Origin of the sequence: Polynucleobacter hirudinilacicola (assembly GCF_002192535.1) — a bacterium.
GTDB lineage: Bacteria > Pseudomonadota > Gammaproteobacteria > Burkholderiales > Burkholderiaceae > Polynucleobacter > Polynucleobacter hirudinilacicola.
In genome coordinates, this window is record NZ_NAIA01000002.1 from 112,346 (window position 1) to 166,153 (window position 53,808).

Here is a 53,808-nt window from a genome sequence, read left to right on the forward strand (position 1 = left end):
CTAATTACAATTCCGTTGTCGCTACCTTTTGCCATAACATTGCTAATGATCTTCCTATTCAAATTAATGATCCCGCCGTTGTTCTCGACCTCGTTTATGTAGATGATGTAGTTAGTGAGTTAATTCGTGCGCTTGGGGGTATGCCAATTGGCTTAAGTCGTGGAGAGGTATGTCCTGTTCACGAGATTACCTTGGGGGAATTGGCGGCACAGATTGAGGCCTTCAAGATGTGCCGTGAATCACTCTTTTCTGAGCGGGTTGGTACAGGCTTGGTTCGTGCGCTGTATGCCACTTATGTCAGCTATCTTCCGCCATCGAAGTTTACTTATCCACTCCCTAAGCATGGCGATGAAAGGGGTGTTTTCGTTGAAATGCTAAAAACAAAAGATTCGGGGCAATTCTCCTTTTTCACTGCTTATCCTGGGGTTACGCGGGGAGGACATTACCACCATACTAAAACCGAGAAATTCTTGGTGATTAAGGGGGCAGCTTGTTTCAGTTTTCGACATACTATTACTAACGAGCGCTGCGAAATTTTTACTTCGGGCGAAAAACCACAGATAGTTGAAACAGTTCCTGGCTGGACCCACGATATAACTAATGTTGGTGATGACGAAATGATTGTCATGTTGTGGGCGAATGAAATATTTGACAGAGCTAATCCCGATACTTATGCATGTCCAGTGTAAAAGAGTGAGTTTATGAAAAAGTTAAAAGTTGTGTCGGTAGTCGGTACACGACCCGAAATTATTCGTTTATCCCGCGTATTGGCGGTCTTAGACGAGCATTGTGAGCACACACTAGTTCACACGGGTCAAAATTATGATTATGAGTTAAATCAAATTTTCTTTGATGATCTCGGGGTTCGTAAGCCTGACTATTTTCTTAATAGCGCTACTGAAAGTTCTGGTGCTGCGCAGACAATAGGAAACCTAATCATTGCGGTGGATCGTGTATTGGGGGATGTGCAGCCTCATGCGATGTTAGTTCTTGGGGATACCAATAGTTGCTTATCTGTAATTCCCGCAAAACGGCGCAAGATTCCCATCTTCCACATGGAGGCTGGGAATAGATGTTTTGATATGCGGGTGCCAGAAGAAATAAATCGCCGCATAGTCGACCATACCGCAGACATTAATCTTACTTATAGCACCATCGCACGAGATTATTTATTACGAGAGGGCTTACCTCCAGACCAAGTCATTAAGACTGGCAGCCCAATGTATGAAGTGTTGCATCATTATTTGCCACAAATTCATGCATCAAGTATTTTGGTAAGGCTTGGGCTTGAGGAGCAAAGCTATTATGTGGTGAGCGCTCATAGAGAAGAGAATATTGAGTCCGAACAAACCTTTGCAAAGCTGGTGAATGTACTCAATGCTTTGGCCGAAGATAATAATTTGCCAGTCATTGTTTCAACACACCCGCGTACTCAGAGGCGAATAGATGCCTCTGGCATTGAATTTCACCCCCGTGTTCACCTGCTCAAGCCGCTGGGATTTTTTGACTATGTGAAGTTGCAGATGTCTGCAAGAGCTGTTTTATCGGATAGTGGAACTATCAACGAGGAATCTTCTATATTAAACTTCCCTGCCCTTAATTTGCGGGAAGTACATGAACGCCCTGAAGGTATGGAGGAGGCATCAGTAATGATGGTGGGGTTGGAAATAGATCGAGTGCGCCAAGGTCTACATATTTTGAGCGCTCAATTACGAGGAGCAAAGAGAAGTATGCGGTTGGTTGCCGACTATAGCATGCCCAATGTCTCAGACAAGGTTTTGCGAATTATTCATAGTTATACCGATTATGTTAATCGGGTGGTGTGGAAGAAGTACTAAAGTGCGTTTGTTAATTGTTTCTCAATATTTTTGGCCAGAGAACTTTAGAATCAATGACCTAGTTCGGGAGTTGAGTAATCGAGGCCATGAGTTGACTGTCCTGACTGGATACCCAAATTACCCTCAGGGTCAAATATTTAAGGAATTTATAAAAGCGCCATATCAGTTTGATCTGTATGGACGAGTGAAAGTCATCCGAGTTCCGCTTTTCCCACGTGGCAGCAATTCGATAAGTCTACTTCTGAACTATATGTCGTTTGCATTGACAGCATGCATTCTAGGGCCGTGGAAGTTGCGGGGGCAATACTTTGATTTGGTATTTACCTATCAGCTTTCACCCGTGACTGTCGGTCTGCCTGGAGCCTTTTTGGCGTGGATCAAAAAGGCTCCGATGGCGATGTGGGTGCTGGATTTGTGGCCTGATACGTTGGAGGCTGTTGGGGTTATTAAGTCACCCAAGATACTTAATTTAGTGGGCAAGTTGGTCACCTTTATTTATGGAAGGTGCGATTTGGTGCTGTCTCAGTCTCGCAGTTTTATTCCAAAAATCCTGGAGTTAGCTGGTGGCTCAAAGTCAGTGTTGTATATTCCAAGTTGGGCTGAAGAAGTTTTTACGCCTGCCGGAGTATCGCCTGCGCCAGAAGTGCCCTTGCGTTTGGATTTATTTAATGTGATGTTCGCTGGAAATTTGGGTGAGGCGCAAGATTTTGCTTGCATTTTGGATGCAGCAGAAAATCTGAAGCATCGGTCAGATATACGCTGGTTGATTGTTGGGGATGGCCGACTGTCCGGTTGGTTAGCTTCAGAAATTCAAATACGAGGTTTGAGTAAGAGTGTCATAACTCTAGGGCGATATCCAGTTGAGAGAATGCCAGAGTTTTTTGCTCACGCAAATGCTATGCTCGTTACCTTGGCGGATCAGGAAATTTTTTCTATGACCATTCCAGGTAAACTGCAATCATATTTGGCTGCGGGCTTGCCTGTAATTGCGGCGCTTAATGGCGAAGGGAGGGAGATCATAATACAGGCCAATGCGGGACTCACTTGTGAATCAGGAAATGCAGTTGAGTTAGCTCGGATTGTGGTGGAGATGTCTTCATTATCTTCAGATGCTCTACGCAATATGGGTCAGAGTGGATTGGCGTTTAGTCGTAGGATGTTTGACCGGAAATCTATCATTGATCAAGTCGAAAAGCAGTTGCAAAGTTTGTGTACATTAAGAAATTATTCGGTATGAATTTGACATTTTTTGTCATTCATGGTGATGATGAATTTCTCAATAACATTCTCTAGACCTGCAAAATATTAGATTTTTTTGGGGTAGTTTCAAATACTGTAAAGCAAAAGCCCGCAGACTTCAATTTGATTGCAAGCTGTATGCAACAAAATTTCAAATACCCTAAATAATCTAAAAGAAACTCATTTTCCTGCAATGCCTTACTATTACTAAATTGATGGTAGTTGAATTCAGTTAGTGATAAATCTTTTATTAAATAGAATCTTACGGTTTGCTAAAAATTCGATGAAACGATCTTTTGACCTTGTAATGAGTTTTTTAGCGATGACAATATTTTTCCCACTTATTATCATGGTTACACTTCTTGTTAAGTTAACTTCTAAAGGTCCAGCCCTCTATTGGTCTGACCGAGTGGGGGTGGGTAATGTTATCTTTAAGATGCCAAAATTTCGCACGATGCAAGTTGGCACTCCCGCAGTAGCTACTCACCTCCTTTCAGACTCAGGTCAATACTTAACCCCTGTTGGATCCTTTTTACGTAAGTCCAGTTTGGATGAATTGCCACAACTATGGAGCATTTTGGTTGGCGATATGAGTTTTGTAGGGCCCCGTCCAGCACTGTTCAATCAGGATGATTTAATTACCTTGCGAACCCAATGTGGCGTGGACGAGTTAGTGCCAGGATTAACTGGCTGGGCGCAAATAAATGGTCGTGATGAATTATCCATACCGGATAAGGTGCAATATGAGGTGGAGTATCTTCAGAAAAAGTCATTTTGGTTTGATATGAAGATTTTGGGCTTAACCTTTTTAAAGGTGGCCCGAAGAGCTGGAGTTTCCCATTAATTTAGTTTTTTAAATGCGCTTTCTATTTTTGCTGACCCATTTCTGCTAAAAGGGATAGCTATCAACTTAACATTAATTATGCTGAGTGTATTTTTAGAGCAGAATGGCTTATTTGCCTCATTAAATGCTAAATTTCCTTAATTTGGCTATGTAATTTATAATCAAAATTGTGCCCATTAATGCAACTAAACAGTCATTATTAAACCTACCTCGCTCAGTTAAGAGGGGTGTAGTAATGAGCTGTGATGTCATTATTTCCGCATTCAGTGTTTGGCTGGCTTTTGGGCTTCGCTTGGACCAGTGGGGGTATTTTCAAGGTCAACAGTGGATAGTTCTCATTGTCGCCATTGGATTCTCATTTCCTCTCTTTATTTCTTTTGGTTTATATCGGGCTATTTTTAGGTATGTTGGCTCGGCTGCACTCGCTTCAATGGCGCGCGTTTTCATCATCTACACAAGCTTATTTTTTTGCACTTTTACACTCCTTGGGGTGGATGACGTGCCTAGGTCAATTGGTGTCATTCAACCAATCCTATTGTTTATCGGAATTGGTGCCAGTCGATACTTTGTGCGCTATTGGTTGGGCAACATCAATAATGTGCAAAAGTCATTTTATCGAACTCAGCCTGTTGCGCTAATTTATGGAGCTGGCTCAGCAGGCCGTCAATTGGCATTGGGCATATCTAGTAATCAAGAAATGTTAGTCAAAGGTTTTATTGACGATGATCCTTATTTGCAGGGGAGTACGATTAATGGAATTTCCGTATATCCCAATACTGGTTTGAAAGATCTTGTCCATCGATTCGATATTACGGATGTGCTTCTGGCTATTCCCTCTGTGAACCAAAACCGTAGAAGCGAAATTATCGCCTCATTAAATGGATGTGGCGTACGTGTTCGCACCTTGCCGGGACTCATTGATTTAGCCTCTGGTCGGGTAAGGATTGCAGACTTGCATGATCTGGATATGAATGACTTGCTTGGCAGAGCGGTAGTTCCGCCTGAAGTAGGGCTATTAGAAAAAAATATTCGCAACCAAGTTGTATTGGTAACTGGAGCGGGCGGCTCCATTGGTAGTGAGCTGTGCCGTCAAATTATAAAGCTTTCTCCTAAATCATTGATCCTGCTTGATAGTAGTGAGCATGCTCTTTATTTAATCTATGAGGAATTAAAGAAGGCTGTTGTCGTGCTTAAGGGTAATCATTTAGTGAATGGCGACGATGACCAAGATTCTATGCCTCGCCCAGCTTTGCCAATCAATTTGGTGACTTGCTTAGCCTCGGTCCGAGATAGTGATTTTTTGCGAATGATCTTTAGGGCTCATCAGCCAGCTACAGTCTTTCATGCGGCTGCATATAAACATGTCCCATTGGTTGAGCAAAATCCCGCTGAAGGCATTCGCAATAATGTTTTTGGAACATTCACCTGTGCCCAGGCTAGCTTAGAGTGCGGTGTAAGCAATTTTATTTTAGTGAGCACTGATAAGGCTGTCAGACCAACAAATATCATGGGTGTCAGTAAGCGCATTGCCGAACTAGTTTTGCAAGCAATGGCAGAAATTAAAGACGATCATTCAACCAACTTTTCGATGGTGCGATTTGGTAATGTGCTGGGCTCATCAGGATCTGTGGCACCGCTTTTTAGCGCTCAAATTGCAGCAGGCGGACCCATTACCCTGACACATTCTGAAGTGACTCGCTATTTCATGACTATCCCAGAAGCGGCGCAGTTGGTGATTCAAGCCAGTGCCATGGCTGTTGGGGGTGATGTCTTTGTATTGGACATGGGTGAGCCTGTACGTATTTATGATTTGGCAGTCAAGATGGTGTATCTATCGGGTCTATTGGTCAAGGATGAAGCTCATCCTCATGGTGATATAGAGATTGAAGTCACCGGTTTACGACCAGGGGAAAAGCTCTACGAAGAACTCCTGATTGGTAATAATCCACAGCCAACAGCTCATCCCAAAATCATGAAGGCGCATGAAGAATTTTTATCTTGGAGTGATTTACAACAAGAGCTTGAAAAGCTTAATTTAGCCCTGGATACATGTAATGCCCAGTTAATTAGAGACATACTCAAAAAGTTAGTGCCTGGCTACCAGCCTAATGGCGAAGCAGTAGACTGGAATGGAGGGGGGATTCCTAAGCCATGAGCGCCCCATTTAAGGTTGATCTTACATCATGATCTTGATCCACCTCTAGAATGGTTATGGATTATGTCAGCTTAAGCATTTCTTTCTGAGCTCAAGCAATTTTTCTAGATTCATTCTCAGGCCCCGTATATCAGGATGGAGTCGTGTATTCATTATTGAAGAGCTACCCAATCCAAGAGATTCTGGAATATTTTAAATTCTATGCGGTAGTGCCCAGATTGCTTTAGATGCCTTTACTTTAGATGGACCCGGGTTGTATTACCAATCAGTTGATCGGCCTACATGCGGCTACTTTCGTAAGTACCCATATCAAAAAATTGAGTATGTGAATATTGCGCCTTGGGCTCAGGCAAAAATAGAGGCTCGTATTACTCGAAATTCTAGCTCAGCTTTAGCGGTACTGCATTCTGAGTTTTGATATGGCGAGACACTAAAAAACTGTGATTGTTACTGCCAAAAAACCAATCAGGTATGCGCCGCCTGCGCCTAAAATAAGATCTCTTGGTCAGTTCCGTTGGAAGAATCCTAAGATAGCCGCAACCATCACAAGGCTTAAATACATTAACAAAGATCGGCAACTACAAAGCTCAAATAAGCTCATTAACGTGATGATGCCCACCAATTAAATCCATCGATGATGTTGTAGGCATTAGATAGGCCGGTAATTGCAAATACGGTAAAAAGAATTGCCACCCCTGGAATAGTAAATAAATAATCTACACCAGAAATATCGAGTCGAGTAATTTGTGCGCCCAAGTAAGTGGCTGCCATTACTGCAGCGATTGCCGTAAAAATCAAACGAGTTTTAATGCCCACCCTTTTTGTGAGATCTTCAGTTAGCCCTATTGCAAAAGTCGGAATTACGCAAACTAAAAGTATTAATTCCTCTATGTTTAATGGATTGTTCTTTAACCGCATTAAGGTGGCCGCAAAAATTCCAATGGCGATGCTCACACCACCAATGCGAGAAACTGAGTATTTATGAAACTTCTGAGGACCATCTAAGTTTGAATCTGCAGAAAAGCGACTATGTAAGCCCTCAAATCGAATGATGAGCAGGGTAGCAATAAATGAGGAGATGAAGGCGGTTAATAGACCTGACATTAGAAGACCATTATAAATTCTAAAACTGCCTTTTAAGCCTTATAGGTTTGAATTTTTACTGATCTTTGACTATATTTTTTATGGTTTAGTAATGAGTATTTAAAATCCGTAAGGGGTAATCCCCTATTACGGCACTAAACTCAAAAACAAATACTCCAAGAAAATAATCACATGAACAATGCCCTGTAGCAAGGTGGTTCTGCCAATGGCAAGCGTCAGTGCACCAATAAAGAAGCTTAAGTACATCAGTACCATATTCAGGTCGCTAATGCCTAGGCTTAAGGGTAGATTGAAGAATATGGCAATTGCCGCCACAGTTGGAATCGTTAAGCCAATACTTGCCAAGGCGGAGCCTAATGCTAAGTTCAAACTACTTTGAAGGCGGTTCGCTTTTGCTGCTCTCACAGCAGCAAATCCTTCAGGCAATAAAACTAGAAGCGCAATCGCAATACCCACAATAGTTTTTGGGGCGCCAGCCGCATCAACCGCTCTTTCAATGGCAGGGCTTAGTAATTCGGCAAGACCTACTACAGTAATTAGCGAAAGAATTAATAAGACTGCACTTACAGCTGTTTTGAGCTTGCTTGGCTTTTGGGCATGAGTATTTTGATTAGTCCTTTTGTCCTGCGCTTTAGGCAGATAGTAGTCTCTGTGAGTGACTGTTTGAAAAAATAAGAACGCAATATATAAGGCGAATGAAGCAATACCAGCAAAGGCTAGCTGACTTTTTGTAAAGTCAGGACCAGGTGTACTCACAGTTACTGTTGGCATGACCAAAATGAACGTAGCCAATGCAGTTAATACCGCTAATGCGGAGTTAGTGCCTTCATTTCGAAAGCTCATTTCATGATGGGTAAGACCGCCTACAAAAATGCATAAACCAATCACACCATTAATCACAATCATGACTGTGGCAAAAACTGCATCACGGGCAATAAATTGCGATCCATCATGACCGGTGAGCATCATCGAGATGATCAATGACACTTCAATAATAGTCACGCTGATGGAGAGCACTAGAGTGCCGTAGGGCTCCCCAGTCTTATGGGCAATGACTTCAGCATGATGAACGGCAGACAGGACTGCGCCAATAAGTGTGGCACTCATGAGAACGATGAACCAAGTTTGGCTAAGTAGGGCTGTCATATCGATAGTATTGAGATGTCTCGGTAGATGTTAGTTGGTTTAGTGACGAGGCGCGATATGGAAAATCAGGGTAAGCTATAGTTGCTCGGCACTACAGGCAATTTCTGATTCGTGAAAAATTATCAATATGAGAGTGTATAACTATCCATGAAAGCCATTATTTTATTTGGTCACGGGGCCCGAGATAGTCGCTGGCGCGAGCCATTTGACCGGCTTGCGGCATTGTGGCAAGAGCAGCATACTCATACCCCTATTGAGTTGGCTTTTTTAGAGATGATGCAGCCCTCATTGGAGGAGGCGGTAAGAGCTTTAAGCGCCAAGGGCGCAAATGATGTGATAGTGGTGCCAGTCTTTTTTGGGCAAGGCGGTCATTTGCGCAATGACTTCCCTGCTTTACTAGAGGAGTGTCGAGATAAGTTCCCTGGCGTGCAACTACGCTCGACGAGCGCTGTGGGTGATGACCTGGCTGTCTTGCAAGCCATTATCGATTTCGGAGCCAGGGCCCTCTAAATTTTGGCTATTGGCAGAGTGGTTTCTTAAAGCCTCTCCAATCATAATCAGTGCAGGTGAGTTGCTATCAAACCAAGAATCCACTTTGCCTGCTGCTAATTCTTTTAAGGTGCTAGTCCAGTGACGCTCATGCCGGGTGCTAACAGCTTCAAGTATGTGGACTGGTGTATCTGGGTTGTGTTTAATTAAGCCCCCAGTATTTTTCTTGATAAGTTGTTGAGATATTCGTGCTGCATCTTTGCGCCCCATGTAATAAACGAGGGTATCTGCATTAGGATTTGAGGTTGGCGCTATTGATTGGTTATCTGGAATATTTTCAGTACCTTGCGAGAGCGTCACAAAAGCAACGCTACGTGAAATACCGCGCAATGTTAATGATTGCTGAAGACTAGCGGCACCCGCAAGCGCAGCAGTAATGCCAGGAACCACTTCAACTGCAATACCTGCCTCTTTAATGGCGGTGATTTCTTCATCGGCTCTACCAAAGAGCATAGGGTCACCACCCTTCAGACGGACAATAGTTTGGTATTTTTGTGCTGCATCGACTAAACGTTTATTGATAAAGTGCTGAGCAGAAGACAACTTACCGCAACGCTTGCCAACTGCTACTTGAATAGCTTGTGGGCAAAGATCGAGCATTTCAGGACCAACCAAAGCATCATGAAAAACAATATCAGCTTGCGCTAGTAACTTGGCGCCACGCACGGTAATGAGATCTGCTGCACCAGGCCCGGCGCCAATTAAATACACTTTGCCAAGTGCATCATTTAGATTATTGGACATTCTGGTCATGGCTTCTGAGTTCGCATACTAGGTGCTTAGCGTTGCGCGTTTATTGCGCCAGCTGTTCTGAGTGGTAACGGAGAACAAATCGAATTGCTTAAGCGCAACATCGAGATTTTGATCTGGACGTAGGGCGAAACTATCGAATCCAACACGAGCACCTTGCAATAGCTGATCAATGAGTACATCACCAATGGCGCGGATCTCACCAGTCCAATGGAAACGATCTCGTAGTAGTGCTGCTGTACTAAAGCTTCTACCATCTCTAAAGATAGGAAAGTGGGCTGCAATGAGTGGCCACACTGTCTTGCCGCGTTCAATCATATCAGCATGCTTGAGGATGTCATCATCAGCTGCAAACCAGACGCTAATCAGACCAGCGCTCGCTTTGCTCTGAATATCTGTTTCATTGTGATGGGTTATCCACCAGGAGAATGGCACCAATACCTTGCTTTTGCCATACTCTAGGTCAGGTAAGCCACCTTCAACTTGGCTACCACTCCAAATTAACCACTCATTGGGAGCAAGGCTGGGGTTTTCATCTTTAGGAAAATACAAGACCTGCTCATGGGCAGCAATCGTATTTGGAGTGACAACACTTGTCTGACTCATAATGCAACCTCACCAACTAGGATGCCATTCTTTTTCTGAAGATTTTCTTGCTTGTTCTTGTAGGCTGCTTCTTTAAAAGGTGTTACCCCAAGGCGGCGATAGGTCTCAATAAAAGCTTCGTTCTCAGCGCGCTGTTCCACATAAGTATTAATAATGTTGGTAATGACATCGGGGATTTCATCAGCGTAGAAAGAAGGCCCAATCACTTTACCAATGGCAGCTTCATTGCCTTGTTCGCCACCCAAGGTGATTTGATACCACTCTTCACCGTCTTTATCGACACCTAAAACGCCAATATTCCCCACGTGGTGATGGCCACAAGAGTTAATGCAACCAGAAATATTTAAGCTGATATCGCCTAGATCAAATAGGTAGTCTAGATCATCAAAGCGCTCCTGAATCGCCTTGGCAATAGGCAGTGATTTGGCATTAGCTAAAGAGCAGAAGTCACCACCAGGGCAAGCAATGATGTCAGTGAGTAGGCCAATATTGGGTAATGCTACTTTTTGTCTTTTAGCTTCTTGCCACAGTTCGTAGAGCTTAGATTGTTCTACATCGGCTAGCACTAAGTTTTGTTCATGCGTTGCCCGCAATTCACCAAAGCTATATTGGTCTGCTAAATCTGCAATAGCCAACATCTGCGCAGTAGTGGCATCACCAGGCGCTACCGTGCCATGAGGCTTGAGTGAGAGGATGACGCTGGTATAACCTGATACTTGATGAGGCTTAACGTTGCGCTCCAGCCATCTAGTAAATGCCACTCTTTCTGCTTCATTTGCCGTATTAATCACTTGCTCGTCAGAGAGCTTTGGCAAAGTCTGATAAGCAGGCTTAGTAAAGTGTTTGGCAACACGATCCCATTCTGCTTGAGTGAAATTGTCATCACCTGCTTTGTTGTGGAGCCATTCGCCTTCAACCTGGCGGGCAAACTCTGCTGGCCCCAAAGCCTTAACTAAGATCTTGATGCGAGCCTTATACAGATTGTCTCTGCGGCCAAAGCGGTTATATACCCGTAAGAGGGCAGTGAGGTAGCTGGGAAGTAACTGCCATGGTAGGTTGGTTTTAATGAGTGAGCCCAAGATTGGGGTACGACCCATGCCGCCACCAGCGTAGATATCCGCAGTTAATTCATGATTATTTTTCTTTAGCTCAATACCCATATCATGGCAAAGCAAAATTGTGCGATCTTCTTTAGCCCCATTAATTGCAAACTTAAATTTACGAGGCAAGTGAGCAAACTCTGGATGGAGTGTTGACCATTGACGTAGTAACTCACAAACGGGGCGTGGGTCTACATATTCATCAGCGGCAACCCCAGCAAATGCATCACTTGTAATATTGCGGATGCAATTGCCAGATGTTTGAATGGCATGCATTTCGACTTTGGCGAGCTCAGCTAAAATATCAGGAGCGTCTTCTAAGGTAACCCAGTTGAACTGAATGTTTTGCCGGGTAGTGAAGTGCCCATAGCCACGATCATATTTGTCAGCAATGAACGCCAGCGTGCGCAATTGTTTAGAGTTAAATAGACCGTATGGAATGGCAATACGCAGCATGTAGGCATGGCGCTGGTAATAAAGACCGTTCTGCAATCTCAGTGGACGAAACTCTTCCTCGGCTAAGCTGCCATTCAGGCGCCTGGCAACTTGGTCTCTGAATTGGGCAACCCGTTGATCTACCAGGGTTTGGTCAATATGGTCATATCTATACATAGGAAACGATTGTCTAGTTCTTTTGATATTGCTACAAATACTTAAAAGTCGTTTCCATATAGCGATTTAGATATAAAGAGCCTAAAAACCCATTCAAACCTCAAAAGTCTGCTTCAATAGCTTTGAGGGAGTTAAAAAGCATATTGCTATCTCAATGTATTTAAATATATAATTAAAAATATATTTAATTGGAGGCTTTATGGAAAACCTATTAACATCTCTCACCGCATCACTTACAGAGCTGAGGGAGCCGAATAAGGTGATTGCCAGAGCTGGCAATCAGCCTGTAGCGATATTGAATCGTAACGAAGCTATTGGTTATTTTGTGCCCAAAGCTGCTCTGGCCGATATTGAATTGAAACTTGCCTCAAAGGATCAAGTGACTGAGTTTATAAGCTCCAAGTTACCAAAGATTGATCACGTCTTAGACTACCTTAAAGATAAGTAATTAATGGTTCAATTTGTTGTCATTGATGTTGAAAATGTCATATTGATTCATGATGCGGTCATTGGTAAAAAAGAGTTGCGAGGCTTAGCAAAAGATAAATCCTTAGAGGCTACGCTAGAGAGGGTGCATAACCGCTTGCAGTTTGGATTTATTTCGGATGCCTTTGACTTGGCAGCATGCTACGCAACTTTTATCGCTAAAGGGCATTGTTTTAATGATGCGAATAAAAGAACATCAGCTGCAGTACTATTTTTCATACTAACTGAAAACGGCATTGAGATTAATTTTCCAACTCTTGAGTTGGGTGATTGGATTATTGCAATTGCTTCAGATATGAAGACCGAGGTTGAGCTGGCTGGGTGGCTAAGGAGCCATACCAGCTAATTTTTGCTAAAACCGAAATTCCCGATAGTGCCTATAGAGGTTGGCAATTGATGCAAAGCCCAGAATGACGATCAAGATTGAAAAGACGTAATCAATCGTTAGGTAAGTAAAGATGCCCATTTGAATGAGGATTGCAATGCCTATAAAGGCGGCAATCGATCCCAAGGCGACAAGCTTAAAGTTCGGAATAAAAGCGCCCAAGGTAATGGCGATAAAGACAATATATAAGTCTGAGACGAGTTGATCAGCGGTAACGAAAACCGTGTTGGTAAATTCAGGATTAGTAAATTTTCCAATGACGGCTAATGCCAGGATGCCAGCCAAAATAGCAAAGTTCAACTTTGCTTTAGTAACGATTTCTTTGAGCTGATTATTCATGATGAGTAACTATTTTAAGAGCCGCTACCATTAAATACTAAGGTCATCCCAAGCCACAGCAGGATAAAGGCAACCAGTATGGTCAGACCAATTTTCTTGAGAAAATATTCTAGGGTATCCATGTAGGCTTCATCGTTACGACCAAACCAACGATCAAAACGTTTCCAAACCAGGCGTCCTACTACTAGCGGCAGGAGCATGGCAACAATGCCAAAAATAATGGTGAGGGTGTTATCCATCAGTTGATTTCTTTCTTACTAAATACTGTTTGTGCTGTTTGGTTAGCGCTTGTTTATCAATTCGGTGCTGCAAAGTCATACAGGATACAGGGGTTGTCGACCAGGATCGATTTTCTAAGATTTTCATCGACAACCCATGATCCCAATAGATCACATAGATCGGCATCATGGGGCATTTGCTTCTTGACCATGACATGGGGCCAATCTGTTCCCCACACTAGCCTACGGGGGTTTGCCTTGATCACAGCGTCATTCAATGGGCGCATATCCAGATAGGGAAGACCACCATCGCAAATCCGATAAGGTCCCGTCATTTTGGCCCAAGCACGGTTACTTTTGAGAAGCTCTAAAAGTCCCAAGAAACCCTCATTCTGGATTCCATGTTTTGCATGGGAGTAACCAAAATGCCCAAAGACTAAATCTACCGGAAAATTTTCAAACACTTTAGCTAGATCGGGATATTCATTCACATGCATCAGTAACTCTAGATGCCAGCCAAAAGGTTTGATGCGGTTGGCCAAATCTTTTAAATTTTGAATGGGTAGCTCAGCAGATTTATCGGCAACATCAACAATATTGCAGCGAATGCCACGGACGCCAGCACTGTGCAGTTCTTCTAAGTAGGCGTCAGTGATGTCTTGGAGGTTACTCGGAATCACTGCTACCCCGCGCAATTGCTCAGGATAGATATTGAGTGCAGCAAGCATCGCGCGATTGTCTGTGCCATACACACTGGGTTGTACTAGCACTGCGCGATCTACGCCCAACATCTTGAGTAAGTCTTTGTAACTTTCTAGTGTGGCATCAGGCGGTGTATAGATGCGCTCTTGCGCATACGGATATTGGCTAGCTGGCCCGCAAACGTGGGCATGACAGTCTACTGCCCCAGATGGAAATGCGATTTTGGGAGATCTGATTTCTGGATCGGGGGCTTGGCACAGGGGTGCTGAAGCGGTTTGAGTCAAAGCAATTCTTTATTGCGGTTCGATATTCGCTTCTTTGGCAATCTTTTGATACTTCGCCATTTCTTCACGAACAAACTTACCAAATTCTGCAGGGCTCATTGGGGTTGCTTTAATGCCTTTAGTTTCATAAGCAGTTTTGACTTCGGGATCTTGCATCGATTGATTGATATCGATGTTGATCTTTTTAATTACTGCAGCTGGAGTTCCTGCGGGAGCCCACACACCAAACCAAAGACCAATTTCAAAAGCGGGATAGCCTTGCTCAGCAATGCTGGCAATCTCTGGAACTGCGGCATTACGAGTTTTACTAGTAATGCCTAAAGCGCGCACTTTGCCACCTTTGAGTTGACCAATGGCTGTATCAAGTGGCGCCATATAAAAAGCCGTGCGACCAGACATCGTGTCGGCAATGGCTTCAGGAGATCCTTTGTAAGGCACATGAATGAGTTTGATGCCCATGATCTGATTGAAGTATTCAGCGGCCAAATGGGTGGAGCTACCAACACCAGCAGAAGCAAAAGTAATTTCTCCTGGCTTGGATTTAGCAGCAATCACTAGATCTCGAATACTTTGATAAGGACCATCTGCTGCCGTAATCATCACGTAAGGAGTCTGCCCAAGAATAGCGACATCGACCAAGCTCTTGAGTGGGTCATAAGGCAGTTTCTTATAGATTGCTGGATTAGCTGCATACGATGCGGATTGCACGAGCAAGGTATAGCCATCTGGCTCTGAGTTCACTACCACGCCAGTGCCAATCAATCCGCCGGCACCAGGGCGATTTTCAATAATGACCGATTGCTTCCAGGTTTCAGAAAGATTTTTTGCCACTACCCGCCCAGCGATATCTGCGCCAGAGCCGGTTGTTAATGGAACTACCATTTTGACAGTGCGGTTAGGATAGTTCTGCGCATGGCTTTGGTGGCTAATGCTTGCTAGAGCAAGAAAGCCCAAAGCTAAGAATGATTTTCCGAGTTTGAGGGTGTACTGGCCCTGATTAGGTAATGTAAACATAATGTCTCCTTGGTGTTTTTATCGTTTTTTATAGTTTCATCGGATAATCTAACATGCTCTAGTCAATAGATAAATAGAAGCTGGCAGAAATACAGAGAAGGTGGAGACAAATGACACAAATGCATGATGCCCAGACCGTCAAGGTAAATGGGGTAGATATCGCCTACCGATTTGATGGTCCTAAAGATGGCCGTGTTTTATTGGTAGCAAATAGCTTAATGGCCAATGGCAGTATGTGGGATTGGAATGTGCCTGCATTGGCCGATCGCTACCGTGTACTGCGCTATGACAAAAGAGGGCATGGACAGTCGGCAGTTAGCCCTGGCCCATACACCATTGCCCAATTAGCAGATGATGCAGTTGGACTATTAGACGCGCTCGGAATTGCAAAAGCCCACTTTATGGGTTTATCTATTGGCGGCATGATTGGCCAGCAATTAGGCGCCCGCTATCCAGAGCGTATTTATTCCCTATCACTTTGTAACACCGCTTCTGAAATGCCACCACGCAGTTTGTGGGAAGAGCGTTTTGAGATTGCGCGCACACAAGGTATTGCCGGATTAGTTGATGGCACGATCAAGCGTTGGTTCACTGCGCCATTTATCGAGCGCGCTCCCGGTGATATTGAAAAAGTGCGCCAAATGATTTTGGCTACTAATGCAGATGGCTATATGGGTTGCGGCAGTGCCGTGCGCGATATGGCGCAAAGTACGATGCTTCTCAAGATTAAAACACCTACTTTGGTTCTCTCCGGTAGACATGACCCAGCCTGTACAGTAGATCAAGGCACTGTTTTACATCGCCTCATTGATGGCTCTAAGATGGTGGTGCTTGAAGATGCAGCGCACTTATCCAATATTGAGCAGCCTGCCGCATTTAATCGCACAGTACGAGAATTTATCGACTCTGTAGATCAGACTTTGTAAGACCCGATATTTTTTCAGAAATTTAATTGCATGAACTTTAGAAAGCACCCATGACCGAACTATCCAGCACTCAAATACAAGAGATCCGCACGCAAGTATTGGGCGCGGCCGCAAAAGTGCCTGGCGCGCTCATTGGCCTGGGAATCTTGTTTGTTCTTCTGGGGATGATTGGCATTGCCGGACAGACCTTATTCTCATTTGTATCGATTAACGTTCTAGGCATCTTTTTGTTTGCAGGCGGCGTTTTGCAAGCAGTACATGCGATGAAGTCCAAGGGTTGGAAAAGTGTGGGCGTCCAAATGCTCTTGGCTATTTTGTATATAGCTGCTGCAATCTTCACCTGGTCATTTCCGATTCCTGCACTGGAGGCCATTACCTTATGGATGGCAGCCATTTTTTTTTGCAACCGGTGTGCTGCGATTAATTACTGCATTTCAGCATCGTCATTTTAATGAATGGATTTGGTTAGTACTTTCTTCCGCAATTTCCATTTTGATGGGTGCGCTCATCATGAATAGCTTTCCAGCATCAAGCCTGTGGTTACCAGGTTTACTCATCGCCATTGAATTAATATTACAAGGCTGGTCTTTACTATTCCTAGGCTTGGCAGCTAAGTCAGTGGCGAAGACGGTAACTGAGTCATTAACTAAGTAATTCTCGAACCAATCTCATAAGTCATTAGATATAAAGAGCAGACATCATGACAATGAAAAAAACCGACCTGTATAAGAACCTAGCCTTAACTACTGCTCAGCGGATGAAAAATGCTGCCAAGACTCCCAAGCTTGGGGCTGCTGAAGCAAAAGCGAAAACTAAAAAAGAGCTAGCAGAGTCAAACCCGATGCTAGCTTCTTTAATGGGCAAGAAGAAAACGAAGTAAATATTTCTGCCGATCGCTAGGAAATTACTTGAAGCAATCCTCATCACTTCTTCTAATTGATTTTTTAAAGGTCTTTGCGGCTCTTCTGATTATTCTTCACCATTTATCGAGTTATGGGCAGATTGCAGAGGATGCTCGTAAGGCTTTACCCGGCATCATGAATTGGCTTTTTGAGTACGGTCGCTTTGCTGTACAAATATTCTTAGTGATGGCGGGTTATTTAGCTGCCCAGTCTTTAACTCGCTATGCTAATGTCAAATTTAGCGCACAAGGATTACTCAAGGTCATCCTCAATCGCTATTTACGCCTCTTTGCTCCCTATGCTGCCGCATTAATCTTCACGATTGCCTGTGCTTATATTGCGCGCTTTTGGGTCAATGATGAATTCGTGGGTGAATCTGAAACGCTCTCCCAATTTTTAGCCCACCTCTTTTTTATTCAAGGAATTTTGGGCTTGGATTCTATCTCCGCAGGTGCTTGGTATATCGCGATTGATTGGCAGTTGTATTCAGTGTTGGCTATTTTGTTGATTTCCTTTCCAAGATATCAGGCAGTCATTTGGGTGATTAGCATGCTAGCAGTGAGTTCACTTTTGTTCTTTAATCGCTCTGGTACGTATGAGGCCTACTTTATCTATTTCATTGGCTCTTACAGCTTAGGGGTCTTGGCCTACCTAGCTAAGTGCTTTGATAATCAGGGCGTGAATCGCCTAGCCAAAATCGCGCTATTACTCATCGGAATCATCATTGTCATCTCCTCCTTTCAAGAAATTTGGCTTAGAAATTTTTTAGCCTGGTTCGTTGCAATAGCATTGCTATTTTGGGGAAATAAATCATATCCATCTGCAGATAGCAAAATGCTAGAAGCAATTGCTTGGGGAAGTCAGCGTTCTTATTGTGCGTTTCTGATTCACTTTGCATTAATCTTGCTAGCTAATACGCTATACATTGCAACAGGCATGTACATGCATGAAAGCGGGATGCTAGCGATTGCCTTGATGTTGGGGGTAGTGGGGTGCAGCATGATTGCTGCCAACTATTTATATCGCGCTGTTGAGGTACCGGCGCTGCGCCTCAAAATCTAAATCTAGACTTACGTTATCTAGAGTCCCATGTCCTTTAAAACTCGGAAGATTTCTCGATAAGCCTTAGGTGGCTTATTTTGCTCTTTTTCTCTGCGGGCATTGCGAATCAGAGTGCGCATATTCTGAATATCCATATCGGGATATTGCTCAATCATTTTGGTGAAAGCTTCATCATTGGCAATTAAGCGATCGCGATAGCTTTCCAAAAAATGTAATTTAGCAGTCTCTGCCTTGCTCACCCCTTGAATAGCATCTAAACGTTTTTGAATAGCATCTAACTCTTCTTCATCCAAAAAACGCATGAGCTTGCCAAGATATTGCTTATGTCGACGAATCGCCTCAAAGCTTTTGATCTTATTGGTTTCTGCAATCGCTACTTTGATGGCTTCATCTAAAGGAATCGTTTTGAGGGCATCGCTACTTAAGGCTGCCAAGACTTCTGCCAATTTCTGGCGTTCCGTCATTTGGCGCTTTAGCTCAGACTTGCTAGGGCCTTCATCAGCCTCAACAACTTTGGGTGTGCGATTCTTCTCATTAATATGCATATGACTATTTTAGACGGGTATTGGACTTAACTACTCTTTGCTGATTTTCTGCTTTAGAAGTTTCAGATCAGCGCTAGAGAATAATTGGCTTCTTCCAATGATTGATGTGGGCTTCAATCTGCCTGCCTGAACATATCTGCGCAAGGTTGGAAGCGAGACCTCTAAAAATTCTGCAGCCTCTTCTGCTGAAAAGGTCGCATTTCTTAGATGCCCAAATACTTGTTCATGCGTGTATTCAGTTTCCTGGAAGGCATTTATTGCAATTAAAGAAAAAAATTTAATACGTTCTTTTGACGGCATCCTTTGAACGAGAGCAAATAGATCCTCAGCACTCATATATTGAGTCATATGTAGACCTCACTTTTTAAATTGAAATGGCTTGAACTTATCATTTGAACCTAATAGATTTTTTTAATCTTGTATAAAAATTTTCATGAGGCCCTATTTGGGAAAATTCTATCCAAGTTATTTCGGTGGCACCCTCAAAATGATCATATTGATAAGCCATCAAATATTCCTGTGTATTAAAGCGAAATTTATAAACAAATACTCCCTGGAGATCCCCATGCTTTTGTTGGCCTATCCTGGGATCATTACAAACTTCAGTAACTCTAATTTCTATTGCTAACTGCAAAGGCTTGGAGGCCTTTTTTACAAATTGGGCAAAAGCTTTTCTATAGGTAGTTCTCATGATCTAATATTAGATCAAAAATGATTCTATAACAAATCAACAAAAGTGACAAGAAATACCTGATTTTTTGTATTGGTAAATAATAGGCAGCAAAGCATATGACTCAAGTAAATACCTACGACTACATCATTATTGGGGCAGGCAGCGCTGGCTGTATGTTGGCCAAGCGTTTGACTGAAAACCCCCAAAAGAAGGTTTTACTGATTGAGGCGGGCAAGAGTGATAACTACATTTGGATTCATATTCCGGTGGGTTATCTGTACTGCATTGATAACCCGAGGGCGGATTGGCGTTTTAAGACTGCTGCTGAAAAAGGTCTCAATGGCCGCTCATTGATTTATCCCCGTGGCAGAGTTCTAGGTGGATGCTCCTCTATTAACGGAATGATTTATATGCGTGGCCAAGTTGGAGACTACGACTCTTGGGTGGAGGCTACTGGTGACGATGCTTGGTCTTGGCAAAATGCTCTAGCCCGTTACAAAAAGTTTGAGGATTACCATGGTGCTGCCAATGAATGGCATGGCAAAGGTGGTGAATGGACGGTATCCAAGCAACGCTTACGCTGGCCCATTATGGATAAATTTAGAGAGGCTGCTGTAGAGGCTGGCATTCCTGCATCAGATGACTTTAATCGAGGCGATAACTTTGGCGTAGGCTACTTTGATGTTAGTCAGCGCGCTGGTTTGCGATTAAACACTGCCAAGGCTTTTTTAAAAGAGGCGGCCAAGCGCAGCAATTTGACGGTGATTACTGAAGCGATGGTCACTAAGCTCAAAATTGATCCTGCTAACAAGAATTGCTATGGCGTGGAGTATCGCAAGGATGGCATTCTCAGCGATGCCTTGTGCGTAATTGAGCAGGGTGGCGAAGTCTTGCTCAGCGCGGGCTCGATTGGGAGCGTGCAAATACTAGAGCGCTCTGGAGTCGGTGCTGCCGCACATCTTTCTGCATTGGGCATTCCGGTAATGGCCGATTTACCAGGGGTTGGTGAAAACCTGCAAGATCACCTACAACTGCGCATGATTTATAAAGTCAATGGCATTAAGACTCTCAACACCAAGGCCAACTCTTGGTTTGGTAAGTTGATGATTGGTTTGGAATATCTCTTGAGGCGCTCTGGCCCGATGTCGATGGCACCATCCCAATTGGGTGCTTTTGCTTATAGTTCTCCAACGCAAAAGAGCGCTAATGTGGAATATCACGTGCAACCACTCTCATTAGAGAAGTTTGGCGAAGACTTGCATTCATTTAATGCCTTCACAGCCAGTGTTTGCAATCTGAGACCTACATCTCGTGGCAGTGTGCATATCAATTCACTTGATCCTGAAGCGCCACCAGTAATTTGCCCAAATTATTTATCCACTGAGGAAGACCGCAAAATTGCGGCGGAGTCTTTGCGTTTAACGCGCAAGATTGTGCAAAGCCCAGCACTCAAGCCTTACTCACCAGAAGAATACAAACCGGGTGCGCAGTACCAAACTGAAGCAGAGTTGGTTAAAGCCGCTGGTGATATAGGTACCACTATTTTTCATCCGGTTGGCACCTGCAAGATGGGGCGTGTAGATGATCCGATGGCAGTATTAGATTCTCAATTGCGCATCAGAGGTATTCATCATCTGCGGGTGGTCGATGCCTCAGCTATGCCGACTATCACTTCAGGTAATACCGCCGCTCCAACGATGATGATTGCAGAGCGTGTTGCGGAGTTACTCGCTGGTGAATAGTCCCAAAAGTAATCAGCTTCCCTTAGGTCATCTTCTGCTGGCTTTAGCTATTGTGGCGGTGTGGGGAACAAACTTTGTGGTTATCAAGCTTTCTTTAGAAGCCTTTCCGCCATTCTTATTTGCAGCGCTACGTTATACCTTTGCATTTTTACCCTTAGCATTTTTTATACCCAGACCTAAGGTCTCTTGGGCCAATATGTGTGCATATGGTGTCGCTATTGGAGTCGGACAATTCGGTATCTTGTTTTTTGCGATTGATGGACGAATTTCTCCAGGCTTAGCTTCCTTGGTAGTGCAGACACAGGTATTTTTCACTATTGGATTTGCAATGTTCTTTGCAAAAGAGCGTTTGAAGCTTTATCAAGCAGTTGCTGTCTCAGTATCCATGACTGGCCTTGGAGTTATTGCGCTCCATACCGATACAAACACCACTTTTCTAGGAATCGCTTTAGTAGTCATCGCAGGGCTCTCATGGGGGATTGGTAATACAGTGAGTCGGCGTGCTGGCTCTATAATATGCTTGCTTATGTCGTCTGGGCAAGTGTGTTTTCGCTACCACCACTCTTTTTGATTTCCTGGATTTTTGAAGGTGGTTGGGAGCAGATGAGCACTTCAATCAGTTCTGCGCCAATGACTGCATGGGCTGGTGTGTTTTGGCAATCGTGGGGTAATACCGTCTTTGGTTATGCTGCTTGGGCTTGGCTACTCTCAAAGCATCCTGCTGCAGTAGTGGCACCAGCCCCATTATTAGTGCCGATATTTGGGATGGGTGCTTCGGTCTATTTTTTAAGCGAACCACTGCCTTTATGGAAAATTTTGGCTGCCGCCTTAGTGATTGCTGGCCTCATCGTCAACTTATTTTGGCCGAATCTTGAAAAGTATTTCAGAAAACTAGGTCGATAAAAGTTTTATTGCTTCTCGAATGAGGAGGGCGCGATATCCCATATAGATTGCCACTAAAGTAAAGCCAAGTAAGAATAGCTTCGGAACGAGTGCACCTTCTGTAACTAATTCACTATTGAGCAATCCAAGAGCAACTGCGGCAAAGAATAAAGCGCCTAGTCCCAGCATGACCCAGTTTTCATGACTACTGACTTGCTGACTAGTGTTTTGGTAAGCCAGTACCTGAAAGATCTCACCTTTAGCGTAGCCCGATACAGTCAATAAGTCACCATCAGCAATCTTCATGGGAGTAGAAAATTTTGCTTCAATTGCTTTATCACCTAAATTAAACTTAGAGATAAAGAAGCGCTTGTAATAAATAGAGGAATGATCGTGCGTTGGTTTTTCTGGATTCACGTATTCCAGTAATTCATTATTTAGATTGCTCACCGTTCCTGAGATGGCATACAGTGAGGTTGATAAAAATGAGCTTGGCTTGCTAACAGTCATCAGTAAAACTCCTAAAAGACTTAAGCTCAGTATAAAGAACAAGGAAAAGAGAGGCTTTTTCATGGTTTAGTAATAGCTTTTGATGCCTTTAGCCATTAGGCTAATTGCCACTGCAAAAGTAAGAAGCGAAAAAATTTGCTGCAAGCGCGAACCACTGATTTTTTTACCAAACGCCGCTCCAATCAAAAGACCCCCTAAAGCCCCTAAAGAGAAGGGTGCTGCAAGCAGTAAATTCAAGTTTCCAGAAGCAGCAGAAAACACAGCGCCACCAGCTGAAATAACCGCAAGCACGCCTAATGAAGTAGCCACAATCGATTGCACTGGTAGATCGGTGTAGCGCTTCAGTGCAGGAACAATTACAAAGCCACCCCCAACACCCAGAAGCCCAGATAGAAACCCTGCTACTCCACCAGAAAACATGAGCGCTCTTGCACAAGGAATATTCCAAGCCAACTTACCAATCGATGGATCTAGCAAGCATGGCGGTGGTTTGCTTGCTGAGTCAGTAATGCCTAATATTTCTCTGCTAGCCTGTCTGTAGAGATTGGTGGATGAATAAAAGAGCGTCAAACTAAATAAAATTAATAGCGGCCCATTGGGTGCACGTTGTGCTAACCACAGACCTACTGGTGATAGCATTAATCCAAAGATCGCCATAAATCCAGCAGCTTTATATCTCAAGATTTTATTTTTCAGTCCCAATAGTGCGCCAACGCCAGCAGCTAACGCTATGGCAGACAAGGCTACTGGGGCTGCCTCTGCCACAGATAGATGGAGGGCAAAGACAAGCAATGGGACGGACAAAATCCCTCCACCAGCGCCAGTAAGGCCCATTAGGAGGCCTACGAGGATACCTAAGGCGGGGCTGATCAGTATTGAGTAATCCATTGCAATTTATTTTATATTAAGATAATATATAAATATATATATTAATTACCTAGAGCGATCTTAGAAAGACCATTGTGAACCCAAAAGTAAACGCTGACATTAAAGCCTTTTTCGATCCAGGAACCTGGACCTTTACCTATGTAGTGTATGAGGGTGAAGGTAGTGCTTGTGTGGTGATTGACTCGGTTTTGAACTATGAGTCCAAGTCAGGTCGAACTACCACCAACTCTGCCGATGAGGTCATTCAATTTATTGCTGAGAAGAAGTTGCAGCTAGCCTGGATCTTGGAAACCCATGCTCATGCAGATCATCTGACTGCTGCCCCATATTTACAAGGCAAGCTTGGCGGCAAGATTGTGATTGGCGATCACATTACTAATGTACAAAATGTTTTCAAAGGTATCTTTAATTTAGATGAACATTTTCCAGTTGATGGTTCGCAATTTGATCATTTGCTCAAGGATGGAGAGTCACTAGATTTTGGCGATTTATCTTTAAAAGCAATCTACGTTCCAGGGCACACCCCAGCTTGCATGGCCTATGAAATTGGGGATGCCTTATTTGTAGGGGATACCTTGTTTATGCCGGATGTTGGCACGGCGCGCTGTGATTTCCCGGGCGGCGATGCGAAGACCTTATATCAATCTATCCAGAAAATCTTGAGTTATCCCAATGAAACCAAGCTGTACATGTGTCACGATTACCCGCCAAGTGATCGACCAGTAGCTCATCTCAGTAATGTGGGCGCAGAGAAGCAAAGTAATATTCACGTACATGATGGCATTGCTGAAGATGCATTTGTACAAATGCGTAGTAAGCGCGATGCTACTTTGGAGGTGCCTCATCTGATCCTGCCATCGATCCAGGTCAATATTCGTGCTGGTCACTTTCCTGAGCCTGAGCCGAATGGCAAGTCTTATCTAAAAATTCCACTGAATACTCTCTGATATGAATATCCCTATTTCAAAAGCTGAGCTCAAAAGAATGCAAGCTTCTGCGGAAGATGCTTGCAAGCTCATGAAGGTCCTTTCAAACCGCGATCGCATGATGCTCTTATGTGAGATTGGTCAGGGTGAAAAATGTGTTGGTGAGTTAGAGGCTGCTCTAGATATTCATCAGCCAACGCTCTCACAACAACTAACCGTTTTACGAAAAGAAAAACTAGTGAAGACTCGTAGAGATGGCAAACAAATCTACTACTCACTAGCTAGCCAGGTAGCAATAGCAGTCATGGGCTTGCTATATAAGCACTATTGTAAGAAGTAGAACGTTTTATCAAAAGAAGAGGTTAACTATGAAATGCAACGTCGGTGGTATTGATCGTATTTTAAGAATCGCAGTTGGCGCATTGTTGGTGGCACTTGCGGCGAGTAATGTCATTGGATTATGGGGCTGGTTGGGTGTGATTCCCTTGGCAACCGGATTATTTCGTTTTTGCCCCGCCTATACTTTGCTTAGCGTGAATTCTTGCGGAGTATCTTCTGATAAGAGCTCATCTAGCAAGTAAATTGTGCCAAGATTTACCTAAAGGGGATGCCAAGTGCACCCCTTTTTTATTTTTTAATACTACTCATTTCCAATCTCAAGATTGAGTGGGCTAAAAAAACAACAAAGAATAGTAATCCTAAGATCCAATGGATGCTAACGACTACATCTCGAATTTCAGCGGATCCGTAATATAGCAAGGCTCCGGTAATCAGCAATGCCGCCAAGAAGCTCAGTTGACCAAGTCCACTCAACCATTTCTTTTTGGATTTAAGGCCAGCCCTTAAGTGAAAGGGCAGCACCGATCCTAGAGCTAGAGTTGCGATCATCGCAAAGACTCCATGCAAGGCTAGCACGTTGTGATTTCCTAAGGCCGCTCTTTGAATCTGAAATTCATGACCAAGTAAATATAGGCTGCCACTAATAGAGCAGGTAAGCATACCGCCAATCACAAATAATCTTTGCCAGCCGGGCATCTTTCCTAAACGACTCATGCGGCAATCCTGATGGCCTTTGCTGAGAAGTAAGTAAAGCAAGCATGATCATGGATGCCTGAAAGAGCGAGGACCTTAGTAAGGGCATCTGCATAAACGCATTGACTGGCTAAAACAGAATAAGAACCCGAGAAATGGAGATGTGCCTCAGATTCATCTTTTGCAAAGGGATTGATGATGTGACTTTGCTCTTCATCGCGATTGGAAAAGTACAAGCCACTTGTAGCAATGGCCCCACTTTGCAGAGAGCCAATATCAATTAATTGATTTGGCAAACGTGGATTTCGAATGTGAATTGGTCTTGGCGCTCCAAAGACCCGTAGATCACCTCCCGCATTCACGCAACCCGATTGAATGCCGCTTGCCAGCAAACTCTCAACAGCCTTATCGACTGCAAACCCTTTGGCAATTCCTCCGAGATCAAGGCATACGGGCTTAGAGACTCTTAAGGTTTGCGGGTCTATAAAGTGGATATCTTCAATGCCGCCTAGCTCATATTGGGATAAATTAAGATGGCGAGGCAATAAGCCGGCCGCAACAAGTCTATGCCCAATGCCGCAATTAAATAAGCCATTTGATTGCTGATAAATCTCTTGGGCAATCTTGATGATTTCAGCGGTCCACGGGTGAACTACCAGTGATACTTGATGAGCCCAGCGATTAATTTGATTGAGCTCACTTAAAGGATCATAAAAACTCATCAAGTGTTGAACTTGCCCTACAGCAGTAAATGCTTTATTGATTGCCCCATCACCTTCTTGATCGATAGTAATTTCAACAAATGTTCCCAAAAGGGCTTGGCAGCGGATAGTCATTTAGTCTTTAAAGCTAAGTCATACAAGACTGCTACTCGCTTGACTCCATCAGTAATATGTTTGCAAGAAAGGGTCGCTCCACCAATATTCTGGATATCTTGATTGAGTTTGATAGGGTCTTTCGCCGACTTACCAACAAACTGTTTACGCCACTGAGCTTCTGCTACCTCGTAGCCATAAGACTCAACGTATTCCAAAATCTCAATACCTAAAATACTACCGTTCGGAGCGATCCCCACGGCATAGGTAATCATTTCGTGTTTGCCAACAACTTCATCAATAATGAGCCAGCTACCATCAGATGCTTTCCAGATCCGGTCTCCTTGAAAGGGGTAGCGAATACTGGAGGCTAGCCGCATTCTTTCTTGGAGATCATCGGTAATGATGATGGGTGCTTTTATGAGCTGCTTATTGGGGAGCAGAATTTTCTGTACTTGATCCGCTGTCACATAAATCTTTGCCTGAGCAATAATGGGGGCGGTCACCATTGCTAAGCCAACAATCGCAAAAGGGTTGGGTTTCCAGTTCATTGAATGTTTTTATCTTTAGTTCAGTGGAAATCCAACTTTGAGAATGAATTCATTGACGGTATGGCTATCCCATACCCGAGCGTTGGAACATTCAGCTTCACCGCCACCCATACAGTTACCGCCAGCCAGTTGATAGCGCCAGGCGCCAGTTACCCACCAGTCTTTGGAAGCGTAGTGCACGTTGGGCCCCACAAAGGTGGCGCGTTGTACTTGGTTGCGTAGATTAAGTTCTGAGTAATCGTTATGAAAGCGTGCCTCTACGCCTGCAGACCACTTAGGAGCAAACCGATAGCTGGCCCCCACTAAAAAATCGAGCATTGATTCGGGGACATTGCCATTCTCAATAAATTTCAAGCGCTCATTTGCTACTACAACATTACCGGCAAGTATTAAACGATCATCTAGGAAGTTAGACTGCAACAAGAGTCGAGCTGCTAGCTCATCTTTATTTTTACCCCAGGTAGGCTCTAAATAAAATCCCACTCCAACAGGAGAAGTCACCGGATTGGTAAGTCGATAAATGGCTTCCAGTGAGACCCCTTCAATACCACTCTTTCTATATGCCGTAGCAGGATCATGCGAGGACGGCACTGCATAGCCGCCAGTACAACTTGGCTCATCGCCACATGCTTCAGGATTGGTGTAGTTCTGATTTGCATTGGTGTAGTAAGAATTGATATAGCCGGCAATTTGCAAATCATTTGTTAAGCCATATTCCAATTCTGATCTGGCAGTCCATGCCTCATAGGTTCCAGCGGCCTGTTGTTGATTGAGTTGTAGGCGTTGTTCAAACTCCAACTTACCTTTGGGTTGAAGGTCTAGGGTATAGATCCAGCCGAATACTCCTTCGCCGGCATTGGCAAAGGAGAAATGAAGTGCACTTGCGATGATGAAGCTAAAGGCAATCAGTCTTTTGATGGTTATTTTCATAGTTGTATCAGGTGAGTGGTTGAAAAAATCTAAATGAGAATAGTTCTCAATATAGCATCAAATGAGAATGATTCTTAAATAGAAAAATGACCAGCTTCTGATAAATGGCTTTTCTTATGAGACTTTTCTGTATTGCTTGTAAGATTTCACTTCAATGAATGCAGAAGCTCTCGAGAAACTCGTCTTAATGAAAATGCCTTACGGCAAACATGCTGGGCGCGCTCTCGCAGACTTGCCAGGAAATTATTTAGCCTGGTTTGCAAGAGAGGGATTTCCCAAAGGGGAGCTGGGGCAGCTGCTAGAGTTGATGCACACGCTCGATCACAATGGCTTGCGTGGACTTTTGGCCCCCATTCAGAGGGCCCATGGTTTGAATACTAGGCCTTAACTACCTTGATCTGATGATTGCAGTGACTCGGTTGCGCTCATAAGTCACGGTGACTGAATCTGGCGGGCTACTGTGAACTAAGACAGGCGTAATTGATGTTTGTAATGCAATTTGAGCGACAATTTTTTTAGCCAGGTCACTATTGCGGTCATATTGAATCTCAATACTCACTACCTGACCTTCTTTAATGTGATTGATGAGTTGATCTATCTTGATTGATGAGTAATCATCAAAAAAGACCGGGTACCACCCTCCCACCATGGCTTTGTTTGACTTGGGCTCCGGCGTTGCTGCTTGAGCTTTAGTTGTCCCTGTATTGAGCGCTAGCTGAAAATCAATCCCGGTTTTTTGAACCAAGTCTTGATAAGAGATCGGCGGAGTCATAGTGGCTTCGTTGGTGTTCTCAATCCAATAAGCCCAGGCTAAATTTTTACTTGGGTCATAAACCAGTTTGTATAAATGACTGGGAATGGTGACGCGACCGCTACCGATACTGCCACTATTACCAGTTGATCCGGTGTAGACATAAATATCTCCAGCTGCTCTCTTGACATAAAGTCTGGTCGGCTCTTCCACATTCTTAGCCCAAATGCCTTGATTGTTTTGTCTAGCCTGGGGCATCATGTTTGCCAATGAGAATGATTGGGTCATTGAGCGCTCATTCGTCATATCTCCAGCTGGAGCGTTGTGGCCTCGGTCATAACCGCTCCCACGGTAGTCTGAAAGGAGTGAACGCTCGGCCAATGGCAGCCTGGCTTCTTCGTAGAACTGGTTACTTCTTTTGGGGTGAGGAGCCAATAACTGCTCTCGACTCAACTTCTCCACGGTATAGATAGGCTTCTTATCTGAGGGTGAGTAATAGATCGCAAAGCTATCAAAGCAGAGGTCACGCCCTACCTGTTGGGTGCTCGGAATCTTCTGCCCTGGGAATAGATCCTTGCAATCCTGAAATAGGGCAAAGGCACTCAGTGGGTTTAGGAGACCGAACAGGACTGCTAGGACAAGAAACTGGCGATGGGATTTCATAGGATGTAAGTTTAGGACGTGCTAGAAACACTCCTGCCAATTTTTCAATGGGGCTAGCCATGGAGCTAATAAGCATTTGATCCGAAGAGAGAGTTCCGCATGACTTTGCCCGGCCGTAATGAAACAGAAATGCTTTAAAAATAATGCCTTGCAATAATTGGGTGTGGCTACTACCGGTAGAAACTGGGGTAGTCTAAAACACTAGATGTATGGTTTTTGAGAGCATTTTTTTATCTCAAATCGTAAAAAAGTCCGAATTTAGCCATTTTTTTATAGTATGAAATTAGTGCCTCCTAACTTCTATAAGTTATTGATTTAAAAAGATTAAATATTGATATTGGAAAGCCTCTAAGGGAGATCCCGTATTTTGAGATCAAAAAGTTATTGAAAACATCTTTCTTATTCTTGACTTGATATAAGAACCTTTTTAGGATGACCCATGTTTTTTAGATATTGCGTTGCAACATAAATCGGTAGTAGGGTTTTGGGGTGACGCAAACAAATAGATGAGTAAATGTTTAACGAACAATTTAAGTGAGACGCAAGATCAGCCGTCAGCAATCCTGGCCGCTAAAGATCTGCTGACACATGCTATGACCCCGGTTTACCGGGTGATCAATGGCATCCTGGTTGTTAGTGTATTCATGGTCGTAGGTCTTTGGCTTTCTGGCAACGGCACCAATGCCGGTGCTTTTGATTTAGCCCGCATCTTAGTTCCCGACGAAGCCCGCCATATTGTTTGGAGCAATGGCTTTGGCATGCTCGAGCAATACAAAACCGCAAATGACAGTTCGACCCAGATGGTAGATTCTGAAATCGCTGCGGTGATTTATAACAAAGGTAATTCTCACTCAGCTGGCTTCAATAGTGCCAAGCAGCAGACTGTTGCATTGTTAATGCCTTCAGTTGCGCAGGTGCAGGTGAAATCGATTTCTCATTTGTCTGACCGTATTCCAACCTCCAAGATTGATCCACAGGCTCTAGATAGTAATTTGATGAGTTCAATCCAGAATCAACGATTAGTTGCGGATTTCTTTGAGCAGAAATACAAACTCGATCGTGCCAAGATTGAAGAGTATGTATCGAATACGATTTTGATTGCTAAGGAAGTTAATATTGATCCAGTGCTTCTATTGGCTGTGATTTCTGTTGAGTCAAACTTCAACCCAAACACCAAGAGTCATGCTGGTGCTGAGGGTCTGATGCAAGTGATGACTTCAGTGCACAAGGATAAATATGCTTTGTATGGCGGCACTACTGAAGCCGTGAAGCCTGAAGTCAATATTCGTATCGGCGCCTATATTCTGAAATACCTCATCGCCACAGCAGGCTCACTGCGTAATGGTTTGAAGTACTACGTCGGTGCTGCAAATGCTGAACATGATGGTGGTTATGCTGACAAAGTCATGGCTGAAAGAAATCGCATCATCAGCCTGTGCCAAACTCGTCCTGCAAATCGTTTGACCTCAAATGGTAAGGATGTGCGCTCTTAATTCGAGCGGTATTTAAATTGCAGCATCAATAAAAAGACCACCCTCGGGTGGTCTTTTGCATTCCATCAAGACGAATCTAATGGTGCTTAGTTAACGCCATGCAATTCAACATCAAATACTAAAGTTGCATTTGGTGGAATAACGCCACCTGCACCGCGAGGACCATAGCCCATATCCGAAGGAATGATGAGCGTACGTTTGCCGCCGATTTTCATGCCGGCAACACCTTCATCCCAGCCTTTGATGACATGACCAGCGCCCAGGGGAAAGCTAAACAGTTGGCCGCGATCTAATGAGCTATCAAACTTCTGACCCTTATGATCAGCCGCATTCTCGTCATAGAGCCAGCCTGTGTAATGCACGTCAACGTGATTGCCAGCTACCGCTTCTTTACCGTCGCCCACAACGGTATCGATTTTTTTGAGTTCACTCATAATGTTTTTCCTATTTCACACAAATTGATTGGCTAGTATATTCTGAGCTTTATCGATTCTGATGGTGAGCCGCATTTGGCTCTATGACATGACAAATTATTGGCCCAATTCCGCATACAACACCCTTTTGATTAGCCCAGACCGGCAGCTATTAGTCACAGATGACTTTTTACGTACCTACTTGCTCAGGCCTGAGCTTAGCTTGGTTCCGGAGTCCTGTGCTATTGAGAAAGCCTTGCACCAGCGCTTGATGGAAAACCCCCGAAGCGAGATTGCCGATGCTGAAATTGCCACTATGGCCGATGAGGATATTCAAGAAAACTATCGAGTCTGGTTGCGCTATCGAGCTCGTCTATTGGCAGCAAGCTCTTTAGAGAGTTTTTATATGAGCTTGTTTAGAGGTGAGGGCGTTGACGTTCCTCCCTTATTTGTAGCGCAACTGGCGCAGATCTTTGTGCGACATATTTTGGGGGATGAAGTTCATCCTTTGGAAGCGCGCATGGGCGAGCTTTTCTTTAGGACCCAAAAGATTACAGTGCTGGAAGATTCCATTGTGATGGGCGCAGATGAGGAGACAGTCTCTCGTAATGCCCAAGCAGGAGATACCGGCAACATCATGGATTTATTAAAAGGTAAATCGATGACGATGCGGTCGGCAGACTTGGATGTCTTGTATGAAGAAAACGCCGCCGAGTACTGGACCCGAAATACCAATTTTGACTTTGCGGTACAGCTGAACTTCGGACATGAGCCCATCAATCACTTTTGCCGTGTTCTAGAAAAATGGATTGAGCATTTTCTGGGGGCTAAAGTGCGCATTACTCCAATGCAGCAAATCAGCGATCCCAAGTGGTCATGGCATGTGGGTCTAGATGCTGCGGCAACGGAGATACTGAATAAGCTTTACAACAAGGAGACTGTTGAAGCTGATGAGCTTGAGAAGGTAATCTGCCTGTTCCGTCTAGACTTTATTGATGAGGCTGCTGTAGCTAAAGCGCAGGCAGGCAAGCCAGTCTATATGGCAATTGCTATGAACGAGCAGCAACAACTTAAGCTAAAGCCCCAAAATCTCTTATTTAACCTGCCGCTCGCAAAAGCTTCTTAAGGCTCTAAGTATTTTTAAGTTTCCGATTTTGACTCGCCAGCCAGAGTAGTGCTGCTGCAGTCACAAAAACAGGAAAGAGTGATCCCAGGTTGAGGATATTCCAGCCTTGTGAGGTAATCAGGGCGCCAGATCCAAATGAGGTGAATGCCATCGTCCCGAAAACAAAAAAGTTAATCGCTGCTTGAGCTTTATCTCGCTCATTGGGTTTGTAGGCAGTCATCGCCAAGGAGGTGGAGCCGGTAAATAAAAAGTTCCAACCAACGCCCAGCAAGAAAAGTGCAATAAAGAATTGATGCAGATCTGCACCACTCAATGCAATTAAGATACAAATCAAATTGAGGGCTACTCCAACACCCATAATCTTGAGAGCGCCAAAACGTTGGATGAGGGAGCCAGTAAAAAATCCTGGTGCGAACATGCCAATGACATGCCATTCTAGAACAAGGGCTGTATCTGAAAAAGGAAGCCCACACATTTGCATTGCAAGTGGCGTTGCTGCCATGAGTAAATTCATCACACCATAACCAAGAGCAGCGCCAATAATGGCAACCATAAAGACGGGCTGCTGGAGAATGCTCTTGAGCGCGCGTCCATCTGAAAGTGTATGCTGGGTTTTGAATTCTTCCGGGAAGTGAATGAACTGCATCACAAAGATACCAATACAGGCGGCAATCGATAGAGTGAGATAGGCCCCCAAAAAGGCGGTATCAAATAAATCGCGTGTCCAGGATGCAAGGTTTGGGCCTACGACTGCACCCAGAATGCCGCCTGCTAAAACCCAGGAGACGGCTTTATCGCGCTGGCTAGTTTCAGTGAGCTCAGCAGCAGCGAAACGATAGAGCTGACCATTTGCGCTGTAGTAGCCAGCAATAAAAGTACCTGTTACCAAGAGCCAAAAATTCTGACTCAGGGCCGCATAGGCACATAACAGGGCGGAGAGCATGGCAACCAGTAGCCCCAGTTGAAAAGAAATCTTTCTGCCAAAGTAATTTTGGGATTTCGCAACAATGGAGGTGGAGAACGCGGCACCTACTACATAGCCCATGACCGGTAAGGTGGCCATCCAGCTAGCAGGTGCAAGGCTGAGGCCAACCAAACCATTGATGGCGATAAAGGTGACGTTATTAGTCAGGAATAGGCCCTGGCAAATAATGAGCAGCACCAGATTTTTATTGAGTAAAGGGTGCTTGTTGGGCATGAGATGGAGTTTACGGCGAATTCAGACCTTTGGTTGTCTTGGTGGATTCCCTTAAATAGGGTGGTATTGGTGGATTTGGGCTATAAAAGCAGCAATTTTGCCGACTCCGATGATTTAAAATAGAGAGCTCCCTTCGTTGGCAATGGGTGCGCTAAAAGCGGCTTGCAAAATGCGGATGTGAGACTGGTTGGGTAAAAACCTAACCCTGTAAATTTTTCAAAATTGAGGAAACGTTAATGGCTTCAGAGAAATCAAAGATTATTTACACACTGACAGATGAAGCGCCACTTTTGGCGACTTGTGCATTTCTGCCAATCATCCGTACTTTTACAGCGCCTGTTGGCGTTGAGATTGTGAAGAGCGACATTTCGGTTGCTGCACGTATCTTGGCTGAGTTTTCTGATTGCTTAACGGCCGAACAAAAAGTGCCTGATAACTTGGCTGCACTCGGCAAAATGACTTTAATGCCAGATACCAACATCATTAAGCTGCCAAATATTAGTGCTTCGGTTCCTCAGTTACTTGCAGCGATTAAAGAGTTGCAAGGTAAGGGCTACAAAATCCCGAATTTCCCAGATGATCCCAAGAATGATGAAGAAAAAGCCATTCGCGCTCGTTACTCTAAATGCTTAGGTAGTGCCGTAAATCCCGTCTTGCGTGAAGGCAACTCTGATCGTCGCGCACCAAATGCGGTGAAACAGTTTGCTCGTAAACATCCGCATTCGATGGGCGAGTGGAGTCAAGCATCCCGTACTCACGTTTCCCATATGCACGGTGGCGACTTCTACACTGGCGAAAAGTCAATGACAATGACTAAAGCTTGCGATGTAAAGATGGATCTAGTGACCAAGAGTGGCAAGACTATTGTGCTCAAGCCAAAAGTCTCCTTGCTAGCTGGCGAGATTATCGACAGTATGTACATGAGTAAGAAAGCCTTGTGCGAGTTCTATGAAAAAGAAATCGAAGATGCTTATAAGACTGGCATGATGTTGTCCTTGCACGTGAAGGCAACCATGATGAAGATCTCGCATCCAATCGTCTTTGGTCATGCTGTAAAGATTTTCTATAAGGATGCTTTTGCTAAACACGGTAAGCTGTTTGAAGAATTAGGCGTCAATGTCAATAATGGTATGAGTAGCCTTTATGACAAGATTAAATCGCTACCAGAGTCCAAGCGTGAAGAAATCATCCACGATGTGCATGCTTGTCATGAGCACCGCCCAGCATTGGCAATGGTGGACTCTGCTAAAGGTATCACCAACCTACATTCTCCAAGTGATGTGATCGTTGACGCTTCCATGCCAGCCATGATTCGTGCTGGCGGCAAGATGTGGGGTGCTGATGGGCGCTTGCACGATACCAAGGCGGTGATTCCAGAGAGTACCTTTGCACGTATCTATCAAGAAATCATTAATTTCTGTAAGACCCACGGTAACTTTGATCCAAAGACAATGGGCACTGTGCCTAACGTTGGCTTAATGGCCCAACAGGCCGAAGAATACGGCTCACACGATAAGACTTTTGAAATCCCTGAGGCTGGTGTGGCTCGTATTGTTGCTGATGACGGAACTGTATTGCTCGAGCAGCATGTAGAAGAGGGTGATATCTGGCGCATGTGCCAAGTTAAAGATGAGCCGATTCGTGATTGGGTGAAGTTGGCCGTGAATCGTGCCCGTCTCTCTAATACTCCAGCAGTATTCTGGTTGGACGAGTACCGCCCACATGAAGCTGAGCTCATCAAGAAAGTCAATACCTACCTGAAAGACTACGATCTCAAAGGCGTGGATATTCAGATCATGTCCCAGACACGTGCAATGCGTTATACCCTTGAGCGTGTGATTCGTGGCAAAGATACTATCTCTGTCACTGGCAACATCTTGCGTGATTACCTCACCGACTTGTTCCCAATTATGGAATTAGGTACTAGCGCCAAGATGTTATCTATCGTCCCTTTAATGGCAGGCGGCGGCCTCTTTGAAACAGGCGCCGGTGGTTCTGCTCCTAAGCACGTACAACAGTTGGTTGAAGAGAACCACTTGCGTTGGGATTCACTAGGTGAGTTTTTGGCTTTAGCGGTATCTCTAGAAGATATCAGCGACAAGACAGGCAATCCTAAGGTGAAGATCCTGGCCCGCACTTTGGATGAGGCAACTGGCAAATTGTTAGATAACAATAAGTCACCTTCTCCACGTACTGGTGAGTTGGATAATCGTGGCAGCCAGTTCTATTTGGCTATGTATTGGGCTGAAGCATTGGCAGCACAGACTGAAGACAAAGAATTGCAAGCCTACTTCGCACCTTTAGCTAAATCTTTGCAGGCAAGCGAACAGAAGATTGTGAGTGAGTTCCAGGCAGTCCAAGGTAAGCCAGTAGATATCGGCGGTTACTTTGCAGTTGACCCAGAAAAGTGCAAGGCAGTAATGCGTCCAAGCGCCACTTTCAATGCAGCTTTGAAGGCAGCCAGAACTTAATCAGCAGATAAGGACTATAAAGCCAAGCGATAAAAGGCAAACTTGCGGGTTTGCCTTTTTATTGAAAGGTTAGTATTGAAATATCTATGCCAAAACCACAAGACCTTATTGAACTCAGTTACTTAAGTGAGTCAGTTTCAGACATGTCTTTTTTGGGTTTGATGCGCTTATTAGAGTCTGCTAGAGCCTTTAATCAAAAGCATGGAGTTACTGGAATCTTGCTGTATGACAATCAGCAGTTTGGCCAAGTGATTGAGGGTGAGCGCCAAAATATAATGAAGGTATGGAAGCGGATTCAAGAGGATAAGCGTCATCACCGGATTGAGCTTTTAGAGATTCGAGAAATTTCATCGCGTAGCTTCCCGACCTGGTTACTGCGGTTTTATGGGGGCGATACCTTAATTAAAGATTATCCAGCTTTAGCCGAGGTAGTTGGTGGAATGGATAAACATAGTCTGGAACTAATCAATAAGATGCGGGCGACTCAATAAGATTAGGTATCAAGCAATAAATTGCCATCGGTAGCAAAATAAGATAACTACATTGACCGGGGTATCCCATGCGCTTTATTGATAAGACAATTCTTCCGAGTGATATCACTCCCCAAGCTATTTTTGAGAACCGCCGCAATCTCATCAAGGCTGCCGCTGCAGGCAGCTTCGGGATGGCGCTAGCCCCTTGGTTTTCAAGAGAGGCCTTGGCTGCCAATCCAGAAAAACTGAGCGCAGTGCTCAATCAGGCTTATGCAGCCAAGGATGAATTAACCCCCTATAAATATGTAACGGGCTATAACAATTTCTATGAGTTTGGAACTGATAAAGCTGACCCAGCCGAGTATGCGCATACTCTTCAAACTCGCCCATGGACTATTTCTATTGAAGGCTTAGTGAAAAAGTCAGTCACTCTAGATATTGATGCGCTATTGAAACTGGCGCCAATAGAGGAGCGTATTTATCGCATGCGCTGCGTTGAGGGTTGGTCAATGGTGATCCCTTGGGACGGCTACTCATTATCAAAACTCATTAATAAAGTAGAGCCTCTAGGTTCTGCAAAGTATTTGGAATTTATCACTCTGGCTGACCGCAAGCAAATGCCAGGACTTAAGAGCAATATTATTGATTGGCCTTATCGCGAAGGTTTGCGTATGGATGAGGCCATGAATCCCTTAACACTTCTTACACTTGGTTTGTATGGTGAAGTACTACCAAAGCAAAACGGTGCACCAGTCCGAATCGTGGTTCCATGGAAATATGGCTTTAAGAGCGCAAAGTCTATTGTAAAAATTCGGTTTACAGAAGAAATGCCGAAAACAAGCTGGAGCCAGTTCGATGCACGCGAGTATGGCTTCTATTCCAATGTAAACCCTCAAGTAGATCATCCACGCTGGAGTCAGGCAACTGAGCGACGTATTGGTGATGCAAAAGGGATGTTTGCGCCGAAGATCAAAACTCAGATGTTTAACGGCTATGGCGATCAAGTCGCCAGCATGTATGCTGGCATGGATCTGAAGAAGTACTATTAGGCATGATGAAAATACAAGGCGCTTTATTCAGTCTTCTCCTTTTGGTTTGCTTGCCTGCTTATAGTCAAAATAATGGTCAAGTAAGCGATGATTCAGTAAAGACGATCCAAGCTTTAGATGTACCGAGATACTTGGGTGCTTGGTATGAAATTGCCAAGTTTCCGAACTGGTTTCAGAGGAAATGTATTAGTAATACCAAAGCAGTTTATTCAGTAAGGTCTGATGGCAATCTCAAAGTGCTCAATAGCTGCAAAAATGCTGACGGTGAACTCTTGGATGCTGAGGGTACTGCACGGCAAATCGGTGCCAAAGATTCACCTAAGCTAGAGGTGCGATTTGCGCCAGCATGGCTTTCTTTTTTACCCATGGTGTGGGGTGATTACTGGGTGATTGATTTAGATTCTCAGTACCAGGTGGCTGCAGTAAGCGATCCTCGACGTCAATATCTCTGGATCCTTTCTAGAACACCGCAGTTAGATAAAAAGACCTATGACGATCTTTTACAGAGACTGCAGGTTCAACAGTTTGATACTCGTCAGTTAGAGTTAACCCCACAAGCCAATCTTAGAAATTAAAGTGCCCACCCGTTTATTACCTCCAGGGATTGAAGTCTTTGAAAGAGGCTGGCTTTCTGCTAATAATATTTTTCACTTTGGCGATCAAGATGTTTCGCTCGTAGACACTGGCTATTGCGCACATGAAAATCTCACGGTTGATCTAGTACACAATGCGCTGAATAAGAATTCATTATCAGGTTTGAATAAAATAGTGAATACACATCTCCATTCAGACCACTGCGGTGGCAATGCCGCTCTAGCAAAAGCATTTCATTGTGAGATTCTGATTCCAGTTGCGGAAGAAAAAGCAGTGAGCAATTGGAATGAAGATTTATTAAGTTATCAAAATCTAGGGCAAGAGTGCCCACGTTTTGCTCATGATGGATTGCTGATTCCCGGACAGGAAATATTGCTTGGTCGTTATGTTTGGCAAATTATGGCAGCTCCGGGACATGATCACCATTCCATGATGTTCTATCAGCCAGATCATCGTATTCTGATTTCTGCCGACGCACTTTGGGAAGAGGGCTTTGGTGTCATTTTCCCTGAGCTCTGGGGTGAGCCTGGTTTTGAAGAGGTTGCTCAGACCCTAGACTTCATTGAGAGTTTGCCCGTAAGTCTCGTGATTCCGGGGCATGGCAAACCCTTTCTAGATGTTGCCAAATCAATAGCCACGGCACGATCAAGATTGGATTATTTGGCTTCTGATCCAGATCGCAATGCCCGTCATGGCGCAAAAGTGTTGCTCAAATACAAGTTGATAGAGTGGCGTACAAAAGAACTTACTTTAGTTAATGATTGGATTGCCAATACACCAGCACTAAAAAGCGCTGCAAACCAGTTAAATATGGATTTAGAGGACTTCAGTAAATGGTTGCCTCAGGCTTTGGTAAAGTCAGGGGCTGCTAAGCTTGAAGATCTGAAGTTAATAGACCTAGCTTAATCATTGGAGTTAATGGAGATATGGAACATACCGTTTTAGTAACAGGTGCAACTGCTGGATTTGGTGAGGCAACTGCACGACGTTTTTTGGCTCATGGTCATAAGGTCATCGCTGCCGGTAGAAGAATCGAGCGCTTAGAGGCACTCAAAGCATCGCTACCTGCAGAGCAGCAGAAGAAGCTTTACATCCTAGCATTGGATGTGTGTAATAGCGCCCAGGTTGATTCTTTAGCAGCGTCTTTGCCTCAAGAGTTTGCGAAGCTTACTGTTCTCGTCAATAACGCTGGTCTTGCATTGGGTTTAGAGCCAGCGCATCAAGCCAATATTGCTGATTGGGATCAAATGATTGATACCAATATTAGAGGTCTTGTTCATATGACGCGAGCTTTTTTGCCCGGCATGGTCGAGCGAAAATGTGGTCACGTGATTAATGTTGGCTCTGTGGCAGGACTATATCCCTACCCTGGTAGTAATGTGTATGGCGCTACCAAAGCATTTGTAAAACAATTTAGCCTCAACTTGCGTGCGGATTTAATAGGCACGCGTTTACGCGTCACCTGTGTAGAGCCTGGCCTGAGTTCAGGAACTGAATACTCGAATGTTCGCTTCAAGGGTGATGATGCAAAAGCAGAGAAAGTGTATGAAGGGGTTGAGGCGCTTAGCTCTGACGATGTAGCCGAGACAATATTCTGGTCCGCAACCTTACCTGCGCACATGAATGTCAATGCTGTTGAAATTATGCCTATTCAGCAATCATTTGCCGGCACTACCTTATATCGTGGGGAGTTGTGATTAAGCAGGGTAAGGTTTAAACCTGCTGCCTTACTTTTTCCACTGATAAAACTGGGGATAGACGCGCATGACGACTGGGCCATCAAAATCCCAAGACTTGCAGTTACCTAAATATAAAGGCGGTTTATTTTCATCGGGATCAAAGAGTGCACCCGGAATAGATTGATAGGCTGCAGTGGCAATGTTATTCAGTAGTTCACGCAAGTGAGTGCAGCCTTTAATTCCACCTAGATGAGTCTCAATGGTTTTGCGCCAACCTTTGCCAATACGTGCACCAATTAATGCATCCATTGGTGGAATGACTAGTGGACACTCGGGGTGAGGATGACTATCCATTGCTACTTCAATATCTTTGATAGTGAGCTCATCATCCACTGTGACTCTCACCCACATATCGTGGATTGCCTCTCCAGGGGCCCAAGTTCTTGAGCCCGTAACAAAGGGGTGTGACTTAGTATCCTTCAGGTGGCCCTCAATGTCCCAAAGACCATCTTTTCGTGAATAGCCGTTAAAAGTAACTTCGCGTTTATGTAGCGGCTTACGTGGTTTTGGATCAGAAAGCATGGCAGAGGTTGGTGGTTAATGAGAATACTCAATCATAATGAATTGAGATCTCAGGGGTCTTGATATCGAAAATATGCGCTCTCTATAGTATTCTGTGCAACATATGGCAAAACCCATTTCCCTCGAAAAAATCCTCTTTAGCCAAGGCTTTGGAACACGTCGCTACTGTAGCGATCTAGTCTATGCCGAGATGGTGAAGGTGAATGATGTTCTCGCCGAAGATCCTGAGGAGCGTATTACCACGGAAGGACTGATTTTAAATGTCCAAGGGCAAGATTGGGAGTATCACGAAAAAGCCTATATCGCATTTCATAAGCCACCCAATTACGAGTGCTCTCATAAAACAACCCATCATCCCAGTGTCTATAGTTTGTTACCAGCCCCATTTGTAGAGCGCGGCCTGCAATGTGTAGGGCGCTTAGACTTCGATACCACTGGACTCTTATTGATTTCAGATGATGGTCAGTTTATTCATAAAATGACGACCCCTAAAAAGAATATCGGTAAGGTTTACGAAATCACTACGCCTGATCCCATTACCTCAGAACAAATGGAGCACCTGTTGAATGGTGTTGTATTGGATGATGATCCAAAGCCTTGTTATGCTACAGCGTGTAAGCAGATCTCAGAACATGTACTTGCGATGACGATTGTTGAAGGGCGCTATCACCAAGTCAAGCGAATGATGGCTGCGGTTGGTAATCATGTTGCCAAGCTTCACCGCGTAGAAATTGGCGCTTATGTCATGCCTGCAGATCTTGCGGAAGGTCAGTGGCGCTGGTTATATCCAGATGATTTAAAGCGGCTCTCGCAAAGCGTCAGTTCTTAAACCCAGCATATTTTATGAAACCTTCATTGATACCGAGCAATTTTGATTTTCAGAATAGCATTCCCTTATGGACGCCAGATAAAGCTAAACAAGTGATCTTTCGAGAGTTTGCTTTTGCCGACTTTAAACAGGCTTTTAGGTTTATGACCTTAAGTGCTCAATATGCTGAGGAAATTGACCATCATCCAGATTGGTCAAACTCTTGGAATAAGGTGACTGTGCATTTAACTACGCACTCAAGCAAGGGTTTGACAGAGTTGGATATTCAGATGGCTAAAGCGATGGACATATTTTCAATTGAAGCCATGTGCTAAAACAGCGCTTACTAATTAATGCTCATCGCCTTCGTGATCTTCTTCGTTGATGCTCATTAAAATTGTTGCGAGTAGGCCGTAAACCACCTCAGTTGAAATCATTCCATCTTCATCGAGTTCGTCAATTAAGTCGTTTAGGCAATCTTCCGTAGGCTCATTTAGCAAGGTCATTGCGCATTCGCAGCCATAGTCAAAATCTTCATCATTTTGGTTTTGGTCGTTGTCAGTCATATTTATCCTTAATTGAGTCTTCAGGATAGCAAATAAATTCTCTATTGAATAGGATTCAATAGGCTCTAGGGGCTAAGTAGAAGGTTTATCCAATCCTGCTAAAAACTGTCCAGGCACTTCTTTCCCTTGAATTCATTGATTCAGAATGAGTCGTTTAATATGCGCTTATGAAGTATTTAAAGATTGCCCTGTTTCTCATATCTCTATTGCCATTAGGGCGCTTGATATGGCTTGGCTTCCATGATGATTTGGGTGCCAATCCAATTGAGTTCATTACCCGTTCTACTGGGACGTGGGCACTTGTATTTCTGTGTATTACTTTAGCAATGACACCAATGCGCCTCATTACTGGGTGGTCTGTCTGGATTCAATGGCGTCGTATGTTTGGCCTCTTTTGTTTCTTCTATGCTTGCCTTCATTTTTCCATTTGGTTCTGGCTTGATCAAAATTTAGACCTTCAAGCAATGTGGACTGATGTGCTGAAGCGCCCATTTATTACCATGGGCTTTGTGACATTCGTACTCTTAATTCCTTTAGCGCTCACCTCAAATCATTGGGCCGTTCGTGCCTTGGGCAGGCGCTGGAGCTTGCTTCACAAATTAGTTTATATGCTTGCTTGTACAGCAATCATTCATTACTGGTGGCATAAAGCAGGTAAAAATGATCTACAGACAGTCTCTATCTACGGATCAATCATCTTGTTATTGCTGTTATGTCGCTTACCTTGGTTGAAGACTTACTTGCAGAAGATACGTCTCTGATTATTAGGGCTTGTTCGTATAGCAAGCAAAAAGTGGCAAATTTGCATACAGTGGTTGTAATCAAATTGTCAGTATTTCATCTGCGACTCCCATACAATGGGCTTATGAATATTTCCCTAAAGCTTGCCCTCTGTCTTACATTGGTAGGGTGCTCTACAGCACAGCAGGGACCGCCGCCAAAGGGGTCGCAAACTTCCCCGGTTTATTCTTCTGAGCAATTGAGGGAATTTAATAATCAACCTGTTGCACTCACTGAAGGTCCATTTGGTCCGGTGGATGCGCCGCCCCAAAAACAGGGTCTGAGTAGACAGCCATCCGGAGATTCAAAATACTTTAATCAGCCACAGGGTGAGCAAGAGGCAGAGGCGATCGAAACCCAATCGGCCGATCCTTATTTGCCAGGCACCCCCATTTATCGGTTCTAGCGCTAGGCTGCTGTTACCATTAAGGCTTATTTTTAGAAAGATCTAGCCTTATGAATCCAGCCATTCAGTTATTTAAATCCAAGTGCAACGTATTGCTTGCTGCCAGTTTTTTATCTGCAGCATTGATTGGTGTCGCACATGCTCAGCAAAGTGGTTTACCAATTAATGCTGCAGCTTCGGTAAACGGCACCATCATCACTAATGATATGGTTGAACAGGGTATTAAGATGGCAATTTCTCAAGGACAAAAAGATAGTCCTGAGTTGCGCAAAGTGGTTGTTCAGAAATACATTGAAGTATTACTGCTATCGCAGCGAGCAGAACGCGATGGTTTGGCAAACTCCGAAAAAGCAAATACTCAACTAATGCTCATTCGTCAAAATTACTTAGCGGATCTTGAGTTATCTACCTTTATGGCACAAAACCCAATCAGCGATGCTGATATACAAGCTGAGTACAACAAAGAAATTGCCTCGCTTGGTCCTCAAGGCATGTTGGTTGAATATAAGGTGAGTGATATAGCGACTGCTAGTGAAGCAGATGCGCAAGCAGTATTGGGCCGTCTTAAAAAGGGTGAGCCATTTGATCAGTTGGCCAAGAGTGTTTCTCTTGCACCAAATAGAGTGCAGGGCGGCGCTGTTGGTTGGGTTCAAGCAGGACAGCTTCCCCCACAAATTTCAGCTGTATTGGTAAACCTGTCTAAAGGTCAGGTTTCTCAAGCTCCAATACAAGTGCAGCAAGGCTGGTATTTGGTGAAGCTAGAAGATAAGAGATCTACTAAGCCCCCAACATTGGAGCAAGCTAAGACTGCAATTCGCAATGGTTTGGCACAAAGAAAGCAATTTGAGTTTTTATCTCAGATCGCTAAAGAATCTAAGATCATCATTCAGTAAGGTGCATTTGCATTGATGAAAAAAGAGCTCGTCGGAGCTCTTTTTCTTATTGACGCTCAAGCGTCACAAAATTAAAGGTGATGTCGCCTTCAGATCCTGGGGAGCGCTCGACTTCTTTCCAAGAGGCTGCATCAGGGACTTCAAAGAAAGTATCCCCATCGTTTATATCCATATCGATTTCAGTGATGTAGAGCCGATCTGCTTTAGCAAAAGCTTGCTTAAAAAGCTGTTCACCACCGATGACAAATACTCGCGGTGCTTCGCTTAAGCGGTTCAGGGCTTCATCTAATGATCCTGCAAGCTCCCCGCCCTCAAGCTGGAACTGCGCATTACGACTCACCACGATATTGCGACGGCCTGGAAGTGGGCGACCAATAGATTCCCAGGTCTTGCGTCCCATGATGACTGGATAGCCCATAGTCACTCGCTTAAAGAACTGCAAATCTGCAGAGATCTTCCAAGGCATTTGGTTGTCGCGGCCAATCACGTGATTGCGTGAGCGCGCAACAATCATAGAAATAGCAGGTTGTGTCATCAATGCTCTCTTGTTCTTAAATAGCTACTGGAGCTTTGATATGTGGGTGTGATTCGTATCCGAGGATTTCAAAATCTTCGAACTCATAGTCAAAAATAGAATCCGGTTTTCTCAAAATATTGAGTTTTGGTAATGGGAAGAAATCTCTTGATAGCTGAAGATCTACTTGCTCTAAGTGATTGCTATACAAATGGCAATCACCACCAGTCCAAATAAAGTCACCCACTTCTAAATTGCATTGTTGGGCCATCATGTGTGTGAGCAAGGCGTAGCTGGCAATATTGAATGGCACACCCAAGAAAATATCAGCACTGCGTTGGTAGAGTTGGCACGAGAGTTTGCCATCAGCAACATAGAACTGAAAGAAGGCATGGCAAGGTGCTAAAGCCATACGGGGAATATCTGCCACGTTCCAAGCAGAAACAATGATGCGACGTGAATCCGGATTTTTCTTGATCGTCTCAACTACCTCAGAGATCTGATCAATGTGTTTGCCATTGGGCGCTGGCCATGAACGCCATTGATATCCATAAATAGGGCCGAGTTCACCGTCTGGGGCAGCCCACTCATTCCAAATGGATACACCACGCTCTTTAAGCCAGTTGTTATTGGTGCTGCCTTTGAGAAACCAGAGCAATTCATAGATGATGGACTTGAGGTGAAGCTTCTTAGTTGTCACCATCGGAAAGCCATCAGCCAAGTTAAAACGCATCTGGTGCCCGAATACGGAGATTGTGCCTGTACCAGTCCTATCGGACTTTTGGACGCCCTTGGCAAGGACTTCTTTCATGAGATCGTGATATTGGCGCATATAAATATTGGCAAAAATGAGTAATTAGGGATAGCTTACTCGAATGTGGGCGGGCTCACCCCAAGAACCTTATGTAGCTTTGGTGAGGTGGTGGTGTACTGGAGCTGGATGGGCTTTTCTGGGTTGAGGTAAGCGGCCGCAGCAAAGGCTGCTAAAGCCGCCTCATGAAAGCCTGACAAAATGAGTTTTTTCTTGCCTGGGTAAACATTGATATCTCCCACGGCATAAATTCCGGGAATGCTTGTCTGAAATTTCTCGGTATCAACGGTGACTTGCTTGCGATCGATATCTAAACCCCAGTCTGCAATTGGCCCTAATTTGGGTGATAGTCCAAAAAAGATGAGGAGATCATCTACTGCCATCTTTTGATCTTGACCATCAATATCAGTCACCACTATTTTGGTGATCTGATCATTCTCCACTTCGTAGCTCGTCACTTGCCCAATCAATAACTGCATTTGTTTGTTTTTGCAAAGCTCGCGCATTTTGGCAATGGATGCTGGCGCTGCCTTAAAGTCATCACGTCGATGGATGAGCGTAACACTGGCAGCTTTATCTGCAAAATGCAGCGCCCAATCTAATGCAGCATCTCCACCACCACAGATCACTATCTTTTTGCCATTAAATTGATCGGGATGCTTAACGCTATAGAACACCTGCTTACCTTCAAAAGCCTCTATGCCATCAAGCTTGAGGGTACGGGGCTGAAAGGCTCCTACACCTCCGGCGATAAAGACGGTCTTGCTCAAGAAATGATTGCCCTTAGAGGTGTTAATGAGAAAGCGTCCATCAGATTGTTTCTCAAGCTGGGTAACTTCTTGCCCTAAATGAAACTGCGCACCAAATGGCTCAATTTGTTTCAGTAGGTTAGTGGTGAGCTCGCGTCCAGTGCAAACCGGAATTGCTGGAATATCGTAGATAGGTTTATCTGGATACAGTTCGATGCATTGACCCCCAGCCTCAGGAAGGGAATCAATGACGTGCGCTTTAATTTCCAGAAGACCAAGTTCGAAAACTTGGAAAAGACCCACAGGGCCGGCACCAATAATGACAGCGTCGGTTTGTGTAGGTGATTGCAACACGAATTCTCGAAAAGGCTATTAAAGAATTACTTTACGAGCTGATCGAGTTTGTTTTTAACGTCTTTCCACTCATCCGCATCAGGAAGAGCACCCTTGGATTTGGTAATGGAGGTCCAAGTAGGGGAGAGGTCCGCATTAAGCTTGATAAATGACTGTTGATCACCAGGAACATCATCTTCAGCATAAATCGCGTTTACTGGACACTCTGGAACACAGACGGCGCAGTCAATGCACTCATCCGGATCAATGACTAAAAAGTTAGGGCCTTCACGAAAGCAATCAACTGGGCAAACATCAACACAGTCGGTGTATTTGCAGCGGATGCAGGATTCGGTAACAACGTAAGTCATGGCGTTTATTCTAAATAGCCCTGAAACCCGGGCTGCTAAGTTATAAAAGCTCAATTTTAGCCGAAATAGCCAATTTTTCAGGCAAAGCCCTGATTTCTTGGGCTAAAGCCCCTTTTCCAAAGGCAAGCTTCAATTGATTACACTTTAAGGATTGGCATTAATAAAACCCACTAGGAAAGAATGGATTATGGAAGAGTATCGGCTACAGATCGATAAAACAGCAAAACCACTATTGATCATTGACTACACCTTTGGGGGTGACCGTAGTCTGGAGCAAATGAAGTCTACCCATCTGCCTACTCCCTTGCAAAACGCTAAGGTGAAGACGGAGTTTGATTTGGCATATGCCTGGAGTGAATTTGCCCGCAAGTATTTAGAAAGCACCAAAGAGATCGCTGGCACCCCTCTATGCTGGAGTGGACATTACGATCAGCTAGGCAGGGTAATGCTCGAAATGATGCGTTTGAGTCGTGATAAGCAGACGATGGTTGACAAGGATGGTGTTCATGAAATGATTCCTAACCTTGAAGAAATTCCTTTTGTTAGCAAACCTTCTACTCTTGAAGACAAGATGTTTTGTCGAATCTGGCTTTCTTTGATTCGCCATCCCGCCTTTATTGAGATGGAGTTGGATGAAGACGAGCTCACTGCATTTAACTACTGGCAAGGTTTATTTACTGTTGCCCTAGGTAAAACTAATAGCGAGTTATTAAACCAGGTTGCTTAGGTAAGTTGCTTGGGCCACTTAATTCACTTTAGTAGATATAAAAAAAGCGCTCCGTTTGGAGCGCTTTTCTTTTACTAGAACTACCTCAATCAACCTCCGTAGAGGAACTTCGGTAGCCATAATGTCATACCTGGCCAGACATACATGAAGGCCATACAAGCGATCACGATGAACATGTAAGGCATCATGCCTGCAAAAATCTGGTTAAGCGTGACGCCTGGTGGCGATACACCTTTTAGATAGAAGGCAGACATTGCAACTGGTGGTGACAAGAATGCTGCTTGCAAGTTGACAAACACTAATGTTCCCCACAAGAGTGGATCGATATTGAAGTGAGCCAAGATAGGCAAGAAAATCGGCACGAAAATAACAATAATTTCAGTCCACTCTAAAGGCCATCCAAGGAAGAAGATGATTGCCTGAGAGAGCAGCATGAACTGAATTGGTGTTAGGTCTAGCATGAGCACCCATTTTTCGATGATCGACTGACCGCCCAAAATAGTAAACACAGCCGAGAATAGCGCTGAGCCTACAAACAACCAGCACACCATAGAGGTTGTCTTTGCGGTTAAGAAAACCGCTTGCTTGGTGCGTTCAAAGTCCAGGGTACCTGCTTGAAGCGCCAGAATGAAAGCGCCCAATGCACCTACTGCTGCAGATTCGGTAGCAGTAGTTATACCCAGCAGGATCACTGCCAGAACTAAGAGCGTGAGAACACCCAAAGGCATTACTGACTCAATCAGTAGCTTGAGAATTTCAAACTGCTCCTCATCAAACTTGAGGTAGTAGTAAATCAATAGCAAGCCGAAGAGAATGCAAGTCAAGCCAAAATACAACTCGAAATTTTCTGGCGGCCCGGTATTAGCCTCCGCTACAGCCCCAGCGTCAATCGGATCATCACCGGCGGCAGCATCCAATGCAACCAAAGGCGCATCTTCTTCAACTGCTTTGGATTTAATCTTGCTAGAGGTAGCGTCAATGGATAACAATTCTTCCTCAACTGGCTCAGCAGCGCTAGTAGACGCTTTAGCTACTTGAGTCGCAACTGGAACAGAATTCATCGCATCTCTTTCGTTTTGCTGATGAATAATGACATACCACCATACGCCCCACATAGTCAGGGCAATCAAAAATAATGGGGTTAATGCTGCCAGTACATTTTTGAAAATTTTTCCAAAGGACAGTCTTGCATCTGCAGGCGCATTCATGAGTTTGGCAGGTGAAAACAAAGCCTTAAATGTCGCAACCAACATATTTTGTGAATAGTTCTCACGCAAGAAATGAATAGGCGCAGGAACTGGCACGATCAGTTGCTCAGGAGGAAGCTTAGGAGCAACTTTAGGATTAATTAAAGCCCAACCGATGATGTAAACCAAGTACAAGAATGCAAGGAAGAATCCTGGCACCATTGCAGCAGCATAGAGCTTCACTACAGATTGACCAGCAACCGCTGCATACACAATGATCATCACTGAAGGCGGAATCAAAATACCTAAGGTACCGCCGGCGGTAATTACGCCAGCAGCCAAACGGGTATCGTAGCCTGCATTCAGCATTGGCTTCATGGCAATCACACCCATAAGAACCACAACTGCGCCAACGAGACCACTTGCAATACCCCAGAAGGTACAAACAATCAATGTAGCTACCGCTAATGAAGCTGGCAAACGACGGAATGCTAGCTGGATACTGTAGAACATCTTATCTACCAGTGCCCCTCGTTCCATCACATAGCCCATTAAGACAAAGAGCGGAATGGATAGCAGGACATCGTTAGTCATACCCCCGAACGTTCTTTGCACCATCAGAGTAAATACTTTGTTTGCAGTCCAGCTTTGTGAAGGATCGTAGAAGGCTGCAAAACCAAACATCATGCCTAGACCCATCAGGGTAAAGGCAGTTGGAAAGCCCAGCATGATTACCACAATAATCAAGCCAAGCATGACTAGGCCAAGAATTGGATCACTCATGATTTATCTCTTTAGTTTGGCCAATACGATGATGTGCTGCTTCATCGATAGATTTGGCATTTTTAATTGCTTGTTGACGGGATTCGTCATCGACGTGAGTAGACGCGGCTAATTGCTGTTCAACCACATCAATTTCTGCAGCATCTTTTAAGCGCTCAGGCCATTCGCCGGTCTTGAGGCAAATAACGCAACGCATGATTTCAACAATGCCTTGCAAGAGAACAAAGGCTCCAGCAATTGGAATAATTGTTTTGAAAGGATAGAGTGGAGGACCGTTTGCAATCTGAGTGGTGTGCTCACCGATACGCCAAGATTCTGCGGCATAGGTGTAACCGGCATAAACCAAAGCGGTGATTCCTGGAAGGAAGAAGGTGATGTACAAAATCAGATCTAAGGTTGCCTGCGTGCGTGGTTTCATTGACCCGTATAAGAAGTCGCCGCGCACGTGACCATTTTGCGCAAGGGTATAAGCACCACACATCATAAATAGCGTGCCGTATGCCATCACTGATAATTCACCAATCCATGCAGATGGGGAATTAAATGCATAGCGCCGCACGACGTCTGTAAAGACCATCAGCATTAGTAGCACGACAAGCCAAGCAGCAGCCTTACCTACAAAGGTGCTGATCTCGTCTACTCTTAGCATGAATTTATCCATAACTAATCTCCTAAAACAACTTTTTAACTATCTATTTCACTTGGGGAAATATAAAAAAAACCGGACGGGGATGCCGTCCGGTCAAGATGCATACTGCCAGTATTATAAAAGCATTTTAGCCTTTGAAGTAATGGTCGTAAGCGATCTTCATATCAACGTTAACTAGCAAATCCCAGCGAACTGCGCGCTGAGCGAAGGCTTTCTGGGAATCCAGGACTTTCTTGAACATTGGGAGTTCGGCAGCCTTTTTGGCAATAATCTTGTCCCAAGCATTCAACTGGGCTACCAAAATGGACTTCGGTGTAGCGTAGAACTTAACCTTGTCCTTAGTTTGGAGCTCAGCGAAGTCTTTGGAGTAGCGATCAATCGCCTTCCAGGACATATCTGCAGAAGCTGCTTCAGTACCGTATTTCAGGATAGCCTGGAGGTCAGCTGGCAAAGAATTGAATTTCTTCTTATTGAAGATAATTTCAAACTGCTCTGAAGATTGGTGGAAGCTCTGGAGCATGTTGACTTTAGAAACGTCTGGGAAGCCCAAGATACGATCTGAAGTTGCGTTATTGAACTCAGCAGCATCTAGAACACCGCGGTCCATTGCTGGGATGATCTCGCCACCAGGCAATGCTTGTACTGATGCGCCCATATCTGTGAAGATCTCAATAGAGAGACCAACAGTACGGTACTTCAAACCTTTCAAGTCGTCAGCCTTAGCGATTGGCTTTTTAAACCAACCTAATGGCTGTGTAGGCATTGGGCCATAAGGGAATGAGACTACGTCGAGTTTGAGGTCGTTGTAAATTTCATTAAGTAACTGCTGGCCACCACCATATTGGTTCCAAGACAGGAGGGTGTTGGCGTCCATACCGAAAGCAGGACCAGATCCCCAAAGTGCTAGGGCTGGGCTCTTACCGTACCAGTAAGCTAAAACGCCATGACCACCGTCCAATGTACCGCTAGAAACTGCGTCCAACATATCAAAAGCTTTGACTACTGAACCAGCAGGCAGCACTTCAATTTTCAGGCGACCACCTGACATCGCATTTACTTTAGTTGCGTAGTCATTAGCGTACTCATGGAAAATATCCTTAGCTGGCCAAGTTGACTGGAAGCGCAAGTTAACAGTTTGCGCTGTAGAAATCATTGGGAAGCCCATTGCAGCTGCGCCGGCGCTACCAACGGCAGCGTTCTTTAGAAACTTACGGCGTGGACTAGTGTTATTCGTATCTGACATCAAAATCTCCTAGGGTCATTTTTATAAAATTAACTACTGGATGAAACAAATCCTACAAAGAGAATATTCTAAAACGGGTTAAATAGGGTTGAGGGTTTCCCCTTGCTAAAGTGGTCTTTTTATTGTGCAGTGCATCAAAATGTCACCATCATTTTTTTCAAGATCAATTTAATATACGGGAGCGCCGGCGAACCGCTGAGCAGATCAATACAAGGACGCAGATGAGCAACAAGCCAAAAGTTTTAGTAGCAAGAGCAATATTTCCGGATTTACTCGTTAAGTTAGAAGGGTCTTTTGACGTTCGTTCTAACCAGGCCGATCAAGTGTTTACGCCAGAAGAGTTGCAAAAAGAACTGGCAAACGTAGATGGTGCATTGGTAACGGGTAGTGAGCGCATTGATGCAGCAGCATTAGCCAATGCTAAAAATCTCAAGATCGTGGCCAATATTTCAGTTGGCTATAACAATTTCGACGTGCCCGCAATTACCACGGCTGGTGTCATGGCTAGCAATACTCCGGATGTATTAACGGATTCCACAGCTGATTTTGGTTTTGCCTTATTGATGGCTACAGCCCGGCGCGTAACTGAATCTGAACGCTGGATTAGAGATGGTAATTGGGACAAGTGGTCCATCGTGACGAATCCTCTAGGTATGGATTTACACCACAGCACGCTGGGCATTATTGGTATGGGTCGCATTGGCCAAGGCATTGCAAAGCGTGCCTTAGGTTTTGGAATGAAGGTGATTTATCACAATCGCAGTCGCTTGCCTGAGGCTGATGAAAAGGCCTGCGGTGCAACTTATGTATCTAAAGAAGAATTGCTGCGCACTGCTGATCACGTCATCCTAGTATTGCCATACACAGCGGAGAATCATCACACCATTGGCGCAAAAGAAATTGCCCTCATGAAACCGACTGCAACCCTGGTGAATATTGCGCGTGGTGGCATTGTGGATGATGCGGCATTAGCGCAAGCACTCAAAGAGAAAAAGATTTTTGCTGCTGGCTTAGATGTCTTTGAAGGTGAGCCTAAAGTTCATCCAGAGCTATTGAAGTTGAGTAATGTTGTCTTGGCTCCGCATATTGCTAGCGCTACTGAAAAGACACGTCGAGCGATGATCGATTTAGCGGTGGAGAATTTGCGTGCTGCAATAGATGGCAAGCAACCCCCAAGTCTGATTAATAAAGAGGTATTTAAGGGCTAGAGAATAATTAAGCTTGAATTTATAAGGTCGTAAAAATAAAGCCGAGCAATGCTCGGCTTTATTGCTATGTAGTTATTGAAGTTTTTAATTACTCAGCTTCAATCTCTTCTGGTAAGTCGCGCAGCGCCAATTCGATACCGCCAAATTTTCCGGCCACCCAGTTGTAAACCTTGCAAGCGATCCACAGTAAGCCAAAGCCTAATAAGGCGTTGAGAATGAGTGCGGATAACACAGTAAATCCTGGAATGGCACCATCACGAATGAATGCAACAAATAAGGCCAATAAAACGATTGGAACGGAGAAGCAGAGATAAACCAAGACGAGCGTTTTGGCAGTGTGCATTGGGTCGAGAAAGACAAGTTCTTTTTTGCTAAGTTTCATGATGACGCAATCTTAAAGCAGTCCATCAAAAAGCGCTATATCTACCCAGTCCCCGGCAGCAATATTTCCTTGGTCGTGAGCAAGAATGACAAAGCAATTTGCCTCACTCATGGAGCGCAAAATGCCAGCACCTTGACTGCCTGTGAGCCTGACGGTTGGTCGACCATCAGCATTACGTCCCAAGATAGCGCGCTGAAACTCGGTGCGACCCGCTTTCTTGCGAATCGGTGCCTCAGAGATTGCCTGAGTAATGGGTGGCTCAGTCTGGTTTGCGCCATTGAGTTGCAGGAGCGCACTTCGAACAAACTGATAAAAGGTCACCATCACTGCTACTGGATTGCCAGGCAATCCAAAGAACAATGTTTTGCGTGCGGGCAACTTCCCGGCGATGGGCTTGAAAACTCCAAAAGCCATTGGGCGACCAGGACGCATCGCAATCTTCCAAAAACCGACGTCTCCCAGCTCTTGCATGATTTGTTTAGTGAAGTCAGCCTCACCAACAGAGACTCCGCCGGAGGAGATTAAGACATCCGCCTTGGTGGCGGCATCGATGAATGCATTTTTAAGGGAGGCTGGATCATCACGCACAATACCGCAGTCAATGATTTCCAGATTGAGGCGATTGAGTAAGCCGGTAAGGCTATGTCGATTGCTGTCATAAATACTGCCGGCATCCAAGGTTTGACCTAAGGATCGCAACTCATCTCCCGAAGACAGAATGGCTACCTTGAGTTTGCGCTTCACTTTAAGAGAGGCTATTCCGAGGGATGCTGCCAAGCCTAAATCTGAAGGGCGTAATAAACGACCTGCGCTAATCGCAGGTTTACCTTGCTGTAGATCTTCACCGCGTAAGCGACGATTCTCGCCGGGCTTCAATTGATTTTGAGGAAACTCAATATGTGTTTCAGTTTGAGCGCTAGTGAACTCTTGTGGAATAACGGTGTCACAACCGGCTGGCATAACGGCGCCAGTCATAATCTTGAGACATTCACCGGGATTGATCTTACCCTCATAAGGCTTGCCCGCAAAGGCGGTGCCCATGATTTTGAGGGAGACCGTAGCATCATCTGTGCCCAGGCATTGGCCGTTAAAGGCATAACCATCCATCGCTGAATTGTCAGCCGCAGGAACGTCAATTGGTGAGAGTAAAT

The 53,808-nt window shown here is 44.4% G+C and carries 65 protein-coding genes and 1 pseudogene (2 of these 66 only partly in view); 34 read left to right on the forward strand and 32 right to left on the reverse strand.

The genetic code is table 11. From position 1 onward, the window contains the following. The 5 genes from wbjC to B6A14_RS03260 form a co-directional block, all read left to right on the forward strand. Positions 1-689, forward strand: the 3' portion of a protein-coding gene (gene wbjC / locus B6A14_RS03240) for a UDP-2-acetamido-2,6-beta-L-arabino-hexul-4-ose reductase (protein ID WP_087909026.1). It extends 418 nt beyond the left edge of the window; only the last 689 of its 1,107 coding nucleotides appear in the window; its start codon lies beyond the left edge, outside the window; it ends in the stop codon at positions 687-689. Between the two features lie 12 nt (positions 690-701). Continuing rightward, positions 702-1,838 (forward strand): non-hydrolyzing UDP-N-acetylglucosamine 2-epimerase, encoded by a 1,137-nt coding sequence (wecB, locus tag B6A14_RS03245; RefSeq protein WP_087909027.1) that lies wholly within the window; start codon positions 702-704, stop codon positions 1,836-1,838. A gap of 1 nt (position 1,839) precedes the next feature. Beyond that, entirely contained in the window at positions 1,840-3,075 is a 1,236-nt protein-coding gene (locus tag B6A14_RS03250; RefSeq protein ID WP_087909199.1) for a glycosyltransferase family 4 protein, read from the forward strand. A 285-nt stretch (positions 3,076-3,360) separates the two neighbouring features. Next, positions 3,361-3,921, forward strand: a complete 561-nt coding sequence (locus tag B6A14_RS03255; protein ID WP_087909028.1) for a sugar transferase — start codon at positions 3,361-3,363, stop codon at positions 3,919-3,921. A 235-nt stretch (positions 3,922-4,156) separates the two neighbouring features. Beyond that, positions 4,157-6,076 carry a polysaccharide biosynthesis protein gene (locus tag B6A14_RS03260; protein ID WP_087909029.1) on the forward strand — a complete coding sequence of 640 codons (1,920 nt, stop codon included), beginning with the start codon at positions 4,157-4,159 and terminating at the stop codon, positions 6,074-6,076. Positions 6,077-6,676: 600 nt separating this feature from the next. Here the strand turns inward: B6A14_RS03260 and B6A14_RS03265 are convergent. Next, complete coding sequence (locus tag B6A14_RS03265) at positions 6,677-7,180, reverse strand: MraY family glycosyltransferase (RefSeq protein WP_087909030.1); 504 nt, start codon at positions 7,178-7,180, stop codon at positions 6,677-6,679. 126 nt (positions 7,181-7,306) lie between these two features. Then, complete coding sequence (locus B6A14_RS03270) at positions 7,307-8,326, reverse strand: calcium:proton antiporter (RefSeq protein WP_087909031.1); 1,020 nt, start codon at positions 8,324-8,326, stop codon at positions 7,307-7,309. 147 nt (positions 8,327-8,473) lie between these two features. On the opposite strand from B6A14_RS03270, the gene B6A14_RS03275 reads away from it, so the two are divergent. Further along, positions 8,474-8,836, forward strand: coding sequence for a sirohydrochlorin chelatase (locus tag B6A14_RS03275; RefSeq protein ID WP_087909032.1), 363 nt, complete (start codon positions 8,474-8,476; stop codon positions 8,834-8,836). On the opposite strand, the gene cobA is transcribed toward B6A14_RS03275, so the two are convergent. From cobA to B6A14_RS03290, 3 genes are read right to left on the reverse strand one after another with little or no spacing between them, the layout of a single operon-like run. Continuing rightward, complete coding sequence (gene cobA / locus B6A14_RS03280) at positions 8,759-9,628, reverse strand: uroporphyrinogen-III C-methyltransferase (RefSeq protein ID WP_236635643.1); 870 nt, start codon at positions 9,626-9,628, stop codon at positions 8,759-8,761. The two genes, B6A14_RS03275 and cobA, sit on opposite strands and share 78 nt — an antisense overlap. 18 nt (positions 9,629-9,646) lie before the next feature. Beyond that, positions 9,647-10,231: a DUF934 domain-containing protein gene (locus B6A14_RS03285; RefSeq protein WP_087909034.1), complete on the reverse strand. Its 585-nt coding sequence runs from the start codon at positions 10,229-10,231 to the stop codon at positions 9,647-9,649. After that, the gene (locus B6A14_RS03290; protein WP_087909035.1) at positions 10,228-11,943 is read right to left on the reverse strand and encodes a nitrite/sulfite reductase; all 1,716 of its coding nucleotides are present in this window, start codon (positions 11,941-11,943) and stop codon (positions 10,228-10,230) included. The genes B6A14_RS03285 and B6A14_RS03290 overlap by 4 nt, the downstream gene beginning before the upstream one ends. A 199-nt stretch (positions 11,944-12,142) precedes the next feature. Between B6A14_RS03290 and B6A14_RS03295 the strand changes: the two genes are divergently transcribed. Then, positions 12,143-12,391, forward strand: coding sequence for a prevent-host-death family protein (locus tag B6A14_RS03295; protein ID WP_087909036.1), 249 nt, complete (start codon positions 12,143-12,145; stop codon positions 12,389-12,391). A gap of 3 nt (positions 12,392-12,394) precedes the next feature. Further along, a complete protein-coding gene (locus B6A14_RS03300; protein WP_087909037.1) occupies positions 12,395-12,775 on the forward strand; it encodes a type II toxin-antitoxin system death-on-curing family toxin in 381 nt (126 codons plus the stop codon). Between the two features lie 6 nt (positions 12,776-12,781). Here the strand turns inward: B6A14_RS03300 and B6A14_RS03305 are convergent, their stop codons facing one another. From B6A14_RS03305 to B6A14_RS03320, 4 genes are read right to left on the reverse strand one after another with little or no spacing between them, the layout of a single operon-like run. Next, complete coding sequence (locus tag B6A14_RS03305) at positions 12,782-13,153, reverse strand: hypothetical protein (RefSeq protein WP_087909038.1); 372 nt, start codon at positions 13,151-13,153, stop codon at positions 12,782-12,784. A gap of 14 nt (positions 13,154-13,167) precedes the next feature. Further along, on the reverse strand, positions 13,168-13,392 hold the full coding sequence (locus B6A14_RS03310) for a hypothetical protein (RefSeq protein WP_087909039.1): 225 nt from the start codon (positions 13,390-13,392) through the stop codon (positions 13,168-13,170). Positions 13,393-13,448: 56 nt separating this feature from the next. Then, positions 13,449-14,357, reverse strand: a complete 909-nt coding sequence (locus B6A14_RS03315; RefSeq protein WP_161491102.1) for an amidohydrolase family protein — start codon at positions 14,355-14,357, stop codon at positions 13,449-13,451. A gap of 9 nt (positions 14,358-14,366) precedes the next feature. Then, complete coding sequence (locus B6A14_RS03320; protein WP_087909041.1) at positions 14,367-15,371, reverse strand: Bug family tripartite tricarboxylate transporter substrate binding protein; 1,005 nt, start codon at positions 15,369-15,371, stop codon at positions 14,367-14,369. 110 nt (positions 15,372-15,481) lie between these two features. Between B6A14_RS03320 and pcaD the strand changes: the two genes are divergently transcribed. Genes pcaD through B6A14_RS03340 form a run of 5 tightly spaced genes read left to right on the forward strand, consistent with a single transcriptional unit; the run spans position 15,482 to position 18,261 of the window. Then, positions 15,482-16,297: a 3-oxoadipate enol-lactonase gene (pcaD, locus tag B6A14_RS03325; RefSeq protein ID WP_087909042.1), complete on the forward strand. Its 816-nt coding sequence runs from the start codon at positions 15,482-15,484 to the stop codon at positions 16,295-16,297. Between the two features lie 50 nt (positions 16,298-16,347). Beyond that, positions 16,348-16,749: an HdeD family acid-resistance protein gene (locus tag B6A14_RS03330; RefSeq protein WP_201721463.1), complete on the forward strand. Its 402-nt coding sequence runs from the start codon at positions 16,348-16,350 to the stop codon at positions 16,747-16,749. Continuing rightward, the gene (locus tag B6A14_RS10565) at positions 16,709-16,951 is read left to right on the forward strand and encodes a hypothetical protein (RefSeq protein WP_407947029.1); all 243 of its coding nucleotides are present in this window, start codon (positions 16,709-16,711) and stop codon (positions 16,949-16,951) included. Before B6A14_RS03330 ends, B6A14_RS10565 begins: the two co-directional genes overlap by 41 nt. A gap of 46 nt (positions 16,952-16,997) precedes the next feature. Then, positions 16,998-17,177 (forward strand): hypothetical protein, encoded by a 180-nt coding sequence (locus B6A14_RS03335; RefSeq protein WP_087909043.1) that lies wholly within the window; start codon positions 16,998-17,000, stop codon positions 17,175-17,177. A gap of 28 nt (positions 17,178-17,205) precedes the next feature. Continuing rightward, on the forward strand, positions 17,206-18,261 hold the full coding sequence (locus B6A14_RS03340; protein ID WP_087909044.1) for an acyltransferase family protein: 1,056 nt from the start codon (positions 17,206-17,208) through the stop codon (positions 18,259-18,261). Positions 18,262-18,278: 17 nt separating this feature from the next. Here B6A14_RS03340 and yjgA read toward each other — a convergent pair whose 3' ends face one another. The 3 genes from yjgA to B6A14_RS03355 are packed head-to-tail and all read right to left on the reverse strand — an operon-like array spanning position 18,279 to position 19,497. After that, positions 18,279-18,806, reverse strand: coding sequence for a ribosome biogenesis factor YjgA (gene yjgA, locus B6A14_RS03345; protein ID WP_087909045.1), 528 nt, complete (start codon positions 18,804-18,806; stop codon positions 18,279-18,281). Positions 18,807-18,836: 30 nt separating this feature from the next. Continuing rightward, entirely contained in the window at positions 18,837-19,154 is a 318-nt protein-coding gene (locus B6A14_RS03350) for a helix-turn-helix domain-containing protein (RefSeq protein WP_087909046.1), read from the reverse strand. 40 nt (positions 19,155-19,194) lie between these two features. Next, the gene (locus B6A14_RS03355) at positions 19,195-19,497 is read right to left on the reverse strand and encodes a type II toxin-antitoxin system RelE/ParE family toxin (protein WP_087909047.1); all 303 of its coding nucleotides are present in this window, start codon (positions 19,495-19,497) and stop codon (positions 19,195-19,197) included. A gap of 98 nt (positions 19,498-19,595) precedes the next feature. Between B6A14_RS03355 and B6A14_RS03360 the strand changes: the two genes are divergently transcribed. Next, positions 19,596-21,221 carry a GMC family oxidoreductase gene (locus B6A14_RS03360; protein WP_087909048.1) on the forward strand — a complete coding sequence of 542 codons (1,626 nt, stop codon included), beginning with the start codon at positions 19,596-19,598 and terminating at the stop codon, positions 21,219-21,221. After that, positions 21,214-22,124, forward strand: a pseudogene (locus B6A14_RS03365) (EamA family transporter). The gene B6A14_RS03360 and the pseudogene B6A14_RS03365 overlap by 8 nt, the downstream one beginning before the upstream one ends. On the opposite strand, the gene B6A14_RS03370 reads toward B6A14_RS03365, so the two are convergent. Together B6A14_RS03370 and B6A14_RS03375 are read right to left on the reverse strand one after the other, a co-directional pair. Continuing rightward, a complete protein-coding gene (locus B6A14_RS03370; protein WP_087909049.1) occupies positions 22,113-22,613 on the reverse strand; it encodes a hypothetical protein in 501 nt (166 codons plus the stop codon). The pseudogene B6A14_RS03365 and the gene B6A14_RS03370 overlap by 12 nt on opposite strands. Before the next feature lie 66 nt (positions 22,614-22,679). Next, positions 22,680-23,501, reverse strand: coding sequence for a sulfite exporter TauE/SafE family protein (locus B6A14_RS03375; protein WP_087909050.1), 822 nt, complete (start codon positions 23,499-23,501; stop codon positions 22,680-22,682). A 74-nt stretch (positions 23,502-23,575) separates the two neighbouring features. Here B6A14_RS03375 and B6A14_RS03380 point away from each other — a divergent pair, with 74 nt between their 5' ends. The 3 genes from B6A14_RS03380 to B6A14_RS03390 are packed head-to-tail and all read left to right on the forward strand — an operon-like array spanning position 23,576 to position 25,008. Then, positions 23,576-24,448: an MBL fold metallo-hydrolase gene (locus B6A14_RS03380; RefSeq protein WP_087909051.1), complete on the forward strand. Its 873-nt coding sequence runs from the start codon at positions 23,576-23,578 to the stop codon at positions 24,446-24,448. A 1-nt stretch (position 24,449) separates the two neighbouring features. Continuing rightward, positions 24,450-24,767, forward strand: coding sequence for an ArsR/SmtB family transcription factor (locus B6A14_RS03385; RefSeq protein WP_087909052.1), 318 nt, complete (start codon positions 24,450-24,452; stop codon positions 24,765-24,767). 28 nt (positions 24,768-24,795) lie between these two features. Continuing rightward, complete coding sequence (locus tag B6A14_RS03390) at positions 24,796-25,008, forward strand: YgaP family membrane protein (protein ID WP_087909053.1); 213 nt, start codon at positions 24,796-24,798, stop codon at positions 25,006-25,008. Positions 25,009-25,054: 46 nt separating this feature from the next. Here the strand turns inward: B6A14_RS03390 and B6A14_RS03395 are convergent, their stop codons facing one another. The 4 genes from B6A14_RS03395 to B6A14_RS03410 are packed head-to-tail and all read right to left on the reverse strand — an operon-like array spanning position 25,055 to position 27,755. Then, a complete protein-coding gene (locus tag B6A14_RS03395; protein WP_087909054.1) occupies positions 25,055-25,480 on the reverse strand; it encodes a hypothetical protein in 426 nt (141 codons plus the stop codon). Continuing rightward, on the reverse strand, positions 25,477-26,295 hold the full coding sequence (locus tag B6A14_RS03400) for an FAD:protein FMN transferase (protein ID WP_087909055.1): 819 nt from the start codon (positions 26,293-26,295) through the stop codon (positions 25,477-25,479). The genes B6A14_RS03395 and B6A14_RS03400 overlap by 4 nt, the downstream gene beginning before the upstream one ends. After that, on the reverse strand, positions 26,292-26,825 hold the full coding sequence (locus B6A14_RS03405) for an FMN-binding protein (protein ID WP_087909056.1): 534 nt from the start codon (positions 26,823-26,825) through the stop codon (positions 26,292-26,294). Before B6A14_RS03405 ends, B6A14_RS03400 begins: the two co-directional genes overlap by 4 nt. A gap of 15 nt (positions 26,826-26,840) precedes the next feature. Further along, complete coding sequence (locus B6A14_RS03410; protein ID WP_087909057.1) at positions 26,841-27,755, reverse strand: DUF6662 family protein; 915 nt, start codon at positions 27,753-27,755, stop codon at positions 26,841-26,843. A 154-nt stretch (positions 27,756-27,909) separates the two neighbouring features. Between B6A14_RS03410 and B6A14_RS03415 the strand changes: the two genes are divergently transcribed. After that, positions 27,910-28,143 (forward strand): DUF3820 family protein, encoded by a 234-nt coding sequence (locus B6A14_RS03415; RefSeq protein ID WP_087909058.1) that lies wholly within the window; start codon positions 27,910-27,912, stop codon positions 28,141-28,143. Here the strand turns inward: B6A14_RS03415 and B6A14_RS03420 are convergent, their stop codons facing one another. Beyond that, on the reverse strand, positions 28,144-29,169 hold the full coding sequence (locus B6A14_RS03420) for a DNA/RNA non-specific endonuclease (protein ID WP_087909059.1): 1,026 nt from the start codon (positions 29,167-29,169) through the stop codon (positions 28,144-28,146). Between the two features lie 506 nt (positions 29,170-29,675). On the opposite strand from B6A14_RS03420, the gene B6A14_RS03425 reads away from it, so the two are divergent. Next, positions 29,676-30,662, forward strand: a complete 987-nt coding sequence (locus tag B6A14_RS03425; protein WP_087909060.1) for a transglycosylase SLT domain-containing protein — start codon at positions 29,676-29,678, stop codon at positions 30,660-30,662. An 86-nt stretch (positions 30,663-30,748) separates the two neighbouring features. On the opposite strand, the gene B6A14_RS03430 is transcribed toward B6A14_RS03425, so the two are convergent. Beyond that, positions 30,749-31,096: an FKBP-type peptidyl-prolyl cis-trans isomerase gene (locus B6A14_RS03430; RefSeq protein ID WP_087909061.1), complete on the reverse strand. Its 348-nt coding sequence runs from the start codon at positions 31,094-31,096 to the stop codon at positions 30,749-30,751. Between the two features lie 61 nt (positions 31,097-31,157). Here B6A14_RS03430 and B6A14_RS03435 point away from each other — a divergent pair, with 61 nt between their 5' ends. Continuing rightward, positions 31,158-32,201 (forward strand): DUF6352 family protein, encoded by a 1,044-nt coding sequence (locus B6A14_RS03435; RefSeq protein WP_236635644.1) that lies wholly within the window; start codon positions 31,158-31,160, stop codon positions 32,199-32,201. 4 nt (positions 32,202-32,205) lie between these two features. Here B6A14_RS03435 and B6A14_RS03440 read toward each other — a convergent pair whose 3' ends face one another. Then, positions 32,206-33,399 carry an MFS transporter gene (locus B6A14_RS03440; RefSeq protein WP_087909062.1) on the reverse strand — a complete coding sequence of 398 codons (1,194 nt, stop codon included), beginning with the start codon at positions 33,397-33,399 and terminating at the stop codon, positions 32,206-32,208. Positions 33,400-33,635: 236 nt separating this feature from the next. On the opposite strand from B6A14_RS03440, the gene B6A14_RS03445 reads away from it, so the two are divergent. The 6 genes from B6A14_RS03445 (at position 33,636) to B6A14_RS03470 (ending at position 39,683) form a co-directional block, all read left to right on the forward strand. Then, positions 33,636-35,870: an NADP-dependent isocitrate dehydrogenase gene (locus B6A14_RS03445; RefSeq protein WP_087909063.1), complete on the forward strand. Its 2,235-nt coding sequence runs from the start codon at positions 33,636-33,638 to the stop codon at positions 35,868-35,870. A gap of 86 nt (positions 35,871-35,956) precedes the next feature. Beyond that, a complete protein-coding gene (locus B6A14_RS03450) occupies positions 35,957-36,361 on the forward strand; it encodes a BLUF domain-containing protein (RefSeq protein WP_087909064.1) in 405 nt (134 codons plus the stop codon). A 68-nt stretch (positions 36,362-36,429) separates the two neighbouring features. Next, positions 36,430-37,392, forward strand: a complete 963-nt coding sequence (gene msrP / locus B6A14_RS03455) for a protein-methionine-sulfoxide reductase catalytic subunit MsrP (protein WP_087909065.1) — start codon at positions 36,430-36,432, stop codon at positions 37,390-37,392. Positions 37,393-37,394: 2 nt separating this feature from the next. After that, entirely contained in the window at positions 37,395-37,967 is a 573-nt protein-coding gene (locus B6A14_RS03460; RefSeq protein ID WP_087909066.1) for a lipocalin family protein, read from the forward strand. A gap of 1 nt (position 37,968) precedes the next feature. Then, on the forward strand, positions 37,969-38,892 hold the full coding sequence (locus B6A14_RS03465) for an MBL fold metallo-hydrolase (RefSeq protein ID WP_201721465.1): 924 nt from the start codon (positions 37,969-37,971) through the stop codon (positions 38,890-38,892). A gap of 20 nt (positions 38,893-38,912) precedes the next feature. Continuing rightward, complete coding sequence (locus B6A14_RS03470; RefSeq protein WP_087909068.1) at positions 38,913-39,683, forward strand: SDR family oxidoreductase; 771 nt, start codon at positions 38,913-38,915, stop codon at positions 39,681-39,683. 30 nt (positions 39,684-39,713) lie between these two features. On the opposite strand, the gene B6A14_RS03475 is transcribed toward B6A14_RS03470, so the two are convergent. Then, entirely contained in the window at positions 39,714-40,247 is a 534-nt protein-coding gene (locus tag B6A14_RS03475) for a DUF2889 domain-containing protein (protein ID WP_087909069.1), read from the reverse strand. Positions 40,248-40,350: 103 nt separating this feature from the next. Between B6A14_RS03475 and B6A14_RS03480 the strand changes: the two genes are divergently transcribed. Both B6A14_RS03480 and B6A14_RS03485 read left to right on the forward strand, forming a co-directional pair. Further along, complete coding sequence (locus tag B6A14_RS03480) at positions 40,351-41,076, forward strand: pseudouridine synthase (protein WP_087909070.1); 726 nt, start codon at positions 40,351-40,353, stop codon at positions 41,074-41,076. A 14-nt stretch (positions 41,077-41,090) separates the two neighbouring features. After that, positions 41,091-41,390 carry a 4a-hydroxytetrahydrobiopterin dehydratase gene (locus B6A14_RS03485; protein ID WP_087909071.1) on the forward strand — a complete coding sequence of 100 codons (300 nt, stop codon included), beginning with the start codon at positions 41,091-41,093 and terminating at the stop codon, positions 41,388-41,390. A 15-nt stretch (positions 41,391-41,405) separates the two neighbouring features. Here B6A14_RS03485 and B6A14_RS03490 read toward each other — a convergent pair whose 3' ends face one another. Then, positions 41,406-41,621: a hypothetical protein gene (locus B6A14_RS03490; protein ID WP_087909072.1), complete on the reverse strand. Its 216-nt coding sequence runs from the start codon at positions 41,619-41,621 to the stop codon at positions 41,406-41,408. A gap of 167 nt (positions 41,622-41,788) precedes the next feature. Between B6A14_RS03490 and B6A14_RS03495 the strand changes: the two genes are divergently transcribed. From B6A14_RS03495 to B6A14_RS03505, 3 genes are all read left to right on the forward strand, one after another. Beyond that, positions 41,789-42,382: a protein-methionine-sulfoxide reductase heme-binding subunit MsrQ gene (locus B6A14_RS03495; protein WP_087909073.1), complete on the forward strand. Its 594-nt coding sequence runs from the start codon at positions 41,789-41,791 to the stop codon at positions 42,380-42,382. A gap of 104 nt (positions 42,383-42,486) precedes the next feature. Further along, positions 42,487-42,807, forward strand: a complete 321-nt coding sequence (locus tag B6A14_RS10380; protein ID WP_236635645.1) for a hypothetical protein — start codon at positions 42,487-42,489, stop codon at positions 42,805-42,807. A gap of 50 nt (positions 42,808-42,857) precedes the next feature. Beyond that, positions 42,858-43,700, forward strand: a complete 843-nt coding sequence (locus B6A14_RS03505) for a peptidylprolyl isomerase (RefSeq protein ID WP_087909074.1) — start codon at positions 42,858-42,860, stop codon at positions 43,698-43,700. 46 nt (positions 43,701-43,746) lie between these two features. Here the strand turns inward: B6A14_RS03505 and B6A14_RS03510 are convergent, their stop codons facing one another. From B6A14_RS03510 to fdxA, 4 genes are read right to left on the reverse strand one after another with little or no spacing between them, the layout of a single operon-like run. After that, a complete protein-coding gene (locus B6A14_RS03510) occupies positions 43,747-44,235 on the reverse strand; it encodes a dihydrofolate reductase (RefSeq protein WP_087909075.1) in 489 nt (162 codons plus the stop codon). Between the two features lie 16 nt (positions 44,236-44,251). Continuing rightward, the gene (locus B6A14_RS03515) at positions 44,252-45,046 is read right to left on the reverse strand and encodes a thymidylate synthase (RefSeq protein ID WP_087909076.1); all 795 of its coding nucleotides are present in this window, start codon (positions 45,044-45,046) and stop codon (positions 44,252-44,254) included. Positions 45,047-45,081: 35 nt separating this feature from the next. Continuing rightward, positions 45,082-46,128, reverse strand: coding sequence for an NAD(P)/FAD-dependent oxidoreductase (locus B6A14_RS03520; protein WP_087909077.1), 1,047 nt, complete (start codon positions 46,126-46,128; stop codon positions 45,082-45,084). A gap of 26 nt (positions 46,129-46,154) precedes the next feature. After that, on the reverse strand, positions 46,155-46,478 hold the full coding sequence (gene fdxA / locus B6A14_RS03525) for a ferredoxin FdxA (protein WP_087909078.1): 324 nt from the start codon (positions 46,476-46,478) through the stop codon (positions 46,155-46,157). A gap of 187 nt (positions 46,479-46,665) precedes the next feature. Here fdxA and B6A14_RS03530 point away from each other — a divergent pair, with 187 nt between their 5' ends. Continuing rightward, complete coding sequence (locus B6A14_RS03530) at positions 46,666-47,205, forward strand: hypothetical protein (RefSeq protein WP_087909079.1); 540 nt, start codon at positions 46,666-46,668, stop codon at positions 47,203-47,205. Positions 47,206-47,294: 89 nt separating this feature from the next. On the opposite strand, the gene B6A14_RS03535 is transcribed toward B6A14_RS03530, so the two are convergent. The 3 genes from B6A14_RS03535 to B6A14_RS03545 form a co-directional block, all read right to left on the reverse strand. Further along, positions 47,295-49,175 carry a TRAP transporter large permease gene (locus tag B6A14_RS03535; protein WP_087909080.1) on the reverse strand — a complete coding sequence of 627 codons (1,881 nt, stop codon included), beginning with the start codon at positions 49,173-49,175 and terminating at the stop codon, positions 47,295-47,297. Then, the gene (locus B6A14_RS03540; protein WP_087909081.1) at positions 49,168-49,836 is read right to left on the reverse strand and encodes a TRAP transporter small permease subunit; all 669 of its coding nucleotides are present in this window, start codon (positions 49,834-49,836) and stop codon (positions 49,168-49,170) included. Before B6A14_RS03540 ends, B6A14_RS03535 begins: the two co-directional genes overlap by 8 nt. 115 nt (positions 49,837-49,951) lie before the next feature. After that, complete coding sequence (locus B6A14_RS03545) at positions 49,952-51,067, reverse strand: TRAP transporter substrate-binding protein (protein ID WP_087909082.1); 1,116 nt, start codon at positions 51,065-51,067, stop codon at positions 49,952-49,954. Positions 51,068-51,288: 221 nt separating this feature from the next. On the opposite strand from B6A14_RS03545, the gene B6A14_RS03550 reads away from it, so the two are divergent. Next, complete coding sequence (locus tag B6A14_RS03550) at positions 51,289-52,275, forward strand: 2-hydroxyacid dehydrogenase (protein ID WP_087909083.1); 987 nt, start codon at positions 51,289-51,291, stop codon at positions 52,273-52,275. A gap of 88 nt (positions 52,276-52,363) precedes the next feature. Here the strand turns inward: B6A14_RS03550 and B6A14_RS03555 are convergent, their stop codons facing one another. Further along, positions 52,364-52,657, reverse strand: a complete 294-nt coding sequence (locus tag B6A14_RS03555; RefSeq protein WP_087909084.1) for a hypothetical protein — start codon at positions 52,655-52,657, stop codon at positions 52,364-52,366. A 12-nt stretch (positions 52,658-52,669) separates the two neighbouring features. Beyond that, positions 52,670-53,808 carry the 3' portion of a molybdopterin molybdotransferase MoeA gene (gene moeA / locus B6A14_RS03560; protein ID WP_087909085.1) on the reverse strand. It continues 178 nt past the right edge of the window, so 1,139 of the gene's 1,317 nt are visible here — the last part of the coding sequence; its start codon lies off the right edge, out of view; the stop codon is at positions 52,670-52,672.

What these genes read in the sequence shown, in the direction of transcription:
- wecB (WP_087909027.1), top strand. Translation starts at nt 702, where the DNA reads ATGAAAAAGTTAAAAGTTGTGTCGGTAGTCGGTACACGACCCGAAATT.
- B6A14_RS03255 (WP_087909028.1), top strand. Translation starts at nt 3,361, where the DNA reads ATGAAACGATCTTTTGACCTTGTAATGAGTTTTTTAGCGATGACAATA.
- B6A14_RS03260 (WP_087909029.1), top strand. Translation starts at nt 4,157, where the DNA reads ATGAGCTGTGATGTCATTATTTCCGCATTCAGTGTTTGGCTGGCTTTT.
- B6A14_RS03265 (WP_087909030.1), bottom strand. Translation starts at nt 7,180, where the DNA reads ATGTCAGGTCTATTAACCGCCTTCATCTCCTCATTTATTGCTACCCTG.
- B6A14_RS03270 (WP_087909031.1), bottom strand. Translation starts at nt 8,326, where the DNA reads ATGACAGCCCTACTTAGCCAAACTTGGTTCATCGTTCTCATGAGTGCC.
- B6A14_RS03275 (WP_087909032.1), top strand. Translation starts at nt 8,474, where the DNA reads ATGAAAGCCATTATTTTATTTGGTCACGGGGCCCGAGATAGTCGCTGG.
- cobA (WP_236635643.1), bottom strand. Translation starts at nt 9,628, where the DNA reads ATGACCAGAATGTCCAATAATCTAAATGATGCACTTGGCAAAGTGTAT.
- B6A14_RS03285 (WP_087909034.1), bottom strand. Translation starts at nt 10,231, where the DNA reads ATGAGTCAGACAAGTGTTGTCACTCCAAATACGATTGCTGCCCATGAG.
- B6A14_RS03290 (WP_087909035.1), bottom strand. Translation starts at nt 11,943, where the DNA reads ATGTATAGATATGACCATATTGACCAAACCCTGGTAGATCAACGGGTT.
- B6A14_RS03295 (WP_087909036.1), top strand. Translation starts at nt 12,143, where the DNA reads ATGGAAAACCTATTAACATCTCTCACCGCATCACTTACAGAGCTGAGG.
- B6A14_RS03300 (WP_087909037.1), top strand. Translation starts at nt 12,395, where the DNA reads ATGGTTCAATTTGTTGTCATTGATGTTGAAAATGTCATATTGATTCAT.
- B6A14_RS03305 (WP_087909038.1), bottom strand. Translation starts at nt 13,153, where the DNA reads ATGAATAATCAGCTCAAAGAAATCGTTACTAAAGCAAAGTTGAACTTT.
- B6A14_RS03310 (WP_087909039.1), bottom strand. Translation starts at nt 13,392, where the DNA reads ATGGATAACACCCTCACCATTATTTTTGGCATTGTTGCCATGCTCCTG.
- B6A14_RS03320 (WP_087909041.1), bottom strand. Translation starts at nt 15,371, where the DNA reads ATGTTTACATTACCTAATCAGGGCCAGTACACCCTCAAACTCGGAAAA.
- pcaD (WP_087909042.1), top strand. Translation starts at nt 15,482, where the DNA reads ATGACACAAATGCATGATGCCCAGACCGTCAAGGTAAATGGGGTAGAT.
- B6A14_RS03330 (WP_201721463.1), top strand. Translation starts at nt 16,348, where the DNA reads ATGACCGAACTATCCAGCACTCAAATACAAGAGATCCGCACGCAAGTA.
- B6A14_RS03335 (WP_087909043.1), top strand. Translation starts at nt 16,998, where the DNA reads ATGACAATGAAAAAAACCGACCTGTATAAGAACCTAGCCTTAACTACT.
- yjgA (WP_087909045.1), bottom strand. Translation starts at nt 18,806, where the DNA reads ATGCATATTAATGAGAAGAATCGCACACCCAAAGTTGTTGAGGCTGAT.
- B6A14_RS03350 (WP_087909046.1), bottom strand. Translation starts at nt 19,154, where the DNA reads ATGACTCAATATATGAGTGCTGAGGATCTATTTGCTCTCGTTCAAAGG.
- B6A14_RS03355 (WP_087909047.1), bottom strand. Translation starts at nt 19,497, where the DNA reads ATGAGAACTACCTATAGAAAAGCTTTTGCCCAATTTGTAAAAAAGGCC.
- B6A14_RS03360 (WP_087909048.1), top strand. Translation starts at nt 19,596, where the DNA reads ATGACTCAAGTAAATACCTACGACTACATCATTATTGGGGCAGGCAGC.
- B6A14_RS03370 (WP_087909049.1), bottom strand. Translation starts at nt 22,613, where the DNA reads ATGACTGTTAGCAAGCCAAGCTCATTTTTATCAACCTCACTGTATGCC.
- B6A14_RS03375 (WP_087909050.1), bottom strand. Translation starts at nt 23,501, where the DNA reads ATGGATTACTCAATACTGATCAGCCCCGCCTTAGGTATCCTCGTAGGC.
- B6A14_RS03385 (WP_087909052.1), top strand. Translation starts at nt 24,450, where the DNA reads ATGAATATCCCTATTTCAAAAGCTGAGCTCAAAAGAATGCAAGCTTCT.
- B6A14_RS03390 (WP_087909053.1), top strand. Translation starts at nt 24,796, where the DNA reads ATGAAATGCAACGTCGGTGGTATTGATCGTATTTTAAGAATCGCAGTT.
- B6A14_RS03395 (WP_087909054.1), bottom strand. Translation starts at nt 25,480, where the DNA reads ATGAGTCGTTTAGGAAAGATGCCCGGCTGGCAAAGATTATTTGTGATT.
- B6A14_RS03400 (WP_087909055.1), bottom strand. Translation starts at nt 26,295, where the DNA reads ATGACTATCCGCTGCCAAGCCCTTTTGGGAACATTTGTTGAAATTACT.
- B6A14_RS03405 (WP_087909056.1), bottom strand. Translation starts at nt 26,825, where the DNA reads ATGAACTGGAAACCCAACCCTTTTGCGATTGTTGGCTTAGCAATGGTG.
- B6A14_RS03410 (WP_087909057.1), bottom strand. Translation starts at nt 27,755, where the DNA reads ATGAAAATAACCATCAAAAGACTGATTGCCTTTAGCTTCATCATCGCA.
- B6A14_RS03415 (WP_087909058.1), top strand. Translation starts at nt 27,910, where the DNA reads ATGAATGCAGAAGCTCTCGAGAAACTCGTCTTAATGAAAATGCCTTAC.
- B6A14_RS03420 (WP_087909059.1), bottom strand. Translation starts at nt 29,169, where the DNA reads ATGAAATCCCATCGCCAGTTTCTTGTCCTAGCAGTCCTGTTCGGTCTC.
- B6A14_RS03425 (WP_087909060.1), top strand. Translation starts at nt 29,676, where the DNA reads ATGAGTAAATGTTTAACGAACAATTTAAGTGAGACGCAAGATCAGCCG.
- B6A14_RS03430 (WP_087909061.1), bottom strand. Translation starts at nt 31,096, where the DNA reads ATGAGTGAACTCAAAAAAATCGATACCGTTGTGGGCGACGGTAAAGAA.
- B6A14_RS03435 (WP_236635644.1), top strand. Translation starts at nt 31,158, where the DNA reads ATGGTGAGCCGCATTTGGCTCTATGACATGACAAATTATTGGCCCAAT.
- B6A14_RS03440 (WP_087909062.1), bottom strand. Translation starts at nt 33,399, where the DNA reads ATGCCCAACAAGCACCCTTTACTCAATAAAAATCTGGTGCTGCTCATT.
- B6A14_RS03445 (WP_087909063.1), top strand. Translation starts at nt 33,636, where the DNA reads ATGGCTTCAGAGAAATCAAAGATTATTTACACACTGACAGATGAAGCG.
- B6A14_RS03450 (WP_087909064.1), top strand. Translation starts at nt 35,957, where the DNA reads ATGCCAAAACCACAAGACCTTATTGAACTCAGTTACTTAAGTGAGTCA.
- msrP (WP_087909065.1), top strand. Translation starts at nt 36,430, where the DNA reads ATGCGCTTTATTGATAAGACAATTCTTCCGAGTGATATCACTCCCCAA.
- B6A14_RS03460 (WP_087909066.1), top strand. Translation starts at nt 37,395, where the DNA reads ATGATGAAAATACAAGGCGCTTTATTCAGTCTTCTCCTTTTGGTTTGC.
- B6A14_RS03470 (WP_087909068.1), top strand. Translation starts at nt 38,913, where the DNA reads ATGGAACATACCGTTTTAGTAACAGGTGCAACTGCTGGATTTGGTGAG.
- B6A14_RS03475 (WP_087909069.1), bottom strand. Translation starts at nt 40,247, where the DNA reads ATGCTTTCTGATCCAAAACCACGTAAGCCGCTACATAAACGCGAAGTT.
- B6A14_RS03480 (WP_087909070.1), top strand. Translation starts at nt 40,351, where the DNA reads ATGGCAAAACCCATTTCCCTCGAAAAAATCCTCTTTAGCCAAGGCTTT.
- B6A14_RS03485 (WP_087909071.1), top strand. Translation starts at nt 41,091, where the DNA reads ATGAAACCTTCATTGATACCGAGCAATTTTGATTTTCAGAATAGCATT.
- B6A14_RS03490 (WP_087909072.1), bottom strand. Translation starts at nt 41,621, where the DNA reads ATGACTGACAACGACCAAAACCAAAATGATGAAGATTTTGACTATGGC.
- B6A14_RS03495 (WP_087909073.1), top strand. Translation starts at nt 41,789, where the DNA reads ATGAAGTATTTAAAGATTGCCCTGTTTCTCATATCTCTATTGCCATTA.
- B6A14_RS10380 (WP_236635645.1), top strand. Translation starts at nt 42,487, where the DNA reads ATGAATATTTCCCTAAAGCTTGCCCTCTGTCTTACATTGGTAGGGTGC.
- B6A14_RS03505 (WP_087909074.1), top strand. Translation starts at nt 42,858, where the DNA reads ATGAATCCAGCCATTCAGTTATTTAAATCCAAGTGCAACGTATTGCTT.
- B6A14_RS03510 (WP_087909075.1), bottom strand. Translation starts at nt 44,235, where the DNA reads ATGACACAACCTGCTATTTCTATGATTGTTGCGCGCTCACGCAATCAC.
- B6A14_RS03515 (WP_087909076.1), bottom strand. Translation starts at nt 45,046, where the DNA reads ATGCGCCAATATCACGATCTCATGAAAGAAGTCCTTGCCAAGGGCGTC.
- fdxA (WP_087909078.1), bottom strand. Translation starts at nt 46,478, where the DNA reads ATGACTTACGTTGTTACCGAATCCTGCATCCGCTGCAAATACACCGAC.
- B6A14_RS03530 (WP_087909079.1), top strand. Translation starts at nt 46,666, where the DNA reads ATGGAAGAGTATCGGCTACAGATCGATAAAACAGCAAAACCACTATTG.
- B6A14_RS03535 (WP_087909080.1), bottom strand. Translation starts at nt 49,175, where the DNA reads ATGAGTGATCCAATTCTTGGCCTAGTCATGCTTGGCTTGATTATTGTG.
- B6A14_RS03540 (WP_087909081.1), bottom strand. Translation starts at nt 49,836, where the DNA reads ATGGATAAATTCATGCTAAGAGTAGACGAGATCAGCACCTTTGTAGGT.
- B6A14_RS03545 (WP_087909082.1), bottom strand. Translation starts at nt 51,067, where the DNA reads ATGTCAGATACGAATAACACTAGTCCACGCCGTAAGTTTCTAAAGAAC.
- B6A14_RS03550 (WP_087909083.1), top strand. Translation starts at nt 51,289, where the DNA reads ATGAGCAACAAGCCAAAAGTTTTAGTAGCAAGAGCAATATTTCCGGAT.
- B6A14_RS03555 (WP_087909084.1), bottom strand. Translation starts at nt 52,657, where the DNA reads ATGAAACTTAGCAAAAAAGAACTTGTCTTTCTCGACCCAATGCACACT.